Annotated in this window: 47 protein-coding genes and 1 tRNA gene (1 of these 48 running past the window's edge); 32 read left to right on the top strand and 16 right to left on the bottom strand. The window is 66.1% G+C overall.

The window, feature by feature from the left end:
- Nucleotides 1-1859: the 3' portion of an aldehyde oxidoreductase molybdenum-binding subunit PaoC gene (paoC, locus tag LK540_RS07970; RefSeq protein WP_229436639.1), read on the top strand. Its footprint begins 343 nt before the window's first position; only the last 1859 of its 2202 coding nucleotides appear in the window; the start codon falls outside the window, past its left edge; its stop codon occupies nucleotides 1857-1859.
- A 101-nt stretch (nucleotides 1860-1960) separates the two neighbouring features.
- Here the strand turns inward: paoC and LK540_RS07965 are convergent, their stop codons facing one another.
- From LK540_RS07965 to LK540_RS07940, 6 genes are all read right to left on the bottom strand, one after another.
- Nucleotides 1961-2425: a YciI family protein gene (locus tag LK540_RS07965; RefSeq protein ID WP_229436638.1), complete on the bottom strand. Its 465-nt coding sequence runs from the start codon at nucleotides 2423-2425 to the stop codon at nucleotides 1961-1963.
- Nucleotides 2426-2520: 95 nt separating this feature from the next.
- The gene (locus tag LK540_RS07960; protein ID WP_229436637.1) at nucleotides 2521-4710 is read right to left on the bottom strand and encodes an ATP-binding protein; all 2190 of its coding nucleotides are present in this window, start codon (nucleotides 4708-4710) and stop codon (nucleotides 2521-2523) included.
- Nucleotides 4711-4831: 121 nt separating this feature from the next.
- A complete protein-coding gene (locus tag LK540_RS07955; RefSeq protein WP_229436636.1) occupies nucleotides 4832-5839 on the bottom strand; it encodes a S41 family peptidase in 1008 nt (335 codons plus the stop codon).
- A gap of 87 nt (nucleotides 5840-5926) precedes the next feature.
- Nucleotides 5927-7375 (bottom strand): hypothetical protein, encoded by a 1449-nt coding sequence (locus LK540_RS07950; protein WP_229436635.1) that lies wholly within the window; start codon nucleotides 7373-7375, stop codon nucleotides 5927-5929.
- 154 nt (nucleotides 7376-7529) lie between these two features.
- Nucleotides 7530-8345, bottom strand: coding sequence for an acyl-CoA thioesterase II (locus LK540_RS07945; protein ID WP_229436634.1), 816 nt, complete (start codon nucleotides 8343-8345; stop codon nucleotides 7530-7532).
- 96 nt (nucleotides 8346-8441) lie between these two features.
- Nucleotides 8442-9185 (bottom strand): SDR family oxidoreductase, encoded by a 744-nt coding sequence (locus LK540_RS07940; protein ID WP_229436633.1) that lies wholly within the window; start codon nucleotides 9183-9185, stop codon nucleotides 8442-8444.
- 126 nt (nucleotides 9186-9311) lie between these two features.
- Between LK540_RS07940 and LK540_RS07935 the strand changes: the two genes are divergently transcribed.
- On the top strand, nucleotides 9312-10238 hold the full coding sequence (locus LK540_RS07935) for a LysR family transcriptional regulator (protein WP_229436632.1): 927 nt from the start codon (nucleotides 9312-9314) through the stop codon (nucleotides 10236-10238).
- 57 nt (nucleotides 10239-10295) lie between these two features.
- Here LK540_RS07935 and LK540_RS07930 read toward each other — a convergent pair whose 3' ends face one another.
- Together LK540_RS07930 and LK540_RS07925 are read right to left on the bottom strand one after the other, a co-directional pair.
- Nucleotides 10296-11612, bottom strand: coding sequence for a dicarboxylate/amino acid:cation symporter (locus LK540_RS07930; RefSeq protein ID WP_229436631.1), 1317 nt, complete (start codon nucleotides 11610-11612; stop codon nucleotides 10296-10298).
- A 390-nt stretch (nucleotides 11613-12002) separates the two neighbouring features.
- The gene (locus LK540_RS07925; protein ID WP_229436630.1) at nucleotides 12003-13289 is read right to left on the bottom strand and encodes an amidohydrolase family protein; all 1287 of its coding nucleotides are present in this window, start codon (nucleotides 13287-13289) and stop codon (nucleotides 12003-12005) included.
- 103 nt (nucleotides 13290-13392) lie between these two features.
- Here LK540_RS07925 and LK540_RS07920 point away from each other — a divergent pair, with 103 nt between their 5' ends.
- A complete protein-coding gene (locus LK540_RS07920) occupies nucleotides 13393-14910 on the top strand; it encodes a tetratricopeptide repeat protein (RefSeq protein WP_229436629.1) in 1518 nt (505 codons plus the stop codon).
- Here the strand turns inward: LK540_RS07920 and LK540_RS07915 are convergent.
- From LK540_RS07915 to LK540_RS07905, 3 genes are all read right to left on the bottom strand, one after another.
- Nucleotides 14907-16310 (bottom strand): MFS transporter, encoded by a 1404-nt coding sequence (locus LK540_RS07915; protein ID WP_229436628.1) that lies wholly within the window; start codon nucleotides 16308-16310, stop codon nucleotides 14907-14909. The two genes, LK540_RS07920 and LK540_RS07915, sit on opposite strands and share 4 nt — an antisense overlap.
- A 19-nt stretch (nucleotides 16311-16329) precedes the next feature.
- Nucleotides 16330-17034, bottom strand: a complete 705-nt coding sequence (locus tag LK540_RS07910; RefSeq protein ID WP_229436627.1) for an SDR family oxidoreductase — start codon at nucleotides 17032-17034, stop codon at nucleotides 16330-16332.
- A 144-nt stretch (nucleotides 17035-17178) separates the two neighbouring features.
- Complete coding sequence (locus tag LK540_RS07905; RefSeq protein ID WP_229436626.1) at nucleotides 17179-17766, bottom strand: TetR/AcrR family transcriptional regulator; 588 nt, start codon at nucleotides 17764-17766, stop codon at nucleotides 17179-17181.
- Between the two features lie 199 nt (nucleotides 17767-17965).
- On the opposite strand from LK540_RS07905, the gene LK540_RS07900 reads away from it, so the two are divergent.
- The gene (locus LK540_RS07900; RefSeq protein WP_229436625.1) at nucleotides 17966-18766 is read left to right on the top strand and encodes a hypothetical protein; all 801 of its coding nucleotides are present in this window, start codon (nucleotides 17966-17968) and stop codon (nucleotides 18764-18766) included.
- A gap of 71 nt (nucleotides 18767-18837) precedes the next feature.
- Here LK540_RS07900 and LK540_RS07895 read toward each other — a convergent pair whose 3' ends face one another.
- Complete coding sequence (locus LK540_RS07895) at nucleotides 18838-19476, bottom strand: CatA-like O-acetyltransferase (RefSeq protein ID WP_229436623.1); 639 nt, start codon at nucleotides 19474-19476, stop codon at nucleotides 18838-18840.
- A gap of 133 nt (nucleotides 19477-19609) precedes the next feature.
- On the opposite strand from LK540_RS07895, the gene LK540_RS07890 reads away from it, so the two are divergent.
- Nucleotides 19610-20611 carry a hypothetical protein gene (locus LK540_RS07890; protein WP_229436622.1) on the top strand — a complete coding sequence of 334 codons (1002 nt, stop codon included), beginning with the start codon at nucleotides 19610-19612 and terminating at the stop codon, nucleotides 20609-20611.
- Between the two features lie 14 nt (nucleotides 20612-20625).
- On the opposite strand, the gene LK540_RS07885 is transcribed toward LK540_RS07890, so the two are convergent.
- Nucleotides 20626-21408, bottom strand: coding sequence for a 3-hydroxybutyrate dehydrogenase (locus LK540_RS07885; protein ID WP_229437123.1), 783 nt, complete (start codon nucleotides 21406-21408; stop codon nucleotides 20626-20628).
- A gap of 152 nt (nucleotides 21409-21560) precedes the next feature.
- On the opposite strand from LK540_RS07885, the gene LK540_RS07880 reads away from it, so the two are divergent.
- The 7 genes from LK540_RS07880 to LK540_RS07850 all read left to right on the top strand — a co-directional run bounded on the left by LK540_RS07880 (nucleotide 21561) and on the right by LK540_RS07850 (nucleotide 30428).
- Nucleotides 21561-22439, top strand: a complete 879-nt coding sequence (locus LK540_RS07880) for an alpha/beta fold hydrolase (RefSeq protein ID WP_229436621.1) — start codon at nucleotides 21561-21563, stop codon at nucleotides 22437-22439.
- A gap of 38 nt (nucleotides 22440-22477) precedes the next feature.
- Entirely contained in the window at nucleotides 22478-22828 is a 351-nt protein-coding gene (locus LK540_RS07875; protein ID WP_229436620.1) for a RidA family protein, read from the top strand.
- Between the two features lie 3 nt (nucleotides 22829-22831).
- A complete protein-coding gene (locus LK540_RS07870; RefSeq protein ID WP_229436619.1) occupies nucleotides 22832-25069 on the top strand; it encodes a bifunctional (p)ppGpp synthetase/guanosine-3',5'-bis(diphosphate) 3'-pyrophosphohydrolase in 2238 nt (745 codons plus the stop codon).
- 114 nt (nucleotides 25070-25183) lie between these two features.
- A complete protein-coding gene (locus LK540_RS07865; RefSeq protein ID WP_229437122.1) occupies nucleotides 25184-25990 on the top strand; it encodes an ABC transporter permease in 807 nt (268 codons plus the stop codon).
- A 4-nt stretch (nucleotides 25991-25994) separates the two neighbouring features.
- Complete coding sequence (locus LK540_RS07860) at nucleotides 25995-26924, top strand: MlaD family protein (RefSeq protein ID WP_229436618.1); 930 nt, start codon at nucleotides 25995-25997, stop codon at nucleotides 26922-26924.
- Entirely contained in the window at nucleotides 26921-27553 is a 633-nt protein-coding gene (locus LK540_RS07855; RefSeq protein WP_229436617.1) for a hypothetical protein, read from the top strand. The genes LK540_RS07860 and LK540_RS07855 overlap by 4 nt, the downstream gene beginning before the upstream one ends.
- Before the next feature lie 79 nt (nucleotides 27554-27632).
- Nucleotides 27633-30428, top strand: coding sequence for an EAL domain-containing protein (locus tag LK540_RS07850; RefSeq protein WP_229436615.1), 2796 nt, complete (start codon nucleotides 27633-27635; stop codon nucleotides 30426-30428).
- A 27-nt stretch (nucleotides 30429-30455) separates the two neighbouring features.
- Here LK540_RS07850 and LK540_RS07845 read toward each other — a convergent pair whose 3' ends face one another.
- A complete protein-coding gene (locus tag LK540_RS07845) occupies nucleotides 30456-31514 on the bottom strand; it encodes an NAD(P)/FAD-dependent oxidoreductase (RefSeq protein ID WP_229436614.1) in 1059 nt (352 codons plus the stop codon).
- Nucleotides 31515-31583: 69 nt separating this feature from the next.
- Complete coding sequence (locus tag LK540_RS07840; protein WP_229436612.1) at nucleotides 31584-32525, bottom strand: cation diffusion facilitator family transporter; 942 nt, start codon at nucleotides 32523-32525, stop codon at nucleotides 31584-31586.
- A 145-nt stretch (nucleotides 32526-32670) separates the two neighbouring features.
- Here LK540_RS07840 and LK540_RS07835 point away from each other — a divergent pair.
- The 11 genes from LK540_RS07835 (at nucleotide 32671) to LK540_RS07785 (ending at nucleotide 43782) form a co-directional block, all read left to right on the top strand.
- A tRNA-Val gene (locus tag LK540_RS07835) sits at nucleotides 32671-32747 on the top strand.
- 261 nt (nucleotides 32748-33008) lie between these two features.
- A complete protein-coding gene (gene thrS, locus LK540_RS07830) occupies nucleotides 33009-34919 on the top strand; it encodes a threonine--tRNA ligase (protein WP_229436610.1) in 1911 nt (636 codons plus the stop codon).
- Between the two features lie 12 nt (nucleotides 34920-34931).
- Nucleotides 34932-35477 carry a translation initiation factor IF-3 gene (gene infC, locus LK540_RS07825; protein WP_374041346.1) on the top strand — a complete coding sequence of 182 codons (546 nt, stop codon included), beginning with the start codon at nucleotides 34932-34934 and terminating at the stop codon, nucleotides 35475-35477.
- Between the two features lie 438 nt (nucleotides 35478-35915).
- Entirely contained in the window at nucleotides 35916-36113 is a 198-nt protein-coding gene (gene rpmI, locus LK540_RS07820; RefSeq protein WP_026354218.1) for a 50S ribosomal protein L35, read from the top strand.
- A gap of 20 nt (nucleotides 36114-36133) precedes the next feature.
- Nucleotides 36134-36493 (top strand): 50S ribosomal protein L20, encoded by a 360-nt coding sequence (gene rplT / locus LK540_RS07815; RefSeq protein WP_192052139.1) that lies wholly within the window; start codon nucleotides 36134-36136, stop codon nucleotides 36491-36493.
- Nucleotides 36494-36621: 128 nt separating this feature from the next.
- Nucleotides 36622-37638 (top strand): phenylalanine--tRNA ligase subunit alpha, encoded by a 1017-nt coding sequence (pheS, locus tag LK540_RS07810; RefSeq protein WP_229436607.1) that lies wholly within the window; start codon nucleotides 36622-36624, stop codon nucleotides 37636-37638.
- A 95-nt stretch (nucleotides 37639-37733) separates the two neighbouring features.
- A complete protein-coding gene (gene pheT / locus LK540_RS07805; RefSeq protein WP_229436606.1) occupies nucleotides 37734-40175 on the top strand; it encodes a phenylalanine--tRNA ligase subunit beta in 2442 nt (813 codons plus the stop codon).
- Between the two features lie 156 nt (nucleotides 40176-40331).
- Complete coding sequence (locus LK540_RS07800) at nucleotides 40332-40685, top strand: integration host factor subunit alpha (RefSeq protein ID WP_229436605.1); 354 nt, start codon at nucleotides 40332-40334, stop codon at nucleotides 40683-40685.
- A gap of 7 nt (nucleotides 40686-40692) precedes the next feature.
- Nucleotides 40693-41097, top strand: a complete 405-nt coding sequence (locus LK540_RS07795; RefSeq protein WP_229436604.1) for a MerR family transcriptional regulator — start codon at nucleotides 40693-40695, stop codon at nucleotides 41095-41097.
- 178 nt (nucleotides 41098-41275) lie between these two features.
- Nucleotides 41276-41908 (top strand): response regulator transcription factor, encoded by a 633-nt coding sequence (locus tag LK540_RS07790; protein ID WP_005667428.1) that lies wholly within the window; start codon nucleotides 41276-41278, stop codon nucleotides 41906-41908.
- A gap of 326 nt (nucleotides 41909-42234) precedes the next feature.
- A complete protein-coding gene (locus tag LK540_RS07785) occupies nucleotides 42235-43782 on the top strand; it encodes a CHASE3 domain-containing protein (RefSeq protein ID WP_229436603.1) in 1548 nt (515 codons plus the stop codon).
- Nucleotides 43783-43901: 119 nt separating this feature from the next.
- Here the strand turns inward: LK540_RS07785 and LK540_RS07780 are convergent, their stop codons facing one another.
- Nucleotides 43902-44714 carry a Crp/Fnr family transcriptional regulator gene (locus tag LK540_RS07780; RefSeq protein ID WP_374041338.1) on the bottom strand — a complete coding sequence of 271 codons (813 nt, stop codon included), beginning with the start codon at nucleotides 44712-44714 and terminating at the stop codon, nucleotides 43902-43904.
- Nucleotides 44715-45062: 348 nt separating this feature from the next.
- Here LK540_RS07780 and LK540_RS07775 point away from each other — a divergent pair, with 348 nt between their 5' ends.
- The 9 genes from LK540_RS07775 to LK540_RS07735 all read left to right on the top strand — a co-directional run bounded on the left by LK540_RS07775 (nucleotide 45063) and on the right by LK540_RS07735 (nucleotide 57123).
- Nucleotides 45063-45728: a response regulator transcription factor gene (locus LK540_RS07775; RefSeq protein WP_229436601.1), complete on the top strand. Its 666-nt coding sequence runs from the start codon at nucleotides 45063-45065 to the stop codon at nucleotides 45726-45728.
- On the top strand, nucleotides 45725-47053 hold the full coding sequence (locus tag LK540_RS07770; RefSeq protein ID WP_229436599.1) for a sensor histidine kinase: 1329 nt from the start codon (nucleotides 45725-45727) through the stop codon (nucleotides 47051-47053). Before LK540_RS07775 ends, LK540_RS07770 begins: the two co-directional genes overlap by 4 nt.
- A gap of 155 nt (nucleotides 47054-47208) precedes the next feature.
- On the top strand, nucleotides 47209-47643 hold the full coding sequence (locus LK540_RS07765) for a type IV pilin protein (RefSeq protein WP_229436597.1): 435 nt from the start codon (nucleotides 47209-47211) through the stop codon (nucleotides 47641-47643).
- Between the two features lie 50 nt (nucleotides 47644-47693).
- On the top strand, nucleotides 47694-48326 hold the full coding sequence (locus LK540_RS07760; protein ID WP_229436596.1) for a Tfp pilus assembly protein FimT/FimU: 633 nt from the start codon (nucleotides 47694-47696) through the stop codon (nucleotides 48324-48326).
- Nucleotides 48323-48766 carry a prepilin-type N-terminal cleavage/methylation domain-containing protein gene (locus LK540_RS07755; RefSeq protein ID WP_229436594.1) on the top strand — a complete coding sequence of 148 codons (444 nt, stop codon included), beginning with the start codon at nucleotides 48323-48325 and terminating at the stop codon, nucleotides 48764-48766. The genes LK540_RS07760 and LK540_RS07755 overlap by 4 nt, the downstream gene beginning before the upstream one ends.
- Nucleotides 48766-49944, top strand: coding sequence for a PilW family protein (locus LK540_RS07750; RefSeq protein WP_229436593.1), 1179 nt, complete (start codon nucleotides 48766-48768; stop codon nucleotides 49942-49944). The genes LK540_RS07755 and LK540_RS07750 overlap by 1 nt, the downstream gene beginning before the upstream one ends.
- Nucleotides 49945-49947: 3 nt before the next feature.
- Nucleotides 49948-50544, top strand: coding sequence for a hypothetical protein (locus LK540_RS07745; protein WP_229436592.1), 597 nt, complete (start codon nucleotides 49948-49950; stop codon nucleotides 50542-50544).
- Between the two features lie 89 nt (nucleotides 50545-50633).
- Nucleotides 50634-55298, top strand: a complete 4665-nt coding sequence (locus LK540_RS07740) for a pilus assembly protein (RefSeq protein WP_229436591.1) — start codon at nucleotides 50634-50636, stop codon at nucleotides 55296-55298.
- 157 nt (nucleotides 55299-55455) lie between these two features.
- On the top strand, nucleotides 55456-57123 hold the full coding sequence (locus LK540_RS07735; RefSeq protein WP_229436590.1) for a peptide chain release factor 3: 1668 nt from the start codon (nucleotides 55456-55458) through the stop codon (nucleotides 57121-57123).
- The last annotated feature ends 548 nt before the right edge of the window (nucleotides 57124-57671 follow it).

Raw genomic sequence — 57671 nt, 5'->3', positions numbered from 1 at the left:
TGGTGGCCGAGACCTTCGAGCAGGCGCGCGCCGCGGCCCACCTGGTGAAGGTGAACTACACCGAGCAGAAGGGCGAGTACGACCTGGAAAAGGCCAAGGGCAAGGCCCAGCTGCCGAAGAAGGAAGACAAGCCGGAATCGAAGTTCGGCAACTTCGACAGCGGCTTCGCCAACGCGCCTGTGAAGCTCGACGCCGACTACACCACGCCCGACCAGTCGCACGCGATGATGGAGCCGCATGCCTCGATCGCGTCCTGGGACAACGGCAAGCTGACCCTGTGGACCTCGAACCAGATGATCAACTGGGGCACCAAGGACATGGCCAAGACGCTCGGCATCCCGGTCGAAAACGTGCGCCTGATCTCGCCTTTCATCGGCGGCGGCTTCGGCGGCAAGCTGTTCCTGCGTTCGGAAGCGCTGCTGGCGGCGCTCGGTGCGCGCGAAGCCAAGCGCCCGGTCAAGGTGAACCTGCAGCGCGCGCTCATGTTCAACAACACCACGCACCGTCCGGCCACGATCCAGCGCATCCGCATCGGCGCCACGCGCGAAGGCCGCATCACGGCGATCTCGCACGAAAGCTGGTCCGGCGATTTGCCGGGCGGGCAGCCGGAAACGGCGGTCCAGCAAACGCGCCTGCTGTATGCCGGCGCGCACCGCCTGACGCGCCTGAAGCTGGCCGTGCTCGACCTCCCCGAAGCGAACGCGATGCGCGCGCCGGGCGAGGCGCCGGGCATGATGGCGCTGGAAATCGCCATCGACGAGATGGCGGAAAAGCTGAAGATGGACCCGGTGATGTTCCGCATCATCAACGACACCACCAGCGACCCGGAAAAGCCGGGCCGCAAGTTCTCGCAGCGCCGCTTCGTGGAGTGCATGCGTCAGGGCGCCGAGCGCTTCGGCTGGAATAAGCGCCAGGCGCAGCCGGGCAAGGTGCGCGACGGCCGCTGGCTGGTGGGCATGGGCGTGGCCTCGGCCTTCCGCAACAACATGGTGATGAAGTCGGCGGCGCGTGTGAAGCTGGATAAAAACGGCATCGTCACCGTGGAAACCGACATGACCGACATCGGCACCGGCAGCTACACCATCATCGCGCAGACGGCGGCCGAGATGATGGGCGTGCCGCTGTCGAACGTGGTGGTCAAGCTGGGCGACTCGACCTTCCCGGTGTCCGCCGGTTCGGGCGGGCAGTGGGGCGGCAACAGCTCCACCGCCGGCGTGTACGCGGCCTGCGTCAAGCTGCGTGAAGCAGTGGCGGCGAAGCTGGGACTGGATGCGGCGACGGCCGAATTCGCGGACGGCAGCGTGCGTGCCGGTGGCCGCTCGATGTCGCTGCGCCAGGCCGCCGACGCCGGCGAGCTGGTGGGCGAAGACACCATGGAGTACGGCGACCTGGACAAGAAGTTCCAGCAGTCGACCTTCGGCGCCCACTTCGTCGAAGTCGGCGTGGACGTTGCCACCTGCGAGGTGCGCGTGCGGCGCATGCTGGCCGTGTGCGCGGCGGGCCGTATCCTGAACCCGAAGTCGGCGCGCAGCCAGGTGATCGGCGCTATGACCATGGGCGTGGGTGCGGCGCTGATGGAAGACCTGGTGGTCGACAAGCGGCGCGGCTTCTTCGTCAACCACGACCTGGCCGGGTACGAGGTGCCGGTGCATGCCGACATCCCGCACCAGGAAGTCGTGTTCCTCGACGAGACCGATCCGATTTCCTCGCCGATGAAGGCCAAGGGCGTGGGCGAGCTGGGGATCTGCGGCGTGGCGGCGGCGGTGGCGAATGCCATCTACAACGCCACCGGCGTGCGCGTGCGGGATTATCCGGTGACGCTGGATAAGCTGATGAGCAAGATGACGCTCAGCGCGTGAGCGGCCGGGTAATGCCGACGTAAGGTGAACGCGTGGACGGGAAACCCGTCCACGCGTTCACCCATCGCTTGTACTTGCGCGACCTGTCATGCGCAAAGACATCACTTCTTCTGGATCTTCCCGTGCACCTCATTGATCATCATGACGGCCGCCGACCCATAGAACTTGTGGTACTCCGCCACCATCTCGCCCTGCACGATGACCGGATCGGTCGCCACCAGCTTCTGCGCCTCCTCGATCTCCGGCGTGGCGAACACGAAGATCCCGCGCCGCCCCTCCTTGCCGTCGAGCGGTCCGGCCAGCACCAGCTTCTTTTCCGCCGCCAGCCTTTCCATATTCGCGAAGTGACCGGCGAACATCTTCTTGCGGCTTTCCGCATCGGCCATCTTGTTCGGCCCCGTCTTCAGGATCACCAGCACGTACTGGCGCATGCCGTGTTCGTCGGCGCCGAGCGAGGCGGCCAGCGCGGCATCGTAGGCCGGCGCTGGCGCAGGCGGCGTCTGCGCGGACGCGTGTAAGGGCAGGGCGAGCGCGAGGCAGGCGCCGGCCAGGGCGTTTTTCCACATGTTCCAGTCTCCATTCTTATCGTGACGCACAGAAGGTGCGCGGCGCGATTATCGAGCTGGCCCGCCATGCCGTCAACGCAAGCCTGAAGGGCGCCTCAGCCGGCCGCCAGCAGATTCACCAGCACCTTCCAGTCCACCGGCTTGGTCAGATGGTGATCGATCCCGTTCGTGTGCGAGCGCGCCCGGTCCACCTGCTGGCCCCATCCGGTCAGTGCGATGATCTTCAGCCCCGCATGCCGTCCACCCTGCCGCACCCGGTGCGCCACCGTGTGCCCATCCATGCCCGGCATGCCGATGTCCAGCACCATCGCATCGAAGCCGTTCGGCCCGCTCTCTTCCAGCGCGGCCAGCGCCGCCAGGCCGTCGTAGCGCACCTCGACCGTCGCCCCGGCGGTCTTCAGCAGCAGGCACAGCGAATCGGCCGCGTCGCGGTTGTCGTCGACCACCAGCACGCGCCGCCCGGCCAGCACGGCGGCAGGCGGCGCGGGCTCGCCCGGCCCGGACACCGCAGCGCCTTGCGCGCGCAGGGGCAGGCGCACCACGAACTCGCTGCCCATGCCGCTGCCGGCACTCTGCGCCTCGACGGTGCCGCCATGCAGGTGCACGAGATTGCGCACCATGGTCAGCCCGATTCCCAGCCCGCCCTGGTGCCGGTCCGAGGGCGCGTGGGCCTGCGCGAACATCTCGAACACATGGGGCAGGGCGGTGGCGTCGATGCCGGTGCCGTTGTCGCGCACGCTCACCACCGCCATGTCGCCGTCGCGGTGGGCGCCCAGCCAGATCTGCCCGCCACGGTCGGTGTACTTGGCGGCGTTGTTCAGCAGATTCGCGAACACCTGGGTCAGGCGCACCTTGTCGGCCTGCAGCATCAGCGGTTCAGGCGGCAGCGACACCGTAAAGGCGTGGTGCGCGCCGTCGATGGCTGGCTGGCTGGTCTCGATGGCGCTGGACAGGATCTCGGCCAGGTCGATCTGCGTCTTGTTCAGGCCGATCTTGCCGCGCGTGATGCGCGAGACGTCCATCAAATCGTTCACCAGGCGCACCATCTGGCGTACCTGGCGCTCGATCATCTCGACCATGCGGTCGGCGGCGCGCCGGCCGTCGGGGTGGCGCAGCAGGTGCACGGCATTGCTGATTGGCGCCAGCGGGTTGCGCAGCTCGTGGGCCAGCGTGGCCAGGAACTCGTCCTTGCGGCGGTCGGCGTCCTTCAGCGCATCCTCGGTCTGGACCGTGGCGCTGATGTCGATGCAGATGCCGACGTGGCCGCGAAAGCCGCCGTCGGCGCCGAACCAGGGCGCGCCGTGGGCATCGAAGGGGTGCCAGCCGTCGTCGCGCACGCGGATGCGCACGCGGCGCTGCCAGGGCGCGTGCTCGCGCAGCGCCTCCCGCACCGTGCCCAGGTAGCCGTGCAGATCGTCCGGGTGCAGCACCGCATGCCAGCCGTGGCCGAGCAACTGCTCCTGCAGCAGGCCGACCACGTCGAGGAAACGCTGGTTGAAGTAGACCGCGCGGCCGGCATCGTCGACCTGCCAGATCAGCGCCGGCGAGGCGTCGGCCAGGGCGCGGAAGCGCGCCTCGCTCTCGCGCTGCGCGGCCTCGACCTGGCGCCGCCCCTCGGCTTCGTGCTGCAGGCGCGCGTTGGCCTCGGTCAGTGCGCGGGTGCGCTCGTCGACCCGCTGTTCCAGCGCGCGCCGGTTTTCGTGGGCATCGGCCAGCGCCGCTCCCATGCGGTAGGCGGCGGCCGCGTGGGTCGCCAGGCTTTGCAGCACGCGCGCGTCCTCGGCATCGAAATGGCTGTCGGGCGTGTGCGCGATGGCCCATACGGTGCCGACCGCCTCGGAGTCGGCATTCCAGGGGGCGAGCAGGCTCTCGTGCAGCCGGGGCGCCACGCCTGCCAGTTCGGGGAAGCAGCGTTCGACGCCGTCGAACAGCTGCACCGCACCGCGCGCCACCACCACGCCGCAAGGGCTGCGCTCGCGCGGCAGGGTGCCGCCGAGATGCACGGCGAAGGGACCGGACACGGCGTGCCAGCGGAACACGCCGTGCTCGCCGCCGTCTTCGAGGATGCTGATGCCGGCCGAATCGGCGTGGCAGAGTTCGACCACCAGCTCGGCAAGCTTCTGCAGCACGCGGTGCGGCTGGTTGGCCATCTCGAGGGCGAGCGCCGTGAGCGCGCGGTTTTCGGCCGCAAAGTCCGGGGCGCGGGCGGGACGCCGCGCCAGTTCGACGGTGATCAGCACGTCGTCGAGACATGCCGGGGCGCCGGAAGACTGCTCGCTGACCATGAGGCCTCCTGTCGGGACAGGCGAACGCTGCCGGAATGCTGACAGAACTGAAAAAGCTTACACCAAGGCGGGAGGGGCTACCAGCCGGCGCACGATACGATGCGCCGGACCCGTGCGCGCTTCAAGGCGCGGCCCTGGCGATGCCGGCCCTGGCCCGCGCCAGCGCAACGGCCAGCGCTTCCCCGGCCGGCGCCTGGATGTCGGGCAGCACGCCGCTACGGTCCCAGTCGCTTTTCGTGACTGCGTGGATGATGCGGCGGCTGGCCACCATCGGCACCAGGTGGCTGCTGACCGGCTTGCCGTAGGAGCCGTGCGCCGCGCCGGCGGTGCGCTCGCCGACCACGGTGGCGCGGCCCAGTTTTTGCAGGGTATAGGCCAGGTTCTCGGCGGCCGAGATGGTGCCGGCGCTCGTCAGGATATAGACCGGCTTCTTGCCGCCGAAGCGGGCGCCGGTCAATGCCGGGGCGGTCCAGGCTTCGCTGCGGGTGCCGAGGCGGCGGTCGAGCGTGTCGTAGAGATGGACCGGCTGCTCGTCGAACAGGTAGCTGGCCAGCACCGGGATGAGCTGGGCCGCGCCGCCGCCGTTTTCGCGCAGGTCGAGGACCAGGGCGTCGGTATCGGCCAGGTCGCTCATCAGCGCGTGCACGAAGGGCGCGGCCTCGGCGGGCGGATAAAAGCTGTCGAAGCGGACCAGGGCGATGTTGCCGTCCAGGCGCTGCGGCGCGGCGAAGCCGTAGTTGGCGGCCTTGGCCCTGGCGCGCCGGGCCGCGGCCCGTTGGCGCACCGTGGCCGGATCGGCCGGCGGCGCCACGGCCAGCTGGTCTTCCTCGATGTAGGCGACCTCAGTGTGCTTGTCGTGGCTGATGGCGTCGATGTGCTTGCTCAGCAGCGCGGCCAGCTCGCGCGAGGCTTCGATGTGGTCGTATTCACCGCGCGCGCGCCGCGCAAGCAAATCGCGCGCGATGGCGCTGCCGACCTCGGGGAAGATGTAGGTCTGCTCAAAGGCAGTGGCGATGTCGGCGATGGCCTGGCTGCGCTGCTGGGGTGTCAGCGGGGCTTCGGGGGCGGCGTGGGCGAGCGAGGAGACGAGCGCCAGGCCGATCGCTGCACTCTTGAAGAATTTGATCATGCCAGTATGTGGAAGTTATATTCTCCACATACTAGCAATATATTGTTCTTAAAGCTATTCCCTATAGCGGACCGGTCCCGGATCGCCTCACTCGGCCTTGTAGGTCAACTGCGCCTTGCGCGTGCGTTCGTCGTAGGTCCAGATGTGGGTCACGGTACCGTTGCCCACGTTGACCACGGCGCAGGCAGCGCCGTCGGCCACGGCGTACAAGCCCTCGGGGCGCCGGTTGCCCCGGTCGTAGGTGCTGCCCAGGTCGGAAAGCAGGTCTTTCAGGGGCTGCACGTCTTCCAGTTCGCCACGTTCATTGAAGCGCACCAGTTCGACGGCCTGGGAAATGGCCACGTAGCCTCCGGTTTTCGCATCCAGCGAAAGGCTCATCAGGTCGCGGTTCTGCAGCGAGCGCGCGTCGATCCATTGGCGGCGCCGGGTGTCGTAGCGGTAGAAATAGCCTTCGCCGCCGAACGAAACGATGGCCAGCACGCCTTTGCGCGTGTCCCAGGCGAGGCCCGCGCCCCAGGACAGCGGCGGCAAGCCGGGCGGTATCAGGACTTTTTCCTTGCGTCCGCCCATGCCTTCGGGCGCCCAGACCAAGGTGCCGCCGTTGCCCTCGAGGTAATAGGCTTCGCGTCCGTCTTCGCGCACCGCCGCCGGGCCGCTCAGTCCGGACAGCGTGCCGCCGCGTATGACGCCGGTGTAGCGTTTGCCGTCCCTGGGGCCGGTGTTCGTGAAAGGCAGGCGCCGGCCGTCGACGCTGACGAGGTCGAAGTCGAAGCGCAGCGCCGGCGCTTCGGGGCGCACGCCCGCCAGCGACAAGGCGGGATCGGACGCGAAGGGGCCGCTCACCGTCACCCGCCCCGGCAGGTGGTAGGCGCCGCGCAAGCCGAGCACGCGTTCGACGCCGTACCGGGCGTTCAGCGCCTTCAGCAGTTCGCGGAACTTGACGTTCTGGGTTTCGTAGGCATAGGGCAGCTGGTCGACCTGGACTGGCACACCGGGCGGCGCCGACACCTCGGGTCGGCCATGGCCACTGTACACAGCCGCGATCACCGCCTTGATGCGCGTTCCGGGCGCCGCCACCACCTTCCAGCCCGCGCTTTCGTAGGCGGTAAGGACGAGCAGCACCGGCCGCGCAGTGTGGGCGACGTCGACCTGCACCATGCTTGACGAGGAGGTATAGCCCGAGACCACGATAACGTCCGCCCCTGCGGCCCAGTTTTTCATCTCCGGCGTGGGCCCGGCGGGGAGGGACGCGCCCGCTCCAGGCTGGCTGCCCGAAAACGCGGACGGCAGATCGGGGGCCGGCACATAGACACGCTGCGGCTGCGGCTGGCGGGCGGAGGGCGGCGCGCCCGCGCAAGGCTGCCCCTGGAAGCTGACCTTGCCGTCGCTATCGGTACAGCGGTAGACGCGCTCGGCAGCATACGCCGGGCCGGGCACGGTGATCAAGGCTGCGCTCGCCAGCGCGGCCAGTATCGCGGCGGCGCGCATCGGGGTGGAAAGGAGTGGGAAAACGGATGGCAAGAAAGGAAGGCGCACGAATGCTCCGGCAAGGATCCAAGGGGCGAACGGAAAGCAGGGCCCCGGCATCTGTCGGGCCCGAATTTCCACGCAGAAATATTCAGCAAATGATATCAGCAAGTTATCGTTTGCAGGAAAATCCTTGGGGCCATGTTGCTAGGGCGCGGCCGGCTTATTCCTTGAAGTACACCACTTGGTGGCTGGTCGCCAGCAGTTCGCCATGCTCGTTCCACATCTCCGCGCTCTGGTCGAAGAAGCCATTCCCGAAGCGCTGGGCACGCGCCACGCCGAGCAGGGGCGCGCTGCCTTGCGCGGCCAGCTGGGCGGCATCGGCATGGAAGAAGGTGGTCAGCGCCACGGTCCCGATCGGCACCCACTTCGGGCGGCGCACGAAGATGCGCGGATAAAAGGCATCGCACAGGGCCGCCAGCGACAGGTAGTCGAGCGGGCGCTCGGGCGTGTCGCGGATCCACATGGTCGACTGCGAGCTGTCGCTGTGGGTGTCGGGCGCGCCGGGTGCGCCGTCGATGAAGCGCATTTCGTAGCGGCCGGTCCAGGCGGCGCGGGCGATGTGCGGCGAAGGTGCGATGCTGCTGGCCGGCGGCACTTCGGGAAAGCGCGCATCGAGGGCGGACCAGGTTTCGCGGCGCACGGCGGTCACCGCCGTGGCAAAGGCGGCGACCTCGCCGTTCTGGATCAGCTCCACATGCCAGTGCTGGGTGGTGCGGTTGGTGCGCATCACGCGCGTCTGCACCGTGAAGGCGCCGTCGGCGATCGGGGCGGCGAAGTGGACGGTCTGCGACACCGGTTCGCCCAGCAACTCGGGGTGGCGCATGACCGCGTTCAGCAGGGTGGCGGCGATGACGCCGCCGAAGGGGCCGACCATGTTGCCATAGGCGGGGTGGGTCTGGCCTTGCGCCTCGTTGTCGCCAATGCTTGCCAGGGCGATGGCTGCGTCGAAGTCGTGCGCCGTAGTGGAGCTGCTCATGCCGGTGTCCTTTCGTGTGATACACGTCGATCTTGTGTTTCAGTCAATCGATCTTAGCATTTCCACGTGCGGCGCGCCCGGCCCGCCAGGATTGCCTCAGGCGGCGAATCCGCCGTCGATCAGCAGGTCGGCGCCGGTGACGAAAGCCGCTTCCGCACTCGCCAGGTACGCCACCATGCCCGCCACTTCCTCGGGCCGGCCATGGCGCTGCAGCGCCATGAAGCTGTGCAGCGACTGGCCGAAGTCGTTGTTTTCCGGGTTCATGTCGGTGTCCACCGGGCCGGGCAGCACGTTGTTGATCGTGATGCCGCGCGGCGCCAGGTCGTGCGCGAGTCCCTTCACCAGGCCGGTCAGCGCCGACTTGCTCATCGCGTACAGCGCCGCGCCTGCCATCGGCATGCGCAAGGCATTCGTGCTGCTGATGTTGACGATGCGCCCGCCCTGCGGCATGTGGCGCAGCGCGGCCTGGCTGGCAGCGAAGACCGAGCGCACGTTGATGCCGACGGTGTAGTCGAAATCCTCGAGCGTCGCGCTGTCGATGGTGCCGGCGCGGAAGACGCCGGCATTGTTGACAAGGATGTCGATGCGGCCGAGTTGCGCGGCGACGCTGTCGATGGCGTCACGCAGCGAGGCCGGGTCGGCGGCGTCGCAGCGCAGGGCCAGGGCGCGTCCGCCGGCGGCCTCGATGTCGGCGGCCAGCGCCTCGGCCGCGGCGGCGGAATCGCGGTAGGTGAGGGCGACGACGGCGCCGTCATGCGCCAGGCGGCGGGCAATGGCGGCGCCGATGCCGCGCGAGCCGCCGTTGATGAAAGCGATTTTGTCCTGCAGTGGGGTGCTCATGTCGTGCTCCTGTGGGTGGTCGGGAAACCAAGTATGGTTGATAGCGCCAGTTGTAACTAGACAGCTTGCTGGGCGATCAGTTTCAACCTGGGGTATAGAATCCAGGCTTTCCCAACGAGGCCGCCGATGAACATCGACCCCTTTGCTCACCTCGATTCCTTCATCCACAGCGCCGAAGCCGGCAGCTTTTCCGCGGCGGCGCGCCGGCTCGGCCTCAGCCCAGCCGGGGTCAGCAAGAACGTCGCGCGCCTGGAAGCGAGCCTGGGCGTGCGCCTGTTCCAGCGCAGCACGCGCAAGCTCGGCCTGACCGAGGAGGGCGAACAGTTCCTGCGCGAGGTCGGACCGGCCTGGCACCGGATCGCCCAGGCAATCGACGTGGTGCGCGAGGGCGCGGGCGAGCCATCCGGGCCGTTGAAGGTGGCGTTGGCGCCGGCGGTCGGGCGCATGCACGTCGTGCCGCTGCTGGAGGAATTCCACCGCCTGCATCCGGGCGTCGTGCCCGACCTGCACTTCGAGAACCGCCAGGTCGATTTGATTGCCGAGGGCTTCGACGTGGCCATCGGTGGCGGCGTCGAATTGACCCAGGGCGTAGTGGCGCGCGAACTGGCGCGGGTGCGGCTGCTGGTGGCGGCGGCGCCGGCGTATCTCGCACAGCATCCGGCCCCAAGCCATCCGGACGAGTTGGCCGGCCACGACGGCATCGCGCGCCGCTCGATCCGCAGCGGCCGCCTGCAAAGCTGGACCCTGCGCACGGCCGACGGCCAGGAAGCGGCGGCCGAGTTCCGGCCGGTGGCAGTGTTCGACGATCCCGAAGCGATGGCGCGCGCCGCGGCGGCCGGCCTGGGCGTGGCGGTGCTGCCGGCGCCGCATGCGCGGCCGCTGCTCGATAGCGGCGAGCTGGTGCGCATCCTGCCCGACTGGTACGTGGAGGCGGGACCGCTGTTCCTGTACTACTCGAGCCGCAAGCTGCTGCCGGCCAAGACGCGCGTGTTCGTCGACTTCGTCGCTGCACGTTTTCGCGCACTGGGGCTGGCGGCGCAGTTCACGGTATAGGGCAGGGACGAAAAAAAACCGCGCCGGAGCGCGGTTTTCCTGTACTGCGGAGGGCAATCAGGCCGCCTTTTGCAGGGTCGGGGTGCCGGTGACCGGGTCGATCGACTCGGCCGGCTCGACGTAGGTGCCGTTCAGGACGGCGTTCATGCGGTCGTGGTCGAGTTCCTTTTCCCACTTCGACACCACCACCGAGGCCACGCCGTTGCCGACGAAGTTGGTCAGGGCGCGGCATTCGCTCATGAAGCGGTCGATGCCGAGGATCAGCGCCATGCCGGCCACCGGGATGGTCGGGACCACGGCCAGCGTTGCCGCCAGGGTGATGAAGCCGGCGCCGGTGATGCCCGATGCGCCTTTCGAGGTCAGCATCGCCACGGCGAGGATGGTCAGTTCCTGGGTCAGCGTCAGGTCGGTGTTGGTTGCCTGGGCAACGAACAGGGCGGCCATGGTCATGTAGATGTTGGTGCCGTCCAGGTTGAACGAGTAACCGGTCGGGACCACCAGGCCCACCACCGACTTCGAGCAGCCCAGCTTTTCGAGCTTGCGCATCAGGGCCGGCAGGGCCGATTCCGACGAGCTGGTGCCGAGCACGATCAGCAGTTCTTCCTTGATGTAGCCGATGAACTTGAAGATCGAGAAGCCGGTCATCTTGGCGATGAAGCCGAGCACGACGACGACGAACAGGCCGCAGGTCAGGTAGAACGAACCCATCAGCTTTGCCAGCGGGACCAGCGAGGCCAGGCCGTATTTGCCGATGGTGAAGGCCATCGCGCCGAACGCGCCGATCGGGGCCAGTTTCATGACGATGTTCACGACACCGAAGATCACGTGCGAGAAGTCGTCGATGATCTTGGTCATCGGACGGCCGCGCTCACCCAGCATCGACAGGGCCACGCCGAACAGGATCGCGATCAAGAGCACCTGCAGGATGTCGCCCTTGGCGAAGGCATCGACGAAGGTGTTCGGGATGATGTTCATGATGAACTCGACCGTGCTCTGGTGCGAGGCTTTCTCGGTGTACTGGGCGATGGCCTTGGTATCGAGGTGGGCGACGTCGACGTTGAAGCCGGCGCCCGGCTTGGCGATGTTCGCCACCAGCAGGCCGATCACCAGTGCGAAGGTCGACACGACTTCGAAGTAGAGCAGGGCCTTGCCGCCGACGCGGCCGACTTTTTTCATGTCCTGCATGCCGGCGATACCCGCCACCACGGTGCAGAAGATGACCGGTGCGATGATCATCTTGATCAGTTTGATGAAGCCGTCTCCCAAAGGCTTCATCTTCTCGCCGAGCTCGGGATGGAACACGCCCAGCAGGACGCCCAGCACGATGGCGAACAGAACCTGTACGTACAGGATTTTATAAAATGGCTTTTTCATGACAACTCTTCTCGAGAGGTTGATGGTGAAGAGGATCATCACAAAAACGCACCGGCGTGGATATTGTGGATATCCGCAGGTCGGTGAATGACCGTCATATGGTTTATTGATGGCAGTGTTGATGGCGGATATCAATAAAATGGATGACAGACGGTGGTGCGGTGCTGCACCAATGTGGGTGGGTGCTTATACCACCGGGCGTGCGCATGCATGGCCGTCATGCGCAATGGTGGGTTCGAGAACCCACCCTACCGGTATCTCGTAGGGTGGACTCCCGAGTCCACGCGGTCGGGCATATGCGTATCGATAAGCAATGTAGGGTGGGTACTTGTACCCACCACGCGTATCCGTACATGTTCGCCGTGTACATGGTTCGTTCGACAACTCACCCTACGGCTTGCGGTAGACCTTCCCGCCCTTCATCACGAACCCCACCTTGCGCAGGGCCGCGATATCCGCCGTCGGATCGCCGTCCACCGCCACCACGTCCGCCAGCGCCCCCGGCGCCAGCCGCCCCAGGTCCTTGCCCTTGCCGAGAATCTCACCGGCCACCGAGGTCGCCGCGCGCAGCGCCTCCGTGGGCGTCATCCCCAGCCGCACCATCCATTCCAGCTCGCGCGCATTGGTCCCGTGCGTGAACACGCCGACATCGCTGCCATTCCCGATCACGACTCCCAGCTTGCGCGCCAGCGCGAACGCGCGCGCCGCTTCCTTCATCGACGGCGTCGGCTCCCCGCCGCGCACATGCTTCTGGAAGTATTCGCCGATCGCTTCCGGCGCGGTCAAGGTCGGAATGTAAGCCGTGCCGCGTTCCTTCATCAGCCTGAACGTCGCCTCGCTCGCGCCATAGCCATGCTCAATGGTGTCAACGCCGGCCAGCACCGCCATGCGGATCGCCTCGTCGGTACTGGCGTGCGCCGCCACCTTGCGCCCGGTGACGTGGGCCGTAGCCACCATCGCCTTCATCTCCTCGATGGTAAAGGTCGGGCGGCTGCTGCCGTCGACGCCGGTGCGGTAGTCGGCGTAGAACTTGATCCAGTCGGCGCCGTGCGAGGCCTGTTCGCGCACCGCCTTCGTCACCTCATCGACGCCGGTGGCCGGCTGGGCGCCGTAGGGGATCTCCATGTCGGGACGGTAGCTGCGCTCGGCCGGGCCGTAGCTGAAGCTGGCCACGATGGCTTTCGTCGCGATCAGCAGGCGCGGGCCGTCGATCACACCCCCTTCGATGGCGCGCTTGACGCCGACGTCGGCATAGTTGGCGCCTTCGGTGCCGAGGTCGCGCAGGGTGGTGAAGCCGGCCTGCAGCGTGTCTTTCGCGTGCTTGCCGGCGAGGAGGGTGCGGTACTCGACCTGTTCCTTGATCACCTGGTCGTCCCAGGTGGTTTCGTTGTACGGGTGGAGCAGCACGTGCGAGTGCAGGTCGATCAGGCCAGGGATCAAGGTCTTGCCGGGCAGGGCGATGCGCTCAGCGTCGACCGGGACGGCGATCTTCTCAAGCGGGCCGACCACCTTGATGCGGCCGTCGCTGACCAACACTGCCCAGCCGGCGCGGGCCTGGCCATCGCCGGTCCAGACGCGGTCGGCGGTGAGCAGGAGGGTGCGCGGTTCGGCCGCGTGGGCAGCGGCACCGATCAAAACGAGGGCGAAGAAGGCGAGTGTGCTGGTCCAGCGGCGCATGATGGGTCTCTTATTGTTGTGAAGATGGAATGATAGCGGACTGCTTCCCTGCATGGCAGGCGCTTGCGGTATCCTTGCGCCGACCCGGATTCGAGAGGCAGGAATGAAGCAGGCAGGAAAACAGGACCTCACCGCGCTGTTGCAGCAGGCCGTCGCCCACCACCAGGCGGGCCGGCTGGCGCAGGCGCAGGAGATGTACCGCGCGGTGCTGGCCGAGGCGCCGCATCAGTTCGACGCGCTGCACCTGCTCGGCGTAATTGCGCGCCAGCAGGGCGAGGCCGCGCTGGCGCTGGACCTGATTGGGCAAGCCATCGCCATCAATCCGTCCCAGGCGACCGCGCACTGCAACCTGGGCGCGGCCTTGCAGGACCTGGGCCGCAGCGCCGAGGCGCTGGCCAGCTACGACCAGGCGCTGCGCCTGAACCCGTCGTATGCGATGGCCTTCGCCAACCGCGGCAACGCGCTGCGCAAGCTCGGACGGGCGCAGGAAGCGGTGGACAGCTACGAGCGCGCGCTGGCCCTGCGTTTGCCGTATCCGGAAGCGGCCTGCAACCGCGCCGCGGCCTTGATCGACCTGGGCCAGCCGCAGGCCGCGCTGGAGGGCGCCGAACGGGCACTGGCCAGCCAGCCACGCTACGCGCAGGCGCTGTGCGTGCGCGCCAATGCGCTGTACCTGCTGCGCCGCCTGCGCGACGCGGTCGAGGGGTACGACCGCGCACTGGCCGTGGACCCGAAGATGGCCGAGGCCCACGCCGGCCGCGGCATGGCGCTGCACAAGCTGCGCCGTTTCGACGAGGCGCTGCGCAGCTACGAGCGCGCGCTGGCGGTGCGGCCCGAACACGCCGTCACGCACGAGCATCGCGCGGCGACGCTGCTTGCCCTGGGGCGCCAGCCCGAAGCCATCGAGGCCTATCAGTGCGCGCGCCGGATACGGCACGCACAGGATGGCGACACGAGCCAGGTCGACTTCGCCCTGGCCGCACTCGGCGTCGGCAAGGCGCCGCAACGCGCGCCGCAGGCGTACGTGAAGGCGCTGTTCGACCAATATGCCGGCCACTTCGACCAGCACCTGACCGAGGTGCTGGACTACCGCACGCCGGCGGCCATCGATGCCGCCTTGCGCAGCGCCGGGGTGGACGCCGGCGGCGACGTGCTCGACCTGGGCTGCGGCACGGGCTTGTGCGCGCCCTACCTGAAGCCGCGCGCACGTTCGCTGGCCGGCGTCGACCTGTCCGAGCGCATGCTCGACAAGGCGCGCGCGACCGGCCTGTACGACCGGCTGGCCTGCGCCGACATCGCCGCCTTCCTGGCGCAGGAAAGCGCAGGCGCCGACCTGGTCGTGGCGGCCGACGTATTCGTATACTTTGGCGACCTGGCCGCCGTGTTCGGTGAAGTGAAGCGCGTGCTGCGGCCAGGCGGCGCGTTCTGTTTTTCCACCGAAACCTGCGAGGGCGAGGATTTCGTGCTGCAGGCCTCGAACCGCTACGCGCATTCGGCCGGCTACCTGCGCCGGCTTGCGGATGCGCACGGATTCCAGGTCGTGCTGCTGGAGTCGTCTCCGCTGCGCAGCGAGAACGGCGTGCCCATCGTCGGACAGGTCGCCGTCCTGCGCGCCGCCTAGCTGCGGCGCGTGTGCACGCCGAGGCACAATGCGCAGGTGACCAGCGCCAGCCCCATGTGCAGCACATACAGCGGCACGAAGTCCGCCCGCGCCACACCCGCGTGCCCGACCAGTACCACCGCGATCGCCACCCCCAGCGCGCCGCCCAGCTGGCGCGTGGCCTGGTTCACCGCGCTGCCCACCGCGTACTGCGCCGGCGGCAGGCCCGCCACGGCGGCGCCGGCGAGCGAAGGCAGCACCATGCCCACGCCGGTCCCGCTCAGCAGCACCGCCGGCAGCCACTGCGTCAGGTAATGCGGCTCGCTTCCCACCATCGAGAACAACCACAGGCTGCTGCACGCGTAGACCAGCGCGCCCGGCACCAGCACGCGCCGGTGTCCGTAGCGCCCCGCGATGCGGCCGGCGATGATGGCCGTCGGCACCACCGTCAGCGGCCCCGGGGTGACGGCCAGGCCGGCCGCCGGCAGGCTGTAGTGCCACACGTTCGTGAGATAGGCGAAGTAGGAGAAGAACATCAGCGCGAACGCCGTGCCGAAGGCCAGCGTCGCCAGGTTCACCAGGCTGTAGCTGCGGTTCGCAAACAGCGCCAGGTCGACCAGCGGCGCCCTGGCCGTGCGTGCCCACAGGATGAAGGCGCCCAGCCCGGCCACGCCCAGCAAGGCCAGCACGGTCAGCTCGACCCGGCTCCAGTGCGGCGATTCCGACTGCGTGATCGCCATCGCAAACGCGCCCACCGCCACGATCAGCAGCAGCATGCCGACCACGTCCACCCGCTGCCGGTTCGCCGCGCCGCCCGCCTCGCGCAGGCGCGCCGCCCCGTACCACAGCGACACGGCGCCCAGCGGCAGGTTCAGGTAAAAGGCCGCCGGCCAGCCGAACTGCTCGATGACGGTCGTGCCCAGGCTCGGCCCCACGGCAGCCGCCAGCCCGCCGACCGCGCCCCACAGGCTGACCGCCACCGCACGCTTCTCCTTCGGAAAGGCGTCGAGGATGATCGACAGCGAGGCCGGCGTCAGCAGCGCCGCGCCGAGCGCCTGCGCCACGCGCGCCGCGATCAGCAAGGCGACGCTGTCGGCCATGCCGCAAGCGGCCGACGCCGCCAGGAACAGCGTCACGCCAATCAGGAACACGCGCTTGCGGCCGTGGGTATCGGCCAGGCCGCCGGCCGGCACCAGCATGGCGGCGTAGACGATGGTGTAGGCGTTCAGCACCCAGGACATGTCGGCCGGCGTGGCGCTCGGGAAGCTGCGCCCGAGCGGGCCGAAGGCGGCGTACAGCAGGGTGGCGTCGAGCGAGACCAGGAAGACGGCGATGCTGGCGATCCAGAAGATGGGCCAGGGCGAGGCGCCCTTCTGGGCGCTCGTGCGCAAGGGGATCGGGGCAATGGAAGGAGTGGTCATGGTGGTTGTCCGAAAAGGATCAGCGTGCGTAGTCGGTGTAGATGCCCGGTTCGTTCGAGAGGCCGCGCTTGATCCCCTGCGTCCATTCGTCGACCGCGATTTCGCTGGCGCCGGCCTCCAGCGCCGCGTAGGCCCGCTCGACCACGAAATCCGGCGCCAGCTTGGGTGCATCGAAGCCCTTGGTGAGGTCGGTGTCGATGAAGCCCACGTGCAGGCCGAGCACCTGCGTGCCCTGCGCGCGCAGCTCGTTGCGCAGGCCGTTGGTCGCGCTCCAGGCGGCTGCTTTCGAGACCGCATAGCCGGCCAGTACCGGCGCACTGAGCCAGCTCGATACCGACAGCACGGTCAGCAGCGCGCCGCCGCCGTTCCTGGCCAGCACCGGGGCAAAGGCCTGGCTCACGCGCAGCATGCCGTAGACGTTGGTCTCCATCATGCGCTGGGTGGCCTCGATGCTGCCGGAGTCGAGCAGGCCGCCGGTGGTGGCGATGCCGGCGTTGTTGACGACCAGGGTGACGTCGCCGCAATCGGCCGCGGCAGCCGCAACCTGCGAAGGATTGTTGACGTCGAGCGCGATCGGCACCACGCCGGGCAGGGCGATGCTGCCCGGGTCGCGCGCGGCGGCGTAGACCTTGCGTGCGCCGGCTGCCAGGGCGGCGCGCGCAAAGGCGAGGCCGAGGCCACGATTGGCGCCGGTGATAAAGACGGTGGCATCTGCGAGTTTCATGGTGTTCCTCTTTCAGGTTAATTGAATATGATGGTCATCATATTTTTGGATGAAACGGTGGGTGGGTTCTCGAACTCACCGGTGTATCGATGCGTTTCCTCGTATGGATGGTGGGTTCGAGAACCCACCCTACGTGTGCTTAGCTCAGGCCGGCGCCTTGTCGTATTGCACCAGCAGGGTGTCGCGCGACGCTTGCAGCAGGCCGCCGGCCTCGTCGCCGAGCGTGCGCGCCAGTTGCAGGGTGCCGACCAGGGTGCTGGCGATCACCTGCGCTTGCGCCTCGGGCGCGCCTGGCGGCAGCGCCTGGCGCACGCTGGCAATCAGGCCCTGCACACGGCGGCGCGAGGCGGCCAGCACGTCTTCCTGCTGGCGGTGCATGTCGGAGCCGAGGGCGGCCACCGGGCAGCCCAGCTCGGCGGCGGCCACGTGGGCTTCGCTCAGGTAGCCTTCGACCAGGGCGCGCAAGGGGCTCACGCCTGCTTCGCGCCCGATTGCGATGCGTCGTGCAAGGGCCTTGGCGCTGCCCGCGCCGGCATGATCGAGCGCAGCGGCGAGCAGGGCGTCGCGCGACTTGAAGTGGGCATAGAAGCCGCCGTGGGTCAGGCCGGCCTCCTTCATCACCTCGGCCACGCCGACGCCGGCATAGCCGTGGCGGCGCACGGCGCGGGCGGCGGCGTCGAGGATGCGCTGGTGGGAAAGCTCGCGCTTATTCTGTTTCGTCCCGGTATTCATGGCGTGTCTAACAAATATGATGGATAACATATTATTGCCATCATATTTGCGCGTCAAGTCCGATTTCGTAGACGCGTCATATCGGCTTGATTGGCACAGCCTTGGCACTGTTTGAGGTAATAATTGGAGAGATTTTTGGGATTGCCTTGAAGATATACTCGCTGGAATCAGATCACGCTTTCATGTTCCGGGACAGCCCATGCATAACAACTCTAAAGCCATGCTCTTCAGCGTGGCGTTCGCCGCCTCTTTTGCTTCACATGCAGCCCCGGCACGGGTCGCGCCTCCCGTCGACCGCGTAGAGCAGGCGACCAGCTATTTCCTGCGGCCCGCGATCGGTGAGGTCAGCACAGCCGAGGTTGGGGAATCTCTGTACAAGGAAGGCATCCGCACCGTCTCGAAACGTTACCAGGCGGTCCTGAAGGCTGGCGGAAGCAGCAAGATGGATCGGGGTTATGTGCTCACGGTAAAGGCTGGCTACGGTGGCCAAATGCTGGTACGAGGCGGCATACCAATGCTTTGTTTTACGACGGAAAACACAGGTGTGGTAGGGTTTTTCGGAGACCGGAACGTCCTGGGCTGCCTGGCCGATATCGGCAAGAACCAGGAATTCACCCGATCTTTGTTCCCGCACTATGCGGGGATGTTCCCCGTTTCCGCGCCGATCCCGTACGAGGTGAGCGTCACCGAGACGGAAACGGAGAACCCGGACGATTTCTTTGTTGATGTCCTGTACCAGGGGACATCGAAGGGCGAAGTAAAAATCTCGTACCGGGAATATTCGCATGGAATTGCGCGCCCGGCGTTCACCCAGGACGTATCGTATGAACTGCAGAAAGACGGTACCGCGGCGATTGGGTTCAAGGGCATGCGTATCAAGGTCCTGAAGGCAACCGGCCAGGACATCCAGTACATCCTGGAGCAACCGATGCCGAGCATGACCAAATACCGGGCTGAGTCCGGCCGTGAGAACGTCGCGGCGGGGTCGACCGGCAGCTAGGGACGTAGCACGCGGCCAGCGCAGCTGCCGCGCGCCTTGCGCGTTCCGCATGAAGCTCGGCTTGCCGCGATTTACTGCATGAAGCCTTCCAGCTCGGCTGCGATCTGCTGCGCCAGCTGGTGGATGTGGTAGCCGTCGACGAAGCCATGGTGGGCCTGGACCGAGAACGGCAGCGCCAGGCGTCCATTCGGGCCATCCTTGAACTTGCCCCAGGCCAGCGACGGGATGTCGGGCGAACCCAGCGTGGCGGCCGGGTGCTGGATCGAAGTGAAGTCGAGCCAGGGTATGCAGGTGATGAAGACCTGGTCTTTCATCTGGCGCGGCGACAGGCCGGCATAGGCATTGTTCAGTTCCAACATGGCGCCGGCCTGGTCGCGCGAGGCCACGCCGCGCCGTACGAATTCGCGCAAGTCGTCCGACCAGTCGAACAGGGCGAAATTCAGGTCGTGGTGCTGGTTGGTGACGGTGAACGAGGGCATCAGGCGGTCGATCTCGATGACTTCGCCCTCGAACACGCGGTAACGGAAATTCGGAATCGCCAGCACCGAGCGCAGCACGGCGCACAGCAGCACGTGGAAGGGCGGCAGGCCCTGCGCCTTGCACCAGGGCCGGAAATCCGGCAGGTCCATCGTGAAGCAGAGGTTGACCGCGGGACTGTCCATGCGGTCGAAGAGGTCGAAGCGGTCGCGCCGCCGTTCAAAGTGCTGCATTGCGAATTGCCTGAAAAACGGGGAGGGCAGGATTGTCGCATACGCGGCCGTACCCCGGCCCGCCACGACGTCGAAAACGCTGACCGGCTCATCCAATTCGCGCTAGCATTGGGTGAGTAAAAAGGAGGAGCCTGTGCAGCGCATTACCCGAATCGACAGCCCGGACAGTATCGACCGCAACGCCATCCACAGCCTGATCGAAGGTGGCGAACACGTGGTCATCCAGTTCGCGCATGCCAGCCAGGCCGATGGCGCGCTGCTACAGGAACTGAACGCGGCTTGCCGCGAATTCGGCGACGCGCTCGAGGTGCGCTTCTACAGCCACCCCGTCGATTGCCGCGTGCTGGCACACTTGCCCGAGGTGCGATCCTTGTCGCTCGACTGCCTGCAAACGGTGTCGCACTTCGACAGTGTGCAAACGCTGCAGCACCTGGCGCGCCTGCGGATCGGTATCTACGAACTCGACGCGCCGGATTTCCTGGCGTGGCCGAACCTGCACCGTTTGACCCGCCTCGACCTGGGAGAAACCCGCCGCGCAGGATTCGACCTGCAGCACCTGCGCCATGCCATGGCGTTGCAAAGGCTGTTCCTGGCCGGGCACACGAAGAACATCGCTACCGTCGGCCAATTGGCACACATGGCCGAACTGACGCTGCGCCTGCCCAGCAAGGCCGGCATCGCCTTCGTCAACGAACTACGCCGCCTGCGCAAACTCGCCTTGATCGTCGGCGGACGCACGAACCTGGACGAGATCGTCGACAGCCCGATCCGGGAACTCGAGATCACGATGGTCAAGGGACTGAATGCGCTCGGGCCGCTGAGCCGCTTCCGCAAGCTGGAGCGGCTCAGCATCAGCGACCAGTTGCAGATCACCGGGCTCGACATCTCCGAGGAGATGCCGGCGCTGGAACGCATCCGCATCCTCAATTGCAAGCGCTTCGCGCGGCTGGACGGACTGGCGCTGCTGCCCCGCCTGCAAGCGCTGCGGATCTTCGGCACGGCGCTCGACTTCGATACTTTCATGCGGCAGCCGCGCCCGCCAAGCTTGAAAGCGCTTGCCTTTTTTAGCGGCCGGCGCAAGGAGGATGCCGTCTTGCGCCAACGCCTGGAGGCGCTGGGCTACGATGCCGCGTGACGGCCCGGCACCGCTTACTGTGCGGCCCAGCCCCCGTCCATGTTCCACGCCACGCCGCGCACCTGGGCGCCGGCCGGCGAGCAGAAGAACACCGCCAGCGCGCCGAGTTCGTCGGGCGTGACGAACTCGCCCGACGGCTGCTTTTCCGCCAGCAGCGCACGCTTCGCCTCGTCGTTCGACACGCTTTCGCGGGCGGCGCGGTCGTCGACCTGCTTCTGCACCAGCGGCGTCAGCACCCAGCCCGGGCAGATCGCGTTGCAGGTGACGCCGGTCTGCGCGGTCTCCAGAGCCGTGACCTTGGTAAAGCCCACCAGCCCGTGCTTGGCCGCCACATACGCCGACTTCTGCGCCGAGCCCACCAGCCCGTGCACCGAGGCCAGGTTGATGATGCGGCCCCAGTTCTTCGCTTTCATGCCGGGCAGGGCCAGGCGCGTGGTGTGGAAGGCCGAGGTCAGGTTGATGGCGATGATGGCGTCCCACTTCTCGACCGGGAAGTCCTCGACCGGCGACACATGCTGGATGCCCGCATTGTTGACCAGGATGTCGACGCCGCCGAATTTATCGGATGCAAACCGCATCAAGGCTTCGATCTCGGCGGGCTTCGACATGTCGGCGTTGTGGTAGCCGGTCTGGACGCCGAATTCCTGGCCGACGTCGGTGTACAGCTTTTCGATCTGCTGGGCGTCGCCGAAGCCGTTGAAGACGATGTTCGCGCCTTGCTCGGCAAGGGCACGGGCGATGCCGAGGCCGATGCCCGAGGTGGAGCCGGTGACGAGTGCCGTTTTACCGCTTAACATCCTTGCGCTGGTGTTGGTGCTGACGTTCATGCTGCCCTCTTTAAAGTGGTGTTCAAGGTGCCTGCTCGGAATTGGTAGAATTCTAATCGCACTGCCAGCTAAAATGTCGGTTGCGGCTGAACAGGCAGACAATATTGCATCATGGAGGCGGGATGAGCGAAGCGAGGATCAAACATGTGCAGTGCAGCTCGCGGGCTGGCCTGCACCGCATCGCCTACAAGGAGTGGGGCGATCCGGCCAACCCGCGCGTGCTGGTCTGCGTGCATGGCGTGACGCGCGTGGCCGACGATTTCGACGCCCTGGCGCGCGATTTGTCGGACACTTACCGCGTGGTCTGCCCCGACGTGGCCGGGCGCGGCCGTTCCGACCACCTGCGCGACCCGCAGCTGTACGCGGTGCCGCAGTACGTGGCCGACATGGTCACGCTGATCGCCCGTGTGACTGCGGATAGCGAAGACAACCGGGTCGACTGGTTCGGCACCTCGATGGGCGGCCTGATCGGCATGGTGCTGGCCTCGCTGCCGGAAACGCCGATCGCGAAGCTGGTGCTGAACGATATCGGCCCGGTGCTCGACGAAGCCGCGATGCGCCGCATTGCCGACTACATCGGCCAGGACCTGCGCTTTCCGGACTTCGAATCCGGCGCGCGCTTCGTGCGCGATGTGTCAAGCTCGTTCGGCCCGCACTCCGACGAGGAATGGCGCAAGCTGGCCGACGACGTGCTGCGCCAGGCGCCGAACGGCGAGTGGGTGCGCCACTACGACCTGGCGCTGGCCGAACCCTTCAAGGCCGTCACCGCCGCGCGCGCCGAGCTGGGCCAGGCGGCCCTGTGGCGCGCATTCGATGCGATCCGCTGCCCGACGCTGCTGGTGCGCGGCGAACTGTCCGACCTGCTGTCGCACGCCACGGCGCTGGAAATGACGACGCGCGGCCCGCGTCCGCGCCTGGTGGAGTTCCCCGGCGTCGGCCACGCGCCCACCTTCGTGCATGCCGACCAGATCGCGCTTGCACGCGAATTTTTACTGGGCTGAGGTTCATCCAAAGCCCCACGTTCTAGAAAGAGAAGAAGATGGAAATCACCCGTTACCACGTTGGCAAACGCCTCTCCGAAACCGCTGTCTACAACGGCACCGTCTACCTGGCCGGCCAGATCGCCGAAGACACCACCCAGGACATCGAGGGCCAGACCCGCGAAGTGCTGGGCCACGTCGACCGCCTGCTGACCGAAGCCGGCAGCGACAAGACCTGCATCCTGATGTGCCAGATCTACATCGCCGACATGGCCCACTTCGCCGGCATGAACGCGGTCTACGACGAGTGGGTCGCGCAAGGCCACACGCCGCCGCGCGCCACCGTCGAATCGAAGCTCGCCAACCCGGCCTGCCTGGTGGAGATCGTCGTCACCGCCGCACTGCGCTAAACGATGGTTTCCACCGCCGCCCTCGGCGACGCCACCACCCAGCTCGTCCAGGGCCTCAGCGTTGATGAATGCGCACGCGTGCAGCATGCGCTCGACTATGCCGCGGCCGCCTATGGCGAACGCACCCTGGCGTCGCACCAGAACGCCTTCGAGTTCTCGCTGGGCGTGGCCGGCACGCTGGCCTATTTGCGCAGCGATGTCGAAACGCGCATCGCCGGCCTGCTGTTCGAGCTGGCGATGTTCGAGCCGGCCATCGTCGAGACGCTGGAGCAGCTGTTCGGCAGCGAGGTGGCGACGCTGGTGCGCGGCGTGCAGCAGCTGATCCGCCTGCGCGACCTGACCGTGGCGCAGCCGGTGCTCGGGCGCGGCAAGAACGCGGCCCAGGAGGCGGCGGCGCACATCGAAACCCTGCGCAAGATGCTGCTGGCCATGGCCTCGGACATGCGCGTGGTGCTGGTGCGCCTGTCGTCCTGCGCCACCATGCTGCGCTGGTTTGCCGAGCAGAAGCGCTTCGACGACACCACCCGCGACTACGGCCGCGAGGTGATGGATTTGTATGCGCCGCTGGCGAACCGTCTTGGCATCTGGCAGCTGAAGTGGGAGCTGGAAGACCTGTCGTTCCGCTTCCTGCAGCCGGATACGTATAAACGCATCGCCAAGATGCTGGAAGAAAAGCGCATGGCGCGCGAAGGCTTCGTGCAGTCCTCGATCGACCGCCTCGAAGGCGAGCTGAAATCGGCCGGCATCAAGGCCGAGGTCAGCGGGCGCCCAAAACACATTTACAGCATCTGGAACAAGATGCGCGGCAAGGACCTCGATTTCTCCGAGCTCTACGACGTGCGCGCCTTCCGCGTGATCGTCCCCGATGTGAAGACCTGCTATTCGGTGCTGGGCCTGGTGCACAACATCTGGACCCCGATCCCGAAGGAGTTCGACGACTACATCTCGCGCCCGAAGCCGAACGGCTACCAGTCGCTGCACACGGTGGTCACGGCCGAGGACGGGCGCCCGCTGGAAGTGCAGATCCGCACCCAGGAGATGCACAACTTCGCCGAGTACGGCATCGCCGCGCACTGGCGTTATAAAGAGTCGGGCGGCTCCAACTTCAAGGGCGAGAAGTACGACGAAAAGATCGCCTGGCTGCGCCAGCTGCTGGCCTGGAAGAGCGACGTCGCCGATGCCGTGGCCGGCGAGGACGTGCAGAAGGAGTGGGTCGAGAAACTCAAGGCGACCACGCTCGACGACCGCATTTTCGTGCTCACGCCGCAGGCGCGGGTGCTGGAACTGCCGGTCGGCGCCACGCCGATCGACTTCGCCTATCACCTGCACAGCGAGGTCGGCCACCGCTGCCGCGGCGCCAAGATCGACGGCGCCATGGTGCCCCTGAACACCCCGCTGCGCAACGGCCAGACCTGCGAGATCATCACCGCCAAGGGTCCGGCCGGCAGCGCCGGGCCTTCGCGCGACTGGCTCAGCCCCGAGTACACGGTCAGCAGCCGCACGCGCTCGAAGATCCGCGCCTGGTTCCATGCGCTCGATTTGGCCGAGACCCTGTCGCAGGGCCGGGCGCTGGTCGAGAAGTCCTTGCAGCGCGAGGGCAAGACAGCCGTGAACCTGGAAGCGCTGGCGCACAAGCTGGGCTTTGCCAAGGTCGACGATCTGTTCATCGCGGTCGGCAAGGAGAAGTTCAGCCTGCGCCACGTGGAAGCGGCGCTGCACGACGCGGTGGAGGCGCCGCCGCTGGAAGACGCGGCGGTCGTCAACAAGAGCCGCGCCTCGAGCGTGGAGCAGGGCGCCAAGTCCGGCGTGCTGGTGGTCGGCACCGAGGGCCTGATGACGATGCTGGCCAAGTGCTGCAAGCCGGCGCCGCCGGACCCGATCGTCGGTTTCGTCACGCGCGGCAAGGGCGTGTCGATCCACCGCCAGAGCTGCAAGAACTTCGCCGAAATGCGCAGCAAGGCGCCCGAGCGCGTGATCCAGACCGCATGGGGCACGCTCGGCAGCGAAACCGTCTACCCGGTCGACATCTTCATCCTCGCTAGCGACCGCCAGGGCCTGCTGCGCGATATCTCGGAAGTCTTCTCGCGCGAGAAGATCAACGTGACGGGCGTGAACACGCAGACCACGAAAGGCCAGGCGCGCATGGTCTTCACCGCCGAACTGGGTTCCACCAGCCAGCTGCAAAAGGCGCTGGCCGCGATCGGCGAGGTCCCGAGCGTGCATGAAGCACGCCGGGCGTAGGGTGGGCACCCCGTGCCCACGCGGAAGCGTGAAGGGCCAGCGGCCGTGCAAACGGTCGGGCCTGCGGCCCACGATCTTGCCCCCGTGCGTGGCAGGGAGGGCGATCGCATGATCATGCGCCGCACCGTCAACCTCGCCACCCGCCCCAGCCTCTGGGGCGCCGCCTTCGTGCGCTACCTGCGCAGCTGGTGGTACATGTTCCACCTCGGCGCCATCGCCCTGGTCACGGCCCTGACGCCCTCGAGCTACAGCCGCGCCAGCCGCCACGCCACCGCCTACTACGTCTACACCGGCACCTGGAAGGTCCTGCCCTGGTTCACGCTGCTCTCGGCGCTGATCAGCCTCGTCATCATCCGCATTGTGCTGGTGACGGCGCTCAGCTACGGCCTGTCGCGCTATGCCCTGGAAATGGTGGTGCGCGTGCTGGTGCTGGAACTGATCCCGCTGTCGGCGGCCCTGTTCGCCGCCCTGCGCGCCGGCATGGCCTTCGACTCCTCGATCCTGGGCCTGGCGCGCGCCGGCCTGCCGACCGACGCCATCACCACGGAGGCCCTGCGCCGCCTGCGGCGCGACCTCGTTCCCCAGCTGTTCGCCAACGCCTTCTCGGTGCTGAGCCTGGCCATGGTCAGCTCCACCATCGTGCTGGTGCTGGCCTACCTGAACGTCTACGGCCTCTCGCCCTGGGGCCTGCCCGACTACACCCGCACCGTCGGCCGCGTGTTCGAGCCGGTGGTGACGATCGGCTTCGTGCTCAAGACCGTGCTGTTCGGCCTGGCGGTGGCCGTGATCCCGACCGCCGCCATCCTCGAACTGCAGCGCTACCCGCGGCGGCTGGCCTCGAACGTGCAGCCCGGCGCGCTGCGCCTGCTGTTCGTGCTGCTGCTGATCGAAGGCTCCTCGCTTGCCATCAAATACATCTGACACCATGACCGACACCTTACAAGACGAACCGGCCCACGTGGAAACCAAGGCGATGATCCTGCTGGCGGTGATCGCCGCGCTGATCATCGGCTTTGTCGTGTACGTGATGTACGCGCGCGGTGTGTTCGAGCCGACCCAGAAGCTGGTGCTGGAAACCGACAACTCCGAAGGCGTCATCCCCGGCATGGACATGACGTTTGCCGGCTTCCCGATCGGGCGCGTGCGCCTGGTCGACCTGGGCGCGGACGGCAAGGTGCACATCGTGATCGACGTCTCGAAGGGCGACGCGAAATGGCTGCGCACTTCCAGCGTGTTCACCCTGGAACGCAGCGTGGTGGGCGAGACCCGCATCCGCGCCTTCAGCGGCGTGCTCGACGATCCGCCGCTGCCCGACAACGCCATCCGCCCGGTGCTGCGCGGCGACGTGACGGCCGAGATCCCGGGCCTGGTGGCGACTGCCCGTTCGCTGCTGAACAACCTGGAGAACCTGACGGCCGACGGTTCCGCCATGAGCGGCAGCCTGGAAAACATCCAGGCCATCACCGGGCGCCTGTCCGGCAAGTACGGCTTGCTGAGCGGCGCGCTGGGCGACGACGAAGCCAGCAAGTTCGTGCAGACCCTGCAGCGCCTCGACACGCTGCTGGCGAAAACCGACCAGCGCCTGTACGGCAAGAAGGGCATGGTCGAGGATGCCCAGGCAGCCGTGGTCGAGCTGCAGGGCGTGCTGCAGGATGCGCGCGGCACGCTGAAGAAAGTGGACGCGGTGCTGGTCGAGGCCCAGGCCATCGGCTCGAACGCGCGCGTGGCCACCGAAGACCTGGGCGCACTGCGCGGCGAGGTCGACGCCAGCCTGCGCAAGGTGAACCGGCTGGTCGACGAGATCAACCGCAAGTGGCCATTCGGCCAGGCGAAGCAGGAGATCAAGCTGCCATGAAGATGCCTTGGATATTGGCCGCGCTGCTGCTGGCCGGCTGCGCCAGCCAACCCGCGCCGCCGAGCTGGCAGGCCGATGCGAAAGACGCGCTCGATGGATTTACCGATGACTACCTGCGTGGGAATACCGCCGCAGCGAACGCCGAATTCGCGCGCGCGCGGCGCGAGACCGCCAGCACCGGGCAGCCGGCACTGGTGGCGCAGGTCGAGCTGGTACGCTGCGCCACGCTGGCGGCCAGCCTGGAGTTCGACGATTGCCCCGGGTTTGCGGCGCTGGCGCCGGACGCGACGGCGCAGCAGCGTGCGTATGCGGCGTATATCGGCGGGCGCTGGGAGGGGCTGGATGCGGCGGCGCTGCCGGAGCAGCACCGGCCGGTGGTGGCGTCCGGTTCCTTGAAGGGCGTGGCCGATCCCCTGGCGCGGCTGGTGGCGGCCGGCGCCCTGTTCAAGGCGGGGAAAATGTCCCCGGCCGACATCGAGGCGGCCACGGATACCGCGTCGGAGCAGGGCTGGCGCCGCCCCTTGCTGATGTGGCTGGGCGTGGCGGAACAGCGGGCGCAGGCAGCGGGCGACACGGCGGCGCTGGAGCGGATCAGGCGGCGCATCGCGCTGGCGTCGGGCGTGCGCTGAACGCGCCGCGCCGTGGCTGGCGTGGAACGAACGCGGCCTTTATTCGCCATGCATCTGCTAGACTGGCCGCATGGCCACCATGAGCGCTTCCAGCATCGGGCGGGTGCGCGCCCTGCATCCCGCGACGATCGCCACCCTGTTGTGCGGTGTCGCGCTCAGTTGGCTGCTGTTTAGCATCCTCCAGGCCTCGGAACACGCCCGCAACGACTTCGATGTCGACCGCCGGGTACAGGCGCGGGTGGCGGCGGTGGCGCGCAGCTTCGACGATGCCGCCGAAGCGATGCGCGCCATCAACCTGCTGCTTGGCTCGACCGCGCAGGTCGGCGACGAACAGTTTGCGCGCTTCGCCGCGCCCCTGGCCGGCGCCCATCCCTATATCCAGGCCCTGGCCGTGTACCGCTTCGTGGGCGCCGACGAGCGCGCCGCCTACGAGGCCGCGCGCCGCGCGCACTGGCCCGACTTCCAGATTCGCCAGCGCCGCGGCGCCGGGTTCGAGCCTGCCGCCGCACGTCCCCTCTACCTGCCGCTCGACAAGATCATTCCCGAACCGGTGGAGCACGTCGCGCACGGCTACGACATCTGGGCCTTCGGCCCGCACCGCGCGCTGGTCGACCGTACGCTGGCGCGCAAGGCCTGGACCGCCAGCGGCGTGGTGCCCCTGATCGAACCGCGCGGCGGGCACGGCATCGTGATCGCCATGCCGCTTGCCGGCGATGCCCGCAACGGCGGCGCCGGGCCGGGCGGGGCCGCCGGCATCACCGAGGTGGTGATCGACGTGGCGAGCCTGATCGAGCAGAAGCTGCTGAGCGCTAACCTGCTGCGCCATCGCGGCGTCGAGGTGGTCCTGGCGGGCCAGGTCGACGGCGAGAGCACGATGCTCGAAGTCGCGCGCTACGGCAATGCCGAACCCGACGAGCCGGCCTGGTGGGGCAAGCTGCTGGGCGCCCACCTGGTCGAGCGCAGCGAGCGCTTCGACGTGTATGGCCAGGGCTGGGAATTGCGCGCACGGGCACGCGAAACGGCGGCGGTGCACCTGGGCTCGAGCGTCCTGCTGGTGCTCAGTCTGGTCTGCACGCTGGCCGTCACCGCCTACGTGCATGCGAGCGTCACGCGGCGCCGGCGCGTCGAGCGCCTGGTGGAACTGGGCACCGCCGACCTGCGCCGCACCTCGGAAACCATGCGCTTGTACTTCCGCGCCATCGACGCCAGCGCCAACGGCGTGATCCTGGCCGACGCCACCAAGCCCGGCTATCCGATCGAATACGTGAATCCGGCCTTCATGCGCATGCGCGGCTACGGCAAGGATGAACTGACCGGGCTTCCGCTCGACGAGCTGATCGCCGGCCTGCCCGAGCAGGCCGCCGTGCACGAACTGCACAACACCATGCGCGAGGAGCGCGAAGGCCATGCGCTGCTGCGCCTGCGCCGCAAGGACGGCAGTGAACTGTACGCCGAGGTCTACGTGGCCCCGGTGCACGGCGCCGACGGCCGCACCGAGCACTTCGTGATCACCGAATACGACGTCACCACCGCCAAGCGCTACGAGGCCGAGCTGGAACACCGGGCGCGCTACGACACCCTGACCGGCTTGCCGAACCGCGCCTTGCTGGGCGACCGCATCGAGCGCGCCGTGGTGTTCGCCGGCCAGCACGGGCGCCAGGGCTGGGTGGTGGCGCTCGACCTCGACCACTTCAAGTACGTCAACGACAGCCTCGGACATCCCGTTGGGGACCGCGTGCTGCAGCAGGCGGCGCAGCGCATTGCGGCGGCGGTGCGGCCCGACGACACCGTGGCGCGCACCGGCGGCGACGAATTCGTGCTGATGCTGATCGAGCGCAGCGGCGAAGACCAGTTGATGGCGACTGTGGACGCGGTGCTGCGCGCGGTGGGGCAGCCGTTCGAGGATGAAGGACGGCGCTTCCATCTCAGCTGCAGCGCCGGCATCGCTGCATTTCCGGCCGACGGCCGCGATGCCGAGACCCTGGTCAAGCACGCGGAGATTGCCATGTACCGCGCCAAGGAGGCAGGCCGCGACACGGCGCGCTTCTACCTGCCGGGCATGAACGAGCGCGTCGGTGAGCGCCTGGCGCTGGCCGACGCCATGCGCGTGGCCCTGGCCGGCAACCAGTTCGAGCTGCATTACCAGCCGCAGATCCTGCTCGCCACCGGCCGCGTGATCGGGATGGAGGCGTTGATCCGCTGGCGCCATCCGGAGCTGGGCATGATGCGCCCGGATCGCTTCATCGCGCTGGCCGAGGACACCGGCCTGATCGTGCCGATCGGGGCCTGGGCGCTGCGCAGCGCCTGCCTGCAGGCGGCCGCCTGGCAGCGCGCCGGATACGGACCCTTGCGCGTGGCCGTGAACCTGTCGTCGCGCCAGTTCCGCGAGGCCGGGCTGGCCGGCCTGATCGCGGCGACGCTGCGCGAGTCGGGGCTGGATGCCGCCAGCCTCGAACTCGAGCTGACCGAAAGCCTGGTCATGGACGAAGTCGAACTGGCGATCGCCACCATGCAGGAGATCAAGGCCATGGGTGTGCAGCTGGCCATCGACGACTTCGGCACCGGTTATTCGAGCCTGGCCTACCTGAAGCGCTTCCCGGTCGACGTGCTGAAGATCGACCAGTCTTTTGTCCGTGACATCGAGACCGATGCCGGCAGCGCCGCCATGGTAGGCGCCATCATTTCGCTCGCCCACGACCTCGGCATGCGCGTGATTGCCGAGGGCGTGGAAACGGCGCCGCAGCGCGACTTCCTGCATGCGCGCCGCTGCGACGAAGTGCAGGGCTACCTGTTCAGCCGGTCCTTGCCGGTGGCGGAGTTCGAACGCATGCTGGAGCGTGCGCAGGCCGGCGCCGTTCCCGGGCAGGAAGGCTGACGGGAAAGGGAGGCAAGCGGGCGCGGGTCAGGCCGCGCGCTGCTGGTCTGCCGGGCTGGCGCTGGGGTTGGTGCCTGCGCTAGCGCTCGAACTGGTCCCAGGGCTGGGGCGCAGCGCCCACGGCAAGGCATTGTGAATCGTGGTGGCCGCAATCGCCGCCTGGCCGGCCGCCACCGCGATCTGGTTCAGGCCGCGCACCACGTCGCCGATCGCATACAGCCCCGGCACCTTGGTGCGCCCATGGTCGTCGACCACCAGCTTGTCGCATTCCGCCGTCTCGGCGCCCAGATCGGCCGCCAGCTTCGAGCGTGCCGATTCGCCCAGCATCGGATAGAACACGTCGAATGTGCGGCTCTCGCCATCGGCGGTATTGAGCACCGGCTTCATGTCGTCGGTGAGCGTCACGCCCAGCAGCGGCGACTCGACATATTTCACGCCGGCCGCCTCGATCTGGCGCCGCTCGTCGTCGTTCAGCATCGATTCTTCGCCGCGGTCGAACAGGGTGACGTCGGCGCTGAACGAGCGCATGAAGAGGGCATGGCCGACCGGGTTGGTTTCCGAGGTGACGACGGCGATGCGGCGGTCCATCACATCGTAGCCGTCGCAGACGGGGCACAGGCGCACGGCGCCGGCCGCCACCGCGTCGTGCCAGCGCTCAACCGGCAAGCCGGCATCGGCCACGCCGGTGGCCAGCAAAACGGTGAGCGCGCGGATCGGGCGGGTCTTGCCGTTGTCGTCGAGGTAGTCGCCGACAAAGATGCCGTCTTCCAGGCGCAGGCCGGTGATTTCGCCATGGCGCACCTCGCCGCCATAGCGCTTCAATTGTTCGGTGAGATTCACGAGGAGCTGCCCGCCGGGCACGCCTTCCGGAAAGCCGGGATAGTTGTGCGAGACGGGAATCAGGCACAGGCGGCTATTGCCCTTGTCGACCACCACGATGTTGCGCGTGAAGCGGCGCAGGTAGATGGCAGCGGTCAGCCCGCCCGGGCCACCGCCGATGACCAGGGTGTCGAAGACGTGCTCGCTAAGGTGATCACTAATATGATCACTGAGGTGATCGGCAAGATGCTCGGTAGTATCGTCCATGCACCGATTATCACGAAGCGCAAGCGCGCCTTCTATCGGCGTGCGCACCCAGCCGGAGTCGGAGGATACTTACACTGCCTGCAAGGGCTTGCCGTCCAGCGCTTCCGGCTGCAGGGTCACGTGGTCGATGCCGTGCCTGGCCAGCAGCATTTCCTTCACGCGGCGCAGCACGATAGGCCATTCGCCCAGGTCGGCGATTTCTAGGTGGCCGATGAGGGCAGGGTGGCCGGGCGACATGTCCCATACGTGCAGGTCGTGCACCGACAGCACGCCCTCGACCGCGGCCAGGTCGGCGCCGACCTGCAAATAATCGATCCCGTGCGGCACGCCTTCCATCAGGAAGTGGTAAGACTCGCGCAGGATGCCGACCGTGGACTTCAGGATCAGGAGCGACACGAAGATCGACAGGATCGGGTCGATCCGCACCCAGCCGGTAAAGTAGATGATGGCGCCGGCGGCAATCGCAGCCACCGAGCCGAGCAGGTCGCCCATCACGTTGACCAGGGCCGCGCGCGTGTTGATGCTCTCCGTGTCGCGCGACAGCACCCAGGCCACTGCGATGTTGATGCAGGCGCCGAGCGCGGCGACGATCAATACCACGCCACCCTGCACCGGTTCCGGGTGGGTCAGGCGCTGCACCGCCTCGTAGACGATCCAGGCGACGAGGGCCAGCATTGCCAGGCAGTTGACGAAGGCGGCCAGCGCCTCGGCGCGCACGAAGCCGAAGGAATGCCGGCTCGACGGCGGGCGCTTGGCAATCAATTGCGCCAGCAGGGCCAGGCCGAGGGCCGCGGCATCGGTCACCATGTGGCCGGCGTCGGAAATCAGGGCCAGCGAGTTCGATACGAAACCGGTCACCACCTCGACCAGGGCGAACAGCAGCGTCAGCGTCAGGGCAAAGGCCATCGCCTTCTGGCTGCGCGCCTCGATGTAGTGGCCATGCTGGGCATCGCCGTCGAGGTGGGCGTGCAGGTGTTCGGAAGTCGGCGGTGCGGCGTGCTGGGAAGACATGGCTGATACTGTGGATTCAACGACTGGCAAGTGTAATGGATATCGGCCTGGACGGAAGCAGGGCGCTCCTTCCGGCATCGCAGAAATACTTAATTCCGAACAACCCTTGCGCGGTCGGCGCGCGGCCCCTATAATGCTCCTCATTGGGCGGTTAGTTCAGCTGGTTAGAATACTTGGTCGACATCCAAGGGGTCGCAGATTCGAATTCTGCACCGCCCACCAGAATACAAAGACAGTGCGGGAAACTCCGGTTTTCCGCTCTTGTCGTCACAGTAAGAGCGAGAAAGGCACAAACGGTTATGACACCGCGAACTACAACCTGGTTGTGGGGGAATCGCTAGACGCGGTACGGTGGCCTTTTGCTCGAAGAAACTCGACAACACTGAAAATAACGCGCCTGGTGCGCGTTTTTTTTCGTCCCGACTTTTTCAGTTTCAAATTTATCAATGTTAGCAGGCGCATCAGGCGCCATTGGAGATCAAAATGTTGAATGTGCGACTTCCGGACGGCTCCAGCCGTCAATTCGAAGGACCGGTCACTGTCGCCCAGGTGGCCAGCAGCATCGCTACCAGCCTCGGCAAGGCTGCCCTGGCTGGCAAGGTCAACGGCAAGGTGGTCGACACCTCGTTCCTGATCGAGCAGGATGCCGACCTGGCCATCGTCACCGACAAGGATCCCGAGGGCCTGGACGTCATCCGCCACTCGACCGCCCACCTGCTGGCGTATGCGGTAAAAGAATTGTTCCCGGAAGCCCAGGTCACCATCGGCCCGGTCATCGAGAACGGCTTCTACTACGACTTCTCGTACAAGCGTCCATTCACCCCGGAAGACCTGCAAGCCATCGAAAAGAAAATGGTGGAGCTGGCCAAGAAGGATGAGCCGGTCACCCGCAAGGTGCTGCCGCGCGACGAGGCGGTAGCCTATTTCAAATCGATCGGCGAAGACTACAAGGCCGAGATCATCGCCTCGATTCCGGCGAACGAGGACGTGTCGCTGTATTCGGAAGGCGGCTTTACCGACCTCTGCCGCGGCCCGCACGTGCCATCGACCGGCAAGATCAAGGTCTTCAAGCTGATGAAGCTGGCCGGCGCCTACTGGCGTGGCGACTCGAAGAACGAAATGCTGCAGCGCGTGTACGGCACCGCCTGGACCAAGAAGGAAGACCAGGAGCAATACCTGCACATGCTGGAAGAAGCCGAAAAGCGCGACCACCGTAAACTCGGCAAGCAGCTCGATTTGTTCCACTTCCAGGAAGAAGCGCCGGGTCTGATCTTCTGGCATCCGAAGGGCTGGACCGTCTGGCAGCAGGTCGAGCAGTACATGCGCAAGACCTACCAGGTCACCGGCTACAACGAAGTCAAGGCGCCGCAGATCCTGGACGTCACCCTCTGGCAAAAAACCGGCCACTGGGACAATTATCGCGACAACATGTTCACGACCGATTCCGAGAATCGCTCGTATGCATTGAAGCCGATGAACTGCCCGGGTCACGTGCAGATCTATAACGCCGGCATGAAGAGCTACCGCGACCTGCCGCTGCGCTACGGCGAATTCGGCCAGTGCCACCGCAACGAGTCCTCGGGCGCGCTGCACGGCCTGATGCGCGTGCGCGGCTTTACCCAGGACGATGGCCACGTGTTCTGTACCGAAGAACAGATCGCACCGGAAGTGGTTGCCTTCCATGCCCAGGCGATGAAGGTCTACGACGATTTCGGCTTCGACAATATCGACGTCAAGATCGCCCTGCGTCCGGATAACCGCATCGGTTCCGACGAAGTCTGGGACCAGGCCGAGGAAGCGCTGCGTTCGGCGCTGCGCGGCTGCGGCGTGGAGTGGACGGAACTGCCGGGCGAGGGTGCCTTCTACGGTCCGAAGATCGAGTACCACCTGAAGGATAGCCTCGGCCGTCCATGGCAGGTCGGCACCATGCAGGTCGACTTCTCGATGCCGGGCCGTCTTGGCGCCGAGTACGTTGCGGAAGACAATTCGCGTAAGGTGCCGGTGATGCTGCACCGCGCGATCGTGGGCTCGATGGAGCGCTTCATCGGCATCCTGATCGAGAACTACGCGGGTGCGCTGCCGCTGTGGTTGGCTCCGGTACAAGTAGCCGTTCTCAACATTTCTGACGCACAGGCAACGTATGTGAAAGAGGTGGAAGCACGCCTGAAGGCAGCCGGCCTGCGCGTTCACGCTGATTTGCGGAACGAGAAGATTACCTATAAAATACGTGAGCATTCCGTCCAAAAACTGCCATACATCCTGGTCGTTGGCGACAAGGAACGCGAAGCAAACACCGTGGCCGTGCGTGCACGGGGCAATGTCGATCTGGGCGTGATGTCCGTCGATGCCCTGCTGGAGCGCCTCCTGGGCGAGGTTTCCTCCAAAGCCAAATAACGCCGGCCGGTCATTCAGACATTAAAAGGAAACAACATAGCTACTGACAAGTCGCATCGCATCAATGGCGAAATTACTTACCCGGAAATGCGTCTCTCCGGGGTGGACAACGAGCCGCTGGGCATTGTGAGCCTGGCTGAGGCATTTCGTCTGGCCGAGGAGAAAAACGTCGACCTGGTGGAAATCGCGCCGAACGCGAATCCACCGGTCTGCCGCCTCATGGATTACGGCAAGTTCAAGTATTCCGAGCAGAAGAAGGCCCACGAAGCCAAGCTGAAGCAGAAGATCATCCAGGTCAAGGAAGTCAAGTTCCGTCCGGGTACCGATGAAGGCGACTACAGCATCAAGCTGCGCAACCTCATCAAGTTCCTCGACGAAGGCGACAAGACCAAGATCACGCTGCGCTTCCGCGGCCGCGAAATGGCCCACCAGGACATCGGCTTCCGTATGCTCGAACGTCTGAAGGGCGACCTCGAGCCGTATGGCCAGGTCGAGCAGTTCCCGAAGATGGAAGGCCGCCAGATGATCATGATTATCGCGCCGAAGAAGAAAAAGTAATTCTTTCGCGTTGGTCTAGCCAGGCCGGGTCCGGCGCCGCAGTGTGAGCTGCAGCGCCGGGCCCGGCTTTGTTCGTTTGTGCGGCGTCGATTTTCGGATGGCTGCGCATGATTGGTGGGCTTTCGTAGGGTGGGCACTTGTGCCCACGCGGTCGTGCCGATGCATAGCGCACATCATCGCCGCAGGCCTGATCGGTCGGCATGTGAGAACGTTTCGATAACTCATCCGTGCTATACAGCGTGGACACAGGTGTCCACCCTACAACTGCAACACAATTTCCCTACGACCTGTGCTAGAATCTGCGGTTCCTGTTTTTCGAAGCAGGTTGTAGTGGGTCCAGCACCTGCTGCAAAACAAGTGAAAGTAGGCATCTAAGAGCAGCGCCGCTGCCACCTGCAATCCTGTTACATATGAGGCTGTCCGCGAGGACAGATGACTATGCCAAAAATGAAAACCAAAAGCAGCGCGAAGAAGCGTTTTCGCGTGCGTCCGGGCGGTACTGTCAAATCGGGTATGGCGTTCAAGCGTCACATCCTGACCAAGAAGACCACCAAGAACAAGCGCCAGCTGCGCGGCACCCGTAACATCAATGCGTCGGACGTGACCAGCGTCTACCGCATGATGCCATCTGCTTAATCTCACACTAAGGAGCGAATATGCCTCGAGTAAAACGTGGGGTTACTGCACGTGCCCGTCATAAGAAAGTTCTTGCGCTTGCCAAAGGCTACCGTGGCCGCCGCAGCAAGGTATTCCGTATTGCCAAGCAAGCAGTCATGCGCGCTGGCCAGTACGCCTACCGCGACCGCCGCAACAAGAAGCGCGTCTTCCGCGCACTGTGGATCACCCGTATCAACGCAGCATCGCGTTCGCACGGCATGACCTACAGCGCCTTCATGAACGGCCTGAAAAAAGCCGCGATTGAACTGGACCGTAAAGTCCTGGCCGACATGGCCGTGCACGACAAGCCGGCGTTCGCCGCGATTGTCGCTGCCGTCCAGGCCAAGCTGGCTGCCTAATTAGCATCCGGTTTGCAAGACCAGCCCTGCGGTAACGTTGGGGCAGAGAGCGGGGCACGGTGCTACACCTGTGCCCCGTTTTTGATTGTGGCGCCTCCCGCCACCCAAAAACAGGAAAAGAACAAAGCATGAACTCGCTGGAAGAACTCGTCGTCGTCGCAGGGACCGATTTCGCCGCTGCCCAGGATGCAGCCGCGCTGGAAAACGCAAAAGCGAAATACCTCGGCAAAACCGGCCAAATCACCGAACTGATGAAGGGTCTCGGCAAGCTCGACCCTGAACAGCGCAAGGCGCAAGGCGCCCTGATCAATGCCGCCAAAGAAAAAATCGAAAAGGCATTGACCGCGCGCCGCGACGACCTGGCGAACGCCCAGCTGATGCAGCGCCTGAACGCCGAGTCCATCGACGTCACCCTGCCGGGCCGTGGCCGCGCGGTCGGCGGCATTCACCCGGTGATGCGCACCTGGGAACGCGTCGAGCAGATCTTCCGCTCGATCGGCTTCGACGTGGCCGACGGCCCGGAAATTGAAACCGACTGGACCAACTTCACCGCCCTGAACAGCCCGGAAAACCACCCGGCGCGTTCGATGCAGGACACCTTCTACATCGAAGGCCAGGACAGCACCGGTAAGCCGCTGCTGCTGCGCACCCACACCAGCCCGATGCAGGTGCGTTACGCGCGCACCCACACGCCGCCGATCAAGGTCATCGCCCCGGGCCGCACCTACCGTGTCGACAGCGATGCCACCCACTCGCCGATGTTCCACCAGGTCGAAGGCCTGTGGATCGGCGAAGACATCTCGTTCGCCGACCTGAAGGGCGTCTACCTGAACTTCGTCAAGGCCTTCTTCGAGACCGACGATCTGCAGGTGCGCTTCCGTCCTTCCTATTTCCCGTTCACCGAACCGTCGGCCGAGATCGATATCGCCTTCGGTTCCGGTCCGCTGAAGGGCCGCTGGCTGGAAGTGTCGGGCGCCGGTCAGGTGCACCCGACCGTGGTGCGCAACTTCGGCCTGGACCCGGAAAAATTCATCGGCTTCGCGTTCGGCTCCGGCCTCGAGCGGCTGACGATGCTGCGTTATGGAATCAACGACCTGCGCCTGTTCTACGAAGGCGATCTCCGCTTCCTCAAGCAGTTCAATTAAGAATGGGCATGATGGAAGCCGTCGAGCACGCTCCGGCTTCCTCATCCATTTATAAGAAAACCTGATAAATAGCGCAGCTACAAGGTAAAAAGATTATGCAATTCTCCGAAAACTGGCTCCGTTCCCTGGTCGATCCGAAAATGAATTCGGACGAACTGGCCCACCTGCTGACCATGTCCGGCCTCGAAGTCGAGGAAGTGGAAGCCGTCGCGCCGCCGTTCTCGAACGTGGTGGTGGCGCACGTGGTGGAAGTGGCCAAGCACCCGAACGCCGACCGCCTGAACGTCTGCCAGGTCGACGTCGGCACCGGCACGCTGCTGAACATCGTCTGCGGCGCCCCGAACGTGCGCGCCGGCATGAAGGCCATCTGCGCGAAAGCCGGCGCCGTGCTGCCGCCTGGCGCCGATGGCAAACCTTTCGAGATCAAGGTCGGTAAACTGCGCGGCGTCGAGTCGCAGGGCATGATGTGCTCGGCAAAGGAACTGAAGATTTCGGAAGAAAGCAGCGGCCTGATGGAGTTGCCGGAAGACGCTCCGGTCGGCGCCAACATCCGCGACTACCTCGGCCTGAACGACCTGAAGTTCACCATCAAGCTGACCCCGAACAAGGCGGACTGCCTGTCGGTGCTGGGCGTGGCGCGCGAAGTGTCGGCCCTGACCGGCTCGCCGCTGTCGCTGCCGAGCGCACGCGCGGTCACCGTGACTACCGACGAAGTGCTGCCGGCGAAAATCTCGGCGCCGGACCTGTGCGGCCGCTTCACCGGCCGCGTGATCCGTGGCCTGAACGCGCGCGCCGCCACCCCGGAATGGATGAAGCGCCGCCTGGAACGTTCGGGCCAGCGTTCGGTCTCGGCACTGGTCGACATCTCGAACTACGTCATGCTCGAGATCGGCCAGCCGTCGCACGTCTTCGACCTGAGCAAGATCCACGGCGCCATTGATGTGCGCTGGGGCAAGAAGGGCGAATCGCTCAAGCTCCTGAACGGCAATACCGTCGAAGTCGACGAGTGGGTCGGTGTGATTGCCGACGACAAGGAAATCGAATCGCTGGCCGGCATCATGGGCGGCGACTCCACCGCCGTCACGCTCGACACGACCGACGTCTACCTGGAAGCGGCATTCTGGTGGCCGAACGCCATCCAGGGCCGTGCCCGCAAATACAATTTCTCGACCGATGCTTCGCACCGTTTCGAGCGCGGCGTCGATTTCGCCCACACGGTGGAAAACATCGAGCGCATCACCGCGCTGATCGTGGAAATCTGCGGCACCGCCGACACCAAAGTCGGCCCGGTCGACGATCAGGTCGTGAACCTGCCGCAACGCCAGCCGGTCGTGCTGCGCACCGCGCGCGCCGCGAAGGTCATCGGCGTGGCCGTCACCGACGAAATGATCGCCGACATCTTTACCCGCCTGGGCCTGCCGTTCACCCATCAGGTGGACGAAAACGGCGCAGGTCAGTTCTCGGTCACCGCGCCTTCCTACCGTTTCGACATCGAGATCGAGGAAGACCTGATCGAGGAAGTTGCGCGCGTGTATGGCTTCGAGAACATTCCTGCGAATCCACCGGTGGCCCCGTCGGCCATGCTGATCGCGCCGGAAAACACCCGCTCGCTGTTCGCCGTGCGCCATCAACTGGCTGACCTCGGCTACCAGGAAGTGGTCAACATGAGCTTCGTGGAAAGCGCGTGGGAAGCGGACTTCGCCGGCAACGATGCACCGATCAAGCTGCAGAACCCGATCGCCAGCCAGATGAGCGTGATGCGCTCGACGCTGATCGGCGGCCTGCTGGCCAACGTGCGCTACAACCTGAACAGGAAAGCCGGCCGCGTGCGCGTGTTCGAAGTCGGCGCCATCTTCAAGCGCAACGACGCCGTTGCCGACGGCCCGCTGGCCGTCGCCGGCTTCGAGCAGCCCAAGCGCGTGGGCGCCATCGCCTACGGCCCGGCCGTGGACGAGCAGTGGGGCGTGGCCACCCGCGCGGTCGACTTCTTCGACGTGAAAGCCGACCTGGAAGCCCTGTTCGCGCCACGTGTGGTACGCTTCAATAAGGCTGAGCACCCGGCGCTGCATCCGGGCCGCTGCGCAACCGTCGAGCTTGACGGCCAGGCCGTCGGGTTCATCGGCGAACTGCATCCGCGCTGGCTGCAGAAGTACGACCTGCCGCAGGCCCCGGTGCTGTTCGAGGTCGATGCCGCCGCGCTGACGGCGCGCGTGGTCCCGGGCTACACCGAGATTTCGAAGTTCCCGGGCGCCACCCGTGACCTCGCCCTGGTCGTGAAACAGGACGTCCCGGCCCAGGCCGTGCTCGACAGTTTCACTGCCGCGGCCGCCGCCCATCCGAACGGCAAGATCTTGCAAGCCGTTGTTTTGTTTGATGAATACCGCGGCAAGGGTCTGGAAGCGGACGAAAAATCGCTTGCTTTCCGCTTTAGCTTGCAAGATACTCAATCGACCTTGCAGGACGATGCCGTGGAGGCCTTGATGGCTGCCGTGGCTGAGGCCGCAAAAGAAAAACACAGCGCAAAACTGCGCGGGTAATTGAAAGCATCGCGGCGTCATTGCGGCCATACCGCATGAACGCTGCGATTACTTCGTCCAAAACGTTTGATCTGAAGGCAGGGCTTCAAAATTAATAATAACGACGTTGATACGGCCGTATTCCAGGAGGCACTGGCGGCCGACCTGCATCGTGCGATGCAAGTGGCACGGGTACGGAAGGAAGCCGAACGCGACCTGCCGACCCTGACCAAGGCCGAACTGGCCGAGCTGCTCTTCGAGCAGGTCGGCCTGAACAAGCGCGAAGCCAAGGACATGGTCGAAACCTTCTTCGACGAAATCCGTAACGCGCTCGAGCGCGGCGAGGCCGTCAAGCTGTCGGGCTTCGGCAACTTCCAGTTGCGCGACAAGCCGCAGCGGCCGGGCCGCAATCCGAAAACCGGGGAAGAGATCCCGATCACGGCGCGCCGCGTCGTGACTTTCCACGCCAGCCAGAAACTCAAGGGCATGGTCGAAGAGACCAGCCCGGCGTCGCTGGCGCGCGCTGCCTGAGTGAGCCATGAACGACCGTCCGAACAAGAATGAACTCGCCGCGCTGCCGCCGATCCCGGCCAAGCGCTATTTCACGATCGGCGAAGTCAGCGAATTGTGCGGGGTCAAGCCGCATGTGCTGCGCTACTGGGAACAGGAATTTACTCAGCTGAAGCCTGTCAAACGACGTGGTAACCGCCGCTACTACCAGCACCACGAAGTGTTGCTGATCCGGCGTATCCGCGAGTTGCTGTACGAGCAGGGCTTCACCATCAGCGGCGCCCGCAACCGTCTCGACAACCGCGCCAGCGACCTGGCCGGCGGCATCGAGCAGGTGGAGGTCGAGGAAGCGCCGGCGGTCGACACCGCCAAGCTGCGCGAAGACCTGCTCGGCATCCTCGCGTTGCTGAAAGACGGCCCGCGGCCGGCATAAGACAAGGCGCAATCGGGGACAGGGCGCAGTTCACACTCAGGCATTCGTGCGCCTGTTGTACTGGGGCGTGGGAGTGCTAAAATGTTACATGCGCTTAGCTCATCCAACGCATGACAGCCGGGGCGCGAAAAAAGTTCGCACGGCTCTTTCCTGTGCCAGGAAAATTTAAGGGAAGACAATGATACGCGTTGCCATTTGTGACGATCACCAGATAGTTCGAGCAGGTTTCAAACAGATTTTCTCGTCGTCCGGCGATTTCGAAGTCGTCGCCGAGGGCGCCACCGGTCGTGAGGCGCTCGATATCGCCCGTCGCGAAATTTGCGACGTGCTGTTGCTCGACATCGCCATGCCCGACCAAAGCGGGATCGATATCCTGCGCACCATCCGCCAGGGCCAGCCGAACCTGCCGGTGCTGATTCTCTCCGGCTATCCGGCGCAGCAATACGCGCTGAATTTGTTCAAGATGGGCGCCAACGGCTACCTGAACAAGGAATGCGAAGCCGACGAACTGAAAACCGCCGTGCGCACCGTCTACCAAGGGCGTCGCTACGTCTCGTCGACGGTCGGCGAACTGCTGGCCCAGAGTTTCGACCGCGACCCGAACACCGCGCTGCACACAGAGCTGTCGGACCGCGAGTTCCAGGTCTTCCTGCGCCTGGCCAAGGGCGCGACCGTGTCCGACATCGGCAATGCGCTGTCGCTGTCGATCAAGACGGTGTCCACCTACCGTACCCGCATCATGGAAAAGATGGGGCTGCAGTCGAACAGCGACCTGACCTATTACGCCATGAAGAATAACCTGCTCGACTAAGCAGGATTGAACAAAGCGCCAGGTTTTCCCTGGCGTTTTTTTATGCTTCAGGATGCGGCCGGTGTCCGTGCTTGGCGATGATAGCTGCGCCAGCGGTTGCCAGCCGCCGAAGCACGCATCCGCCGAAGCACGCATCCGGCACGATTCGCCCGTGCCTTCCGGTAACATGCCCGCTGCATGGAGCCGCTCCGCAGTACCCGGCGTTCGCCGCCGCCGCCACCCAATCTGTGTCCTTCCGCCCACGCTTACAGTCCAGTCTGGCTGCGTCCGCGCGCCGGGCAGACTATAATCGGCCCGTCCCTTAAGTTGCGCGAAGGAATCCACCGATGTATTTCACCACTGATCCGGCCCCGGCCCAGGCCCGTGCGCTGCCGCTCTACAAGACGCTGCTGTGTTTTGCCTGCGTGCTGATTCTGGTGGTGAATGGTTATTTCCTGCTGCGTAACCTGGACGGCCTGAAGGCGGCCAACGCCCTGCAGGAGCGCACCTCCCAGGTCACCGACGAGCTGCAGCACCTGAACCTGCTGGTCACCGATGCGGAAAGCAATCTGCGCGGCTATTTCCTTTCCGGCTCGGAAAGCTACCTGGGTAGCGTGCAGGCGGCGCCGGCGCGGATCGGCCAGCAGCTCGATAAGCTCGGCACGCTGCTGGCCGACAATTCCTCGCAACAGAAAAACCTGGTGCAGCTGCGCAGCCTGGTCGAGCGCCAGCTCGGCATGATGCAGCAGGCCATGACGATCTACCGCCAGGGCGGCATCGAGGACATCCTGGCGATCACCGGCGCGCCCGGCGACAACGACAGCGACGAGATCCGCCTGCAGGTCGTGATCATGCTGAGCGAACAGAACGAATTATTGAACGCGCGCAGCGCCGCCTTTTATGGCCAGTACCGGCACGCGGTGATGCTGGGCCTGGGCATCAATGCCGCCGCAATTGCCGTGCTGCTGCTGTTCTACCGCCTGGTGCGGCGCAGCTTCGGCGCGCGCAAGGATGCCGAGCACGCCCTGCAGCAAGCCAACGAACAGCTGGAGTCCATCGTTGCCCGCCGTACCGAGCAGTTGTCGGTGCTGTCGCGCCACCTGATCCATGTGTCGGAAGAAGAAAAGACCAAGCTGGCGCGCGAACTGCACGACGAAATGGGCGCCAACCTGACGGCCATCGGCATGGACCTGAACACCGTGGCCGAACAATTGCGCGGCAGCCGGCCCGACCTGGTGGCGATGCTGACCCGGGCCCGCAGCACCCTGGTCGACACCGTGCAACTGAAACGCCGTATCGTCGAGGACCTGCGGCCCAGCCTGCTCGACAACCTGGGCCTGAGCGCGGCCTTGCAAAGTTACTGCGAAGACTACGCGCGTGTGACCGGCCTCGACTGCGACGTGCTGGTCGACGGCGACATCGACTCGGCCGGGCCCATGCATGCGATCGCGCTGTTCCGCATCGTGCAGGAGTCGCTGAACAATATCGCCAAGTATGCCAAGGCCAGCAACGTGATCGTCCACCTCGAATGCGCGGGCGCGGTGCTGGGCCTGGAAGTCACGGATGACGGGATCGGTATTCCGGCCGATGCGTTCGCGCGTTCGAAATCGCACGGTTTGCTGGGCATGCGGGAAAGGGCCTTGCTGCTGGGCGGGAAGTTCGAGGTCGAGCGCGGGGTGAACGGGGTAGGGACTTGCGTGCGTGCCAGCATTCCGCTGGGCGCCGGTAGTGCGGCGACGCCGGTACCGGGTGCCGTGGCCGGCATGTTGCCGTCTATCTCGCGCCAGGAAAATCCGGAAGGTGAAGCGGTGTTGCTCGATACGAAAGCGCCGGTCCCATCGCCGGTCTTGCCGGCGATGGGGAACGACGATCTGGGGGAACTCGCTCCACGTTAGAGCATGTGAAAAAATCGCCATGGCTGCGTTGCCTCGTCTCGCCGTACGCTCGTACTGTCTTCGACTCGGCGCCTTGCCCTGACGTTTTTTTCACATCCTTTGAGGGCGGTTGCTCCGCGTTAGCGGGCGGCGACGTCCATCAGCAGGCGGTCGTACTCGGTCTTGGCGACCTTGTAGCATTCGCCGGCGTACTCTTCCAGGCCGGCACGGTCGAGGACCGTGATGTTACCGCGGCGATACTGGATCAGGCCTTCGTCCTGCAGCTTGCCGGCGGCGGCGGTGATCGACTCGCGGCGCACGCCGAGCATGATCGAAATCAGTTCCTGGGTCACTTTCAGCTCGTTACCTGGCGAACGGTCCAGGCGGTCGAGCAGCCAGCGGCACAGCTTCTGTTCGATCGAGCTGTGGCGGCCGCCGACGGCGTTCTGGGCCATCTGGGCGAACAGGGCGTTGGTGTAGCGCATCAGCAGCTGGGGCAGGGCGCCGCCTTTCATGAAGGAGTCGCGCAGGTACTGGGTCTTGAGGCGGTAGCCGTAGCCGGCGCTCTGCACGACGGCGCTGCACATGGCGCGTTCGCCCATGAACAGCGACACGCCGACCACGCCTTCATGGCCTACCACGGCGATCTCGGTGGTGGCGCCGTCTTCCATCACATACAGGAGCGACACGATTGCCGTCGTCGGAAAATACACGTATTCCAATTTGCTGCCATACTCGAACAATTCCTTGCCGAAAGGCATAGGAACCAGTTCCAGGTGCTCGAACAGGGTTTCCAGGTCCTGGCGCGGCAGCGCAGCCAGCAGATCGTTCTGCTGGGTACCGCTGACGCTGACAACTGGACGCGACGCAGCTCGGATTTCTTCTTTGGTCGAAGGCATGCCGTTGACCGATTGCGCTTTTTGCGTTGCACCACCAAGTTGAGCGTTGTTCATTTTCTGTCCTCTTATCTCTAGCTTCATTGCATCCGTGAGCGATTTTTTGGCCTGTTGACTTTGCCTCATCGCGATGTGTGTACATTAAAGCTATAGTCTGTTGCCGAACATAAGATTAGGGGTTGCCCCTGTGTAGGCCCCCCGTAGGATGTTTTGTCAGTCCAGTCCTACTAGGAAAGATACCCGGAGTTAACACCCACGCTGGCCCCATCTCCGGCCGCATCTCCAGCCGCCTCTCCCCTCGCTCTTCACCCCACCTCAGCCCCGCCCACGCCCAGCGGTTTGTGGACGCCGGGCGCTTTGCTCCATAATGTGCGCCAACACCATTTCCTTGGAAAATGTAGGCGCATGCACATCCTGCTCGTGGAAGACGACGCCGTCCTCGCCGACGGCCTGGCCCGCACCCTGCAAGCCCAGGGCGTGCAGGTCGAGCTCGCATGCGACGGCCTGCAGGCCGATGTACTGCTGCAGCGCAATCCTCCCGTGGTCGCCGTGGTCGACATCGGCTTGCCCGGCATCGACGGCTTCGAGGTGGTGCGCCGCCTGCGTGCGCGCGGCGACACCACCCCGGTGCTGCTGCTCACCGCGCGCGACGCCGTCGAAGACCGGGTGCGCGGCCTGGAAACCGGCGCCGACGACTACCTGGTGAAACCCTTCGCCACGCCCGAGCTGGTCGCGCGCATCCGCGCCCTGGCCCGCCGGAATGCCCCGAAATCGACGGTGCTCGCGCTCGGCAATATCGTGCTCGACAGCGGCGCGCGCCGGGCGCGGGTCGGCGAGCGCGCCTTGGAACTGTCGGTGCGCGAGTGGGCGGTGCTCGAATACCTGCTCCAGCATGCCGGGCGCGTGGTCTCGAAACAGCAGATCGTCGACGCCATCGCGCCCTGGGGCGAAGACCTGACCCTGAACGCGGTCGAGGTCTATGTGTCGCGCCTGCGCCTGAAGCTCGACGGCGCCGGCGTCAGCCTGCGCACCATCCGCGGCTTCGGCTACCTGCTCGAAGCGGGCGCATGAGCTCGATCCGGCTGCGCCTGCTGAAGTGGCTGGTCGGGCCGATCCTGGTATTCAACCTCGGCGCTGCGGCGCTCACCTACCTGCTGGCCTGGACCCCGGCCCAGCTTGCCTTCGACGACGGCCTGCGCGCCGCCGCCGGCGCCCTGGCCGCACGGGTGCGCGCGGAGGGGCTGGGCCTGCTGGGCGATGGAAGCACGCTCGAGGACGGCGCGGGCGAGGCCAGCTGGGCGGCTCTGCACGACGCCAGCGGGCGCCTGATCGCCGGCAGCGCCGCCTTGCCCGCCTTGCCCACCTTGCGCGGCCCCGGCCTGCGCGACGCCGACCTGCACGGCGAGCCGGTGCGCATCGCCTCTGCCGCGCTGGAATGGCAGGGCGCGCCGGCCACCGTCAGCATCGCCCGCACCGTGCGTGCGCGCCAGCAGGTGCGCTCGGCCATCGTGCGCTCGCTGGTGCTGCTCGAAGGCGTGTTCAGCCTGGCGCTGGTCGGCCTGGCCTGGTTCTCGGTCGGCAACGGCCTGGCGCCGCTGGCGCGCCTGCGCGCCCGGCTCGATGCGCGCGGCAGCGCCGACTTGGCGCCGCTCGACGACAGCGGCATGCCGCGCGAGCTGGCGCCGGTGGTCGGCGCCTTCAATGCCCTGCTGGGCCGGATCGAGGCCGGTGCCCTTGCCCAGGACGAATTCCGCGCCAACGTCGCGCACCAGCTGCGCACCCCGCTGGCCGGCCTGAAGCTGCAGCTCGAATGGCTGGCCGCGCGCCACGCCGCCGACCCGGACAGCGCCCGTTCGCTCACCCTGATGCTGCAGGCGAACGAGCGCCTGATCCGCCAGACCAACCAGTTGCTCTCGCTCGAGCGCGCCGAGCCGAACCGCTTCGCGCGCTCGCGCCTGCTGCCGCTCGACTTGTCGGAACTGGTGGCGGAGAGCATCCAGCACTTCGTCGAGCAGGCCGCGGCCAGGGACATCGACCTCGGCTTCGAGCTGGAGCCCGCGCCGCTGCAGGGCGAGCGTTTCATGCTGCGCGACCTGGTCGACAACCTGGTCGACAATGCGCTGCGCTACACGCCGGCCGGCGGCCGGGTCACCGTGGCTTGCGGCGCCAGCAGCGAGGGCGGCAGCTTCCTGCGCGTGGAAGACAACGGCCCCGGCATCCCGGCCAGCCTGCGCAGCCAGGTGTTCGAACGCTTCGTGCGCCTGGACCAGCAAAGTACGGGCAGCGGCCTTGGCCTGGCGATCGTGCGCGATATCGCCAACCTGCATGGTGCCGAGCTCAGCCTTGACGAGCCGGAAGAGGGCAGCGGGGCGGTGTTCCACATCGCCTTTCCCTGAATCCGAAGAGGCAACTAGCCTTGACGTCGGCGTGCGCCTGTCAGGTTCCTGTCAGCATTTCCTCAGGGTAATGCAAGCTTTCTCGGGTATTATTCTCCTGCGGCAACTTTCCTTGCCGTGCGCGATGCGCCCCGATTGCACACCCGAGGATTCCCATGACACGCCAGGCTGGCTTCACCCTCATCGAACTGTTGATCACGCTGGTCGTCGTCGGCGTGCTGACCGCCGTCGCGGTGCCGGCCTACGGCAGCTACATGCTGCGCACCCGCCTGACCGATGCCTATGCCGGCCTGGCCGGCGTGCAGCCGCTGGCCGAGCAGTTCTGGGCCAACGAGCACAGCTTCGAGGAGCTCGACGACGCCCCCGGCTTCCCGGCCGCGACCGAGAACTTCATCTATTCCCTGACGGCCGAGAGCGACACCGCCTATACCGTCACCGCCACCGGCCGCAACGGCGCCGCGGGCTTCCGCTTCACGATCGACCAGAACGGCCGCCGTACGTCGGCGCTGTCGGCCGCCCGCATCGCCGAGGGCTGGGCCGCCAGCAACAGCTGCTGGGTGAGCGACAAGGGTGGAAAGTGCAGCGAATAAGTGAGCAAATGCGCGAGCATATGCGCAAGCATTTGCGCAAGCATCTGCACATGAACCTGCGTATGCCCCTGCGGCCGGCGCGCGGCTTCACGCTGCTCGAATCGCTGGTGGCGCTGGCCATCCTGGGCGGCATCCTGGCCTTCGGCGCGCCGCGCATGGCGGCCTGGGTCAGCGCCACCCGCGCCGCCGCCGCCTCCGAGTTCTATGCCGAAGGCTTTGCTTTCGCGCGTGCCCAGGCGCTGTCGCACAACAGCGCCAGCCGCCTGGTGCTGAGCGAGAACGCCAACGGCCAGCTCGACTGGCAGGTCGACATCTGCTTCCCGCGCCCCGAGACGCCCTGCAACGACACCAGCGGCTCGTGGTCGACCGCCACCGCTCCCGCCGAGCGCGACCCGGAAGGCGCGGCCGGCTTCAAGTCTGTGCTGCGCCTCGCCGATGCGCTGCCCGGCACCGACGTGCTGGTGCAGGCGGTCGACCCGGAAGAGGCCGACAGCGTGTACTTCACCCCGGTCGGCTGGGTCGATACCACGATGGCGCCGCGCATTGCGCGCATCGACATGTGGCCCGCCGCCAGCCACGCGGGCGCGTTCCGCTCTGCCAGCGTGGTGCTGACCCTGGCCGGCATCGCCGCCAAGTGCCGGCCCAGCGCCGCCGCCGACGATCCCCACAGGTGCCCGCCATGAACCGCATGACCCGCAACTTGATTGTTCCGCGCCGCCAGGACGGCGTGTCCCTGATCGAAGCCCTGATCGCGGCGGTGCTGCTGGCCATCGGCCTGCTCGGCACCATCGGCCTGCAGGCGCGCGCCTATTCCGCGCTGTCGGATGCCGGCATGCGCGCCGAGGCCACCATCGCCGCCGACAAGCTGATCGGCGTGATGAGCACCGATCCGTCCCACCTCGGCGACTACGCGCTGGAAGAGGACGAGGAACCGGGCGAGCGTCTTGCGACCTGGTACGCGGAAACGCGCAGCCACATCCCCGGCGCCGAGATCACGGTCAGCGTCGACGAGGGCACGTCGCCCGACCCGAGCGAAGTCGTGGTCAGCATCGCCTGGCAGCGCAAGGCCGGCGAGCTGGCCAACAGGCACGAGGTGCGCGCCTTCATTTCGGGGGCGATGTGATGCGCGCCGGTTTCCACAGTCCGCGCGCGCGCGGCTTTTCCCTGGTCGAACTGCTGGTCAGCGTGCTCATCGGCCTGCTGGCGCTGGTGTTCGCCACGCGCCTGATCACCGGCGCCGAACAGAACAAGGCCTCGGCCCTGGGCGGCTCGGACTCGATGCAGAACGGGATGCTGGCCATGTTCTCGATCAGCGGCGACGCCCAGCAGGCCGGCTTCGGCCTGAACGATCCGGTGCTGGTCGGCTGCAATACGCGTTTTCACGACACCGGCGGCTACAGCCTGGCGCCGGCCGCGCGCGGCCCCGGCACGGTGTTTCCGCTGGCGCCGGCCGTGATCGAATCCGGCGGCGCCGGACCCGACCGCATCAGCCTGTACTCGGGCAGCTCGATGACCGGCACCGGCACCCTGCGCGTGACCAGCAACTACATCGGCGGCACGCGCCTCGACGTCGACCGCGTTCCTTCCTATGGCTTCAAGCTGGGCGACGTAGTCGTGGTGGCCCCGGACAACATCGGCGCCGGCGATTGCGCGCTGGCCCAGATCTCGGAGGACCCGGGCCGGGTCGACGCCCCGCCGAAGCAGCAGTACGTGATGCTGGCCGGCGGCACGGGCTTCCGCTACAACAGCGGCGCGCTTGGCGGCGCGAACTACACGGCGGGCATGGCGCGCATCTTCAACCTGGGACCGGAGAAAACCCTGGCCTTCCATACCTGGTCGGTGAACAACGGTTTCCTGCAGCTGCGCTCGACCGACCTGGCCGGTTCCGGCGGCACGGCCCAGACCGTGGCCGACAACATCGTCTCGATCAAGGCGCAATACGGTTTCGATACCCGCACCGGGGGCGCCTTTACGCCCCAGGACGGGCTGCAAGTGCGGCGCTGGTCGGCCACCATGATCGACGCCGACGGCAGCGGCAGCGCCGGCAATGCCGGCGACTACCAGCACATCGCGGCCCTGCGCATCGCCGTGGTGGCCCGCAGCGCGGCGCGCGAGCGCCCCGACGCGGACGGCGACTGCACCGCCACCGCCGACAAGCCGGTGGTGTTCGCCAGCGCCGTGCCCGAGGGCGTGGCCGCGGCTCCGATCACGGTCGACGTCGGCGGCGACGACTGGGGCTGCTACCGCTACCGCGTCTTCGAGACCATCGTCCCGCTGCGCAACGCCGGCTGGAGGCCCTGAACCATGCACACCATCGCTACTTTCCCGCGCCGCAGGCAGGGCGGGCTGGCCCTGCCGGTCATGCTGATCATCCTGCTGGTGATGCTCATCTCGAGCATCTACCTGATCAAGTCGAGCAACTCGACCACCCTGACGGCCTCGAACCTGGCCTACGACTCGGCCCAGAGCCGCGCGGTCGACGCCGGCCTGCACGCGGGCTTCAAGTGGCTGAGCGACACGGCGGCCGGCAACAACAAGGCGCTGCTGAACGACGATTCCCCGGACAATGGCTACCTTGCCACGCTCGACACCACCCAGACCGCGCGCTCGAGCACCTTCTGGGACGGCAAGAAGACGGTCGTGCACGAAGGCCAGAGCATCGACTACGTGGTGCACCGCCTGTGCCTCCTGAGCGGCGCCTACGACGCCGTCGGGAATACCTGCGTGCAGACCGCCGACCCGAATTCCGGCAGCGCCCACATCGGCGTCGGCGACAGCCTGGCCTCCGACTCGCCGCAGTTCGCCGAAACGCCGAAGGTGCACTACGTGATCACGGCGCGCCTTGCCGGCACGCGCGGCGGTAACGTCGTGAACCAGCTGGTGGTGCTGATCGGCGGTTGAGTCCTCCCCGGGCAGCGCTGCGGCCGGGCCGCAGCAACGAGAACCGGCCCCTTGCCGGACCAAGTAGAAACGCGAGAATGGAAACGCGCATGAACCGTTTGTTCACCCTGTTTGCCTCGGCCCTGCTGGCCACCTTGATGGCCGCGCCGGCCGCGGCCGCCCCGGTCGGCATCGCCGACGTCCCGCTGCTGAACATCAGCGGCACCGGCACCGTCAAGCCGAACCTGATGCTCCTGTACGACAACTCGGGCTCGATGACCTTCAACTACACGCCGGACTACGTGAACAACACCGGCAGCTGCCGCGCGCGCGCGACGATCGCCGGCGGCATCCGCGGCTGCAAGGCCGGCGACCCGCCCTTCGCCAGCGCCGACTTCAACAAGCAGTACTACAACCCCAAGGTGCGCTACCTGCCGCCGGTGAAAGGCGACGGCAGCTCCTACCCGAACCAGAACGCGTCCGAGACGAGCAGCTGGACTTCGGTCACCACCGACATCTACGGCGTCGACCGCACCGACCTGCTGGGCCGCGACGCCAACAACACCAACCTGGCGGCGGGCTTCCCCGACCTGCGCTGGTGCGACGGCTCCGACTGCGGCTACAACACCACCGGCTACACCTACCCGAACGACGCGCGCTACTCGCCCGAATACTTCCTCGCGAACCCCTATTACTACACCATCAACGTGGCCGAGTACTGCACCGACGCCACGCTCACCAACTGCAGGGTGACGGCGGTGGGGGCGGCTGCCCCGGCGGGTTATCCGGAGCCGGCCAAGGTGCGCTTCTGCACCGACCGCGCGCTGACCAACTGCCAGGCCAAGTTCGTCGGCGACTACAAGTACCCGCGCTTCTCCGACCCGAACCGCAACCCGGACTGGTACGGCACCATCACCATCAAGGCTTCGCCCTACACCAACTCGATGAGCATCAGCAGCGTGCAGGTGGTCGAGCCGAACGGCACCTTCACCCTGACCAAGGACGCCGTCACCGCCGCCAACGGCACCGACACCGCCGCCAAGCAGAGCGCGCTGGCGGCCTCGCTGGCCGCCTCGATCATGGCCAAGACCGGCCTGGCGAACCAGTACACGGCCTGCCTGCGCACCGCCAGCGGCAGCGTGCCGGCCTGCTCGAAATACGGCATCACCCTGGAGTCGAACAACATCGTCGCCGTGGTGCCGATCAGCTGCCCGGCGGGGAACACCAACAAGGCGGTCGGGCCCTGCACCGTGGTCAACGACGGCAGCCGAGCCGGGCGCGACCTGATCGTCAACTCGGGCGCGCGCGTGACTGCGCTGCTGCAGGTGGCCGGCACTTCGAACAGCTCCAAGACCCAGGTCCTGAACGGGTTTTCCTACGGCGGCGTGCAGCTGTTCGGCAGCACGCTGAGCATCGGCTCGCGCTCGTCGAGCTCGACGGTGGCAAACCTCATCAAGAACAAGGTCCTCACCAACAAGGGCGTCACCGCCTACGTCGGCGGCACCAATGCGAACACGGCCGGCCCGATCTGCGCCGCCGCGAACAACAATTTCGTCTGCCTGGTCAGCACCAACATGGACACCGTCGGCAACAACATCGCCCTCGGTTCGCTGACCAACAACACCAGCGGCCGCACCACCTACCTGAGCTTCGGCTCGACGCCGGGCATCAGCGACGGCGTGCCGGCCGACGTCACGCCGCTCGGCGCCTCGGTGTTCGTGCGCACCGACATCGTCTCGAGCCGCACCAGCTACCCGAAGGACGTCAAGCGCACCGACTGCGCCGGCACCACCTGCACCTATGCCGAGGAGATGACCAATTTCGCCAACTGGTACGCCTACTACAAGAGCCGCAACCAGATGATGAAGACGGCGGTGGGCCAGGCCTTCCAGCCGATCGCCGACAACTACAACGTCGGCATCGTGTCGCTCTCGACCGCCGCCGCCGAGGGCACCATCCGCCAGCCGCCGAAACCCTTCACCGGCGCCGCGCGCACGGCCTGGTACAAGGCCCTGTACGATATGACGACCAGCGGCTCGACCCCGGTGCGCCAGGGCCTGCACGCGGTGGGCAAGATGTACGCCAACCGTTCGCCGTATGCCTACTCGGCCGGCAACGAGGTGGTGCAGTTCCCCTGCCAGCAGAACTTCACCTTCGTTACCACCGACGGCTACTGGAACGGCGGCGCGGCCGACGGCGTGGTCAACAACGACAACAAGGAAGATGCGTCGCGCTTCTGCTCGCGGAGCAAGGGCTGCGTCGACCCCAGCGCGCAGACGGCCAACTCGCTGGCCGACGTCGCCCTCTACTGGTACAACGGCGGCTCGAACGACAGCGTGACCTCGCTGCGCCCGTCGCTGGAAAACTGGAACGAGCCGAACGGCCTGGTGGCCGCGGCCGCCGGCGACAACACGCGCCTGCACATGAATACCTACGCGCTCGGCCTGGGCGTGGACGGCATCATGACCTACGACGACAAGTACGACACCGCGCCGAAGGCCGGCAGCGACTTCTACAAGCTGATCACCGGCGTCCAGACCGGCTGCCCGTGGAACAACAACGGTCCCTACGTGTGGCCGAACCCGCAGACCGGGGTCGACGACGGCGGCGCCGCCTACCAGTCGCGCGTGGACGATCTGTGGCATGCCGCCATCAACGGCCACGGCAAGTACTTCAGCGCTTCCGACCCGCTGCAAGTGATCGACGGCCTGCGCTCGGCGCTGTCGAACATCGAGGTGAAGATCGGCGCGGCGGCCGCGGCGGCGACTTCGACCCCGAACATCTCGCAGCAGGACAACGACATCTTCTCGGCCACCTTCACCACGGCGCGCTGGTACGGCGAACTGTCGGACAAGAAGATCGACACCGTCACCGGCGTGGTCGGCAGCAAGGCGGACTGGAATTCGTCGGAAACCGTGGGCGGCCAGGTCGGCACCGACACCGACGAGCGCAAGATCTACATGCGCGACTTCGCCGGCGCCGACGACACCGACGATGGCCTGAAGGACTTCGACTTCAACCTGATGACCGACCCGGAGAAGGCGTGGTTCAAGGACAAGTGCAGCGCCCTGGCGCAGTGCCTGACGCTGTCGGACGCGAACCGCCGGATCGTCAACAACGGCGAGAACATGGTGAACTGGCTGCGCGGCCAGCAGCAGCACGCGAACGATACCCTGTTCCGCGCCTACGCACGGACCACCACGATCGCGGGCGGCGCCGCGGCCCAGCTGCCGATCGTGCTGGGCGACATCGCCTCGTCGAAACCGGCCTACCTGCGCGACCCGCGCAAGTCGTATTCGCTGGATGGCTACAACGACTACAAGCAGGACAACGCCACGCGCCAGCCGATGGTCTTCGTCGCCGCCAACGACGGCATGCTGCACGCCTTTAACGCGGATACCGGCAAGGAAACCTGGGCCTACGCACCGCGCATCACGATGAAGAAGCTCTACCTGCAGGCCAGCACGACCTACGGCACCAGCCACCAGTTCACCACCGACGGCTCGCCCGAGGTGGCCGACGTGCAGATCAACGGTGAATGGCGCAGCGTGCTGGTGGCCGGCCTGAACGCGGGTGGACGCGGCTACTACGCGCTCGACGTCACCGATCCGGAGGCGCCCAGGGCGCTGTGGGAACTGTGCGCCGATACCGCGGTCTGCAGCGGCAGCAACTATGACAAGGACATCGGCCTCTCCTTCGGCAATCCGCAGTTCGGCACCTGGAAGGATGCGCGCGGCGTCGAGTACTGGGCCGTGTTCCTGACCTCGGGCTACAACAACATCCCGGGCACCGACGGCATCGCCAGCGGCGACGGCCGCGGCTACCTGTACGTGGTCGACATCGCCACCGGCCGCGTGCTGTCGAAGAAGGCCACGCCCAAGCTGGCCGGGAAGACCGAGGACAGCAAGTACATCGACACGCCGACCGGCTTCGCGCGCATCACGGCCATCAGCAGCAACCCGAACACCGACCCGAAGATCACCTTCGTCTACGGCGGCGACAACGACGGCGCGATGTGGCGCTTCGACTTCACCGGCCAGGGCGACCCGGGCGTGCTGCTGCTGGGCTTCCCCGGCGCCGGCCAGCCCGTCACCACGCGCCCCGACGTGACGACCTGCCTGGTCAACACCGTGGCCGCCGACGGCAGCCAGAGCAGCAGCACCACGCGCGTGGTCGCCTTCGGCACCGGACGCCTGCTCGACGAGGTCGACATCGGCAACACCGGCGTGCAGAGCGCCTACGTGCTGAAGGACGCCGGCAGCACGATCCCGACGGCCGAGTGGCGCGGCACCTCGAGCATGGCGAGGCAGACCCTGGCCAAGATCAGCGGCACCAGCACCTCGTACTCGGTCAGCGGCCCCGCGGTCGATTTCTCGACCCAGCGCGGCTGGTACGTCGACTTCGGCCTGAACGCCGGCGAGCGCGTGAACCTGGACCCGAAGATCGTGGCGGGCGGCCTGAACGTGGTGACCAACCTGCCGAGCGCCTCGTCGAGCTGCAAGGTGGGCGGCACCAGCAACGTCTACCAGCTGAACGTCTGCACCGGCGAACCGCTGGGCGAGACGATCAAGAACAGTTCCGGCCAGGAGGTGCAGGTCGCCGGGCGGACCCTGTCGAATTCCTCGGCCGCGGTCGGCTTCATCATCGTGCGCCTGCCTTCGGGCGCGCTGAAGATGATCACCACCACCGCCGACGGCAACACGATCACCTCCGGCGTGGCCCCGGCCGAGTCGGAAGGCGCCTCGCGCGCCGGCTGGCGCCGCGTCCGTGAATAAACGTAGGGTGGAAACGTAGGGTGGACGGCTACGCCGTCCACGCGTTCACCCGGTGCATGCGCCAAGACGACCGCACCGTGCCCCATTCAATTCACACGAACCCCCTCGGAATCGGTAAAATCGAGGGTTTTCTTCATGGGCCAATTGGGGCTCGACTATGTCCAACGAATCTGACATCCTCGCAACCGACGCCGCTGCCGACAGCAGCGCGCCGACGACGGCGCCGACGCCTGCCTTCATCGCGCGCGAAGTGGCGCGCCGCCGCACCTTCGGCATCATTTCCCACCCCGATGCGGGCAAGACCACGCTGACCGAAAAGCTGCTGCTGTTCTCGGGCGCGATCCAGCTGGCCGGCACCGTCAAGGGCCGCAAGAGCGGGCGCCACGCCACCTCCGACTGGATGGACATCGAGAAGCAGCGCGGCATCTCGGTCGCGTCCTCGGTGATGCAGTTCGAGTTCCGCGACCACGTGATCAACCTGCTCGACACCCCGGGCCACCAGGACTTCTCGGAAGACACCTACCGCGTGCTGACCGCCGTCGACTCGGCCCTGATGGTGATCGATGCGGCCAAGGGCGTGGAAGCGCAGACCATCAAGCTGCTCGACGTCTGCCGCATGCGCAATACGCCGATCGTCACCTTCATGAACAAGCTGGACCGCGAAACGCGCGATCCGCTCGAGCTGCTCGACGAGCTCGAATCGGTGCTGAAGATCGAATGCGCGCCGGTGACCTGGCCTATCGGCATGGGCAAGAACTTCCGCGGCGTGTACCACCTGCTGAACGACACCATCATGCTGTTCAAGGCCGGCGAGGAAAAGGCCGACGGCGCCTTCGAAATCATCAAGGGCATCGACAATCCGAAGCTGGCCGAGATGTTCCCGCTCGAGATCGAACAGCTGAAAATGGAAGTCGAGCTGGTGCACGGCGCCTCGCATCCCTTCGACCTGGAGCGCTTCCTGTCGGGCGTGCAGACCCCGGTGTTCTTCGGTTCCGCGATCAACAACTTCGGCGTGCGCGAAATCCTCTCGGCCCTGGTCGACTGGGCGCCGGGCCCGCGCGAGCGTGACGCCACCGTGCGCGCCGTGAATCCGGACGAGCCGAAGTTCTCGGGCTTCGTCTTCAAGATCCAGGCCAACATGGACCCGGCCCACCGCGACCGCATCGCCTTCCTGCGCGTGTGCTCGGGACGCTTCGAGAAGGGCATGAAAGTGCGCCACCTGCGTTTGGGCAGGGAAGTGAAACTGTCGTCGGTGGTGACCTTCATGGCCTCCTCGCGCGAGCAGGTGGAAGAAGCCTACGCCGGCGACATCATCGGCCTGCCGAACCACGGCAACATGCAGATCGGCGACAGCTTCTCGGAAGGCGAGCTGCTGACCTTCACCGGCATCCCGTACTTCGCGCCGGACCTGTTCCGCACGGTGCGCATCCGCAATCCGCTGAAAGTAAAACAGCTGCACAAGGGCTTGCAGCAGCTGGGCGAAGAGGGCGCGGTGCAGGTCTTCAAGCCGGTGCTGGGCTCGGACCTGATCCTGGGCGCGGTCGGCGTGCTGCAGTTCGAGGTGGTGGCAAGCCGCCTGTTAAATGAATACGGCGTGGACGCCGTATTCGAGAGTTCGAGCATCAGCAGCGCGCGCTGGGTGTCGTCGGACGACAAGAAAGCCCTGTCCGATTTCGAAAACCAACTCGGCCACCAGGTCGCGTATGACGCGGCCGGCAACCTGGCCTTCCTGGCCACCTCCGGCGTGAACCTGCGCCTGACCCAGGAACGCTGGCCGAAGCTGACCTTCCACGCAACGCGCGAGCACGCGGCGAAGCTGGCGTAACAGACTGGCTGGCTGAAGAGGGCGGATCCACGTGCAAGCGTGGGTCCGCTTCTTTTTTTGCTAAGCCGACTCGTCAACCAGGCCCGGGACGCTGACCCGTACGGTGGGCACTTCGTAGTGCTGGCATTTAGCCAGCCCTACTGCCCACGCGGTTACGTGCGTCAACTTCGGACACGTACCGAGAGGTGTCGCCCGGACAGCCGAGCGAAGCCCATGCCGATGGACCGTCCGGGCTTGGCGCCGGCGGGCGAACCATCCACGCCAGTGACTGCGGCGAAACACGTAACCGCGTGGGCACGGGGTGCCCACCGTACGGTTGCCGTCTCGATCATAAATACTATGCCGTGTGATGGCATCCCAAATTTCCATTGTCTAGCAACTTTAATTTCTTGTACTTGTTTACACATTGCCACTTTCAGGCATATAGTTATTCGCATAACGCGAATAACCTTCCCTGGAGATTGGCACATGCCCCCACCGCACTCCCGCACGCTCCTCATCCTCGCCGCTAGCTTGTCAAGCCCGGCCCTCGCCCAGCAATCCCCACC

Source organism: Massilia sp. IC2-278 (genome assembly GCF_020708045.1).
In the GTDB taxonomy this organism is placed as follows: Bacteria; Pseudomonadota; Gammaproteobacteria; order Burkholderiales; family Burkholderiaceae_D; genus Telluria.
This window is presented reverse-complemented; position numbering and strand designations above follow the sequence as displayed.

Bases quoted from the DNA above. Each gene is read 5' to 3' on its own strand.
- pheT (WP_229436606.1), top strand. From the start codon at position 37,734: ATGCAATTCTCCGAAAACTGGCTCCGTTCCCTGGTCGATCCGAAAATG.
- LK540_RS07765 (WP_229436597.1), top strand. From the start codon at position 47,209: ATGACACGCCAGGCTGGCTTCACCCTCATCGAACTGTTGATCACGCTG.
- LK540_RS07850 (WP_229436615.1), top strand. From the start codon at position 27,633: ATGAGCGCTTCCAGCATCGGGCGGGTGCGCGCCCTGCATCCCGCGACG.
- LK540_RS07945 (WP_229436634.1), bottom strand. From the start codon at position 8,345: ATGAGCAGCTCCACTACGGCGCACGACTTCGACGCAGCCATCGCCCTG.
- LK540_RS07905 (WP_229436626.1), bottom strand. From the start codon at position 17,766: ATGAATACCGGGACGAAACAGAATAAGCGCGAGCTTTCCCACCAGCGC.
- LK540_RS07895 (WP_229436623.1), bottom strand. From the start codon at position 19,476: ATGCAGCACTTTGAACGGCGGCGCGACCGCTTCGACCTCTTCGACCGC.
- LK540_RS07760 (WP_229436596.1), top strand. From the start codon at position 47,694: ATGAACCTGCGTATGCCCCTGCGGCCGGCGCGCGGCTTCACGCTGCTC.
- LK540_RS07915 (WP_229436628.1), bottom strand. From the start codon at position 16,310: ATGACCACTCCTTCCATTGCCCCGATCCCCTTGCGCACGAGCGCCCAG.
- LK540_RS07780 (WP_374041338.1), bottom strand. From the start codon at position 44,714: ATGAACAACGCTCAACTTGGTGGTGCAACGCAAAAAGCGCAATCGGTC.
- pheS (WP_229436607.1), top strand. From the start codon at position 36,622: ATGAACTCGCTGGAAGAACTCGTCGTCGTCGCAGGGACCGATTTCGCC.
- LK540_RS07960 (WP_229436637.1), bottom strand. From the start codon at position 4,710: ATGGTCAGCGAGCAGTCTTCCGGCGCCCCGGCATGTCTCGACGACGTG.
- LK540_RS07925 (WP_229436630.1), bottom strand. From the start codon at position 13,289: ATGCGCCGCTGGACCAGCACACTCGCCTTCTTCGCCCTCGTTTTGATC.
- LK540_RS07920 (WP_229436629.1), top strand. From the start codon at position 13,393: ATGAAGCAGGCAGGAAAACAGGACCTCACCGCGCTGTTGCAGCAGGCC.
- LK540_RS07745 (WP_229436592.1), top strand. From the start codon at position 49,948: ATGCACACCATCGCTACTTTCCCGCGCCGCAGGCAGGGCGGGCTGGCC.
- LK540_RS07940 (WP_229436633.1), bottom strand. From the start codon at position 9,185: ATGAGCACCCCACTGCAGGACAAAATCGCTTTCATCAACGGCGGCTCG.
- LK540_RS07775 (WP_229436601.1), top strand. From the start codon at position 45,063: ATGCACATCCTGCTCGTGGAAGACGACGCCGTCCTCGCCGACGGCCTG.
- LK540_RS07875 (WP_229436620.1), top strand. From the start codon at position 22,478: ATGGAAATCACCCGTTACCACGTTGGCAAACGCCTCTCCGAAACCGCT.
- rpmI (WP_026354218.1), top strand. From the start codon at position 35,916: ATGCCAAAAATGAAAACCAAAAGCAGCGCGAAGAAGCGTTTTCGCGTG.
- LK540_RS07800 (WP_229436605.1), top strand. From the start codon at position 40,332: ATGCAAGTGGCACGGGTACGGAAGGAAGCCGAACGCGACCTGCCGACC.
- LK540_RS07840 (WP_229436612.1), bottom strand. From the start codon at position 32,525: ATGTCTTCCCAGCACGCCGCACCGCCGACTTCCGAACACCTGCACGCC.
- LK540_RS07790 (WP_005667428.1), top strand. From the start codon at position 41,276: ATGATACGCGTTGCCATTTGTGACGATCACCAGATAGTTCGAGCAGGT.
- LK540_RS07860 (WP_229436618.1), top strand. From the start codon at position 25,995: ATGACCGACACCTTACAAGACGAACCGGCCCACGTGGAAACCAAGGCG.
- LK540_RS07785 (WP_229436603.1), top strand. From the start codon at position 42,235: ATGTATTTCACCACTGATCCGGCCCCGGCCCAGGCCCGTGCGCTGCCG.
- LK540_RS07870 (WP_229436619.1), top strand. From the start codon at position 22,832: ATGGTTTCCACCGCCGCCCTCGGCGACGCCACCACCCAGCTCGTCCAG.
- rplT (WP_192052139.1), top strand. From the start codon at position 36,134: ATGCCTCGAGTAAAACGTGGGGTTACTGCACGTGCCCGTCATAAGAAA.
- LK540_RS07795 (WP_229436604.1), top strand. From the start codon at position 40,693: ATGAACGACCGTCCGAACAAGAATGAACTCGCCGCGCTGCCGCCGATC.
- LK540_RS07755 (WP_229436594.1), top strand. From the start codon at position 48,323: ATGAACCGCATGACCCGCAACTTGATTGTTCCGCGCCGCCAGGACGGC.
- LK540_RS07930 (WP_229436631.1), bottom strand. From the start codon at position 11,612: ATGAAAAAGCCATTTTATAAAATCCTGTACGTACAGGTTCTGTTCGCC.
- LK540_RS07865 (WP_229437122.1), top strand. From the start codon at position 25,184: ATGCGCCGCACCGTCAACCTCGCCACCCGCCCCAGCCTCTGGGGCGCC.
- LK540_RS07770 (WP_229436599.1), top strand. From the start codon at position 45,725: ATGAGCTCGATCCGGCTGCGCCTGCTGAAGTGGCTGGTCGGGCCGATC.
- LK540_RS07735 (WP_229436590.1), top strand. From the start codon at position 55,456: ATGTCCAACGAATCTGACATCCTCGCAACCGACGCCGCTGCCGACAGC.
- LK540_RS07885 (WP_229437123.1), bottom strand. From the start codon at position 21,408: ATGTTAAGCGGTAAAACGGCACTCGTCACCGGCTCCACCTCGGGCATC.
- LK540_RS07845 (WP_229436614.1), bottom strand. From the start codon at position 31,514: ATGGACGATACTACCGAGCATCTTGCCGATCACCTCAGTGATCATATT.
- LK540_RS07935 (WP_229436632.1), top strand. From the start codon at position 9,312: ATGAACATCGACCCCTTTGCTCACCTCGATTCCTTCATCCACAGCGCC.
- LK540_RS07955 (WP_229436636.1), bottom strand. From the start codon at position 5,839: ATGATCAAATTCTTCAAGAGTGCAGCGATCGGCCTGGCGCTCGTCTCC.
- LK540_RS07900 (WP_229436625.1), top strand. From the start codon at position 17,966: ATGCATAACAACTCTAAAGCCATGCTCTTCAGCGTGGCGTTCGCCGCC.
- LK540_RS07750 (WP_229436593.1), top strand. From the start codon at position 48,766: ATGCGCGCCGGTTTCCACAGTCCGCGCGCGCGCGGCTTTTCCCTGGTC.
- LK540_RS07855 (WP_229436617.1), top strand. From the start codon at position 26,921: ATGAAGATGCCTTGGATATTGGCCGCGCTGCTGCTGGCCGGCTGCGCC.
- LK540_RS07965 (WP_229436638.1), bottom strand. From the start codon at position 2,425: ATGTGGAAAAACGCCCTGGCCGGCGCCTGCCTCGCGCTCGCCCTGCCC.
- thrS (WP_229436610.1), top strand. From the start codon at position 33,009: ATGTTGAATGTGCGACTTCCGGACGGCTCCAGCCGTCAATTCGAAGGA.
- LK540_RS07740 (WP_229436591.1), top strand. From the start codon at position 50,634: ATGAACCGTTTGTTCACCCTGTTTGCCTCGGCCCTGCTGGCCACCTTG.
- LK540_RS07910 (WP_229436627.1), bottom strand. From the start codon at position 17,034: ATGAAACTCGCAGATGCCACCGTCTTTATCACCGGCGCCAATCGTGGC.
- LK540_RS07880 (WP_229436621.1), top strand. From the start codon at position 21,561: ATGAGCGAAGCGAGGATCAAACATGTGCAGTGCAGCTCGCGGGCTGGC.